Source organism: Methylocystis bryophila (assembly GCF_027925445.1).
Taxonomy (GTDB): Bacteria; Pseudomonadota; Alphaproteobacteria; order Rhizobiales; family Beijerinckiaceae; genus Methylocystis; species Methylocystis bryophila.
The window spans coordinates 852,791-910,128 of sequence record NZ_AP027149.1; the positions used below are offsets into that span (position 1 = coordinate 852,791).

The 57,338-nt window shown below is 63.8% G+C and carries 46 protein-coding genes and 2 tRNA genes (2 of these 48 running past the window's edge); 27 read left to right on the forward strand and 21 right to left on the reverse strand.

Annotated elements, in window-relative coordinates:
• Both dksA and QMG80_RS03945 read right to left on the reverse strand, forming a co-directional pair.
• Positions 1-225, reverse strand: partial view of an RNA polymerase-binding protein DksA gene (gene dksA / locus QMG80_RS03940; RefSeq protein ID WP_085771633.1) — the 5' portion only. 192 nt of this gene lie to the left of the window's left edge; 225 of the gene's 417 nt are visible here — the first part of the coding sequence; it begins with the start codon at positions 223-225; its stop codon lies off the left edge, out of view.
• Positions 226-323: 98 nt separating this feature from the next.
• Positions 324-1,658: a TldD/PmbA family protein gene (locus QMG80_RS03945; protein ID WP_085773659.1), complete on the reverse strand. Its 1,335-nt coding sequence runs from the start codon at positions 1,656-1,658 to the stop codon at positions 324-326.
• Positions 1,659-2,285: 627 nt separating this feature from the next.
• Between QMG80_RS03945 and QMG80_RS03950 the strand changes: the two genes are divergently transcribed.
• The 5 genes from QMG80_RS03950 (at position 2,286) to QMG80_RS03970 (ending at position 11,679) form a co-directional block, all read left to right on the forward strand.
• Positions 2,286-3,857 (forward strand): efflux transporter outer membrane subunit, encoded by a 1,572-nt coding sequence (locus QMG80_RS03950; RefSeq protein ID WP_245299881.1) that lies wholly within the window; start codon positions 2,286-2,288, stop codon positions 3,855-3,857.
• Entirely contained in the window at positions 3,854-5,275 is a 1,422-nt protein-coding gene (locus QMG80_RS03955) for an efflux RND transporter periplasmic adaptor subunit (RefSeq protein ID WP_085771634.1), read from the forward strand. Before QMG80_RS03950 ends, QMG80_RS03955 begins: the two co-directional genes overlap by 4 nt.
• An 8-nt stretch (positions 5,276-5,283) precedes the next feature.
• Complete coding sequence (locus QMG80_RS03960; protein WP_085771635.1) at positions 5,284-8,451, forward strand: efflux RND transporter permease subunit; 3,168 nt, start codon at positions 5,284-5,286, stop codon at positions 8,449-8,451.
• Entirely contained in the window at positions 8,448-11,564 is a 3,117-nt protein-coding gene (locus QMG80_RS03965) for an efflux RND transporter permease subunit (protein ID WP_085771636.1), read from the forward strand. Before QMG80_RS03960 ends, QMG80_RS03965 begins: the two co-directional genes overlap by 4 nt.
• A gap of 40 nt (positions 11,565-11,604) precedes the next feature.
• A tRNA-Val gene (locus tag QMG80_RS03970) sits at positions 11,605-11,679 on the forward strand.
• Between the two features lie 222 nt (positions 11,680-11,901).
• Here the strand turns inward: QMG80_RS03970 and QMG80_RS03975 are convergent.
• Both QMG80_RS03975 and QMG80_RS03980 read right to left on the reverse strand, forming a co-directional pair.
• Positions 11,902-12,150 (reverse strand): hypothetical protein, encoded by a 249-nt coding sequence (locus QMG80_RS03975; protein WP_085771637.1) that lies wholly within the window; start codon positions 12,148-12,150, stop codon positions 11,902-11,904.
• Positions 12,151-12,437: 287 nt separating this feature from the next.
• The gene (locus QMG80_RS03980; RefSeq protein ID WP_158658713.1) at positions 12,438-12,839 is read right to left on the reverse strand and encodes a hypothetical protein; all 402 of its coding nucleotides are present in this window, start codon (positions 12,837-12,839) and stop codon (positions 12,438-12,440) included.
• Positions 12,840-13,302: 463 nt separating this feature from the next.
• On the opposite strand from QMG80_RS03980, the gene sucD reads away from it, so the two are divergent.
• Together sucD and QMG80_RS03990 are read left to right on the forward strand one after the other, a co-directional pair.
• Positions 13,303-14,187 carry a succinate--CoA ligase subunit alpha gene (gene sucD, locus QMG80_RS03985; RefSeq protein ID WP_085773661.1) on the forward strand — a complete coding sequence of 295 codons (885 nt, stop codon included), beginning with the start codon at positions 13,303-13,305 and terminating at the stop codon, positions 14,185-14,187.
• Positions 14,188-14,445: 258 nt separating this feature from the next.
• Positions 14,446-17,430, forward strand: a complete 2,985-nt coding sequence (locus QMG80_RS03990; RefSeq protein ID WP_085771639.1) for a 2-oxoglutarate dehydrogenase E1 component — start codon at positions 14,446-14,448, stop codon at positions 17,428-17,430.
• Here QMG80_RS03990 and QMG80_RS03995 read toward each other — a convergent pair.
• On the reverse strand, positions 17,331-17,804 hold the full coding sequence (locus tag QMG80_RS03995) for a DUF488 domain-containing protein (protein WP_085771640.1): 474 nt from the start codon (positions 17,802-17,804) through the stop codon (positions 17,331-17,333). The two genes, QMG80_RS03990 and QMG80_RS03995, sit on opposite strands and share 100 nt — an antisense overlap.
• Positions 17,805-17,995: 191 nt before the next feature.
• On the opposite strand from QMG80_RS03995, the gene QMG80_RS04000 reads away from it, so the two are divergent.
• Entirely contained in the window at positions 17,996-18,655 is a 660-nt protein-coding gene (locus QMG80_RS04000) for a peroxiredoxin (protein ID WP_085771641.1), read from the forward strand.
• Between the two features lie 92 nt (positions 18,656-18,747).
• Here QMG80_RS04000 and QMG80_RS04005 read toward each other — a convergent pair whose 3' ends face one another.
• A complete protein-coding gene (locus tag QMG80_RS04005) occupies positions 18,748-19,188 on the reverse strand; it encodes a PA2169 family four-helix-bundle protein (RefSeq protein WP_085771642.1) in 441 nt (146 codons plus the stop codon).
• 615 nt (positions 19,189-19,803) lie between these two features.
• On the opposite strand from QMG80_RS04005, the gene QMG80_RS04010 reads away from it, so the two are divergent.
• From QMG80_RS04010 to QMG80_RS04020, 3 genes are all read left to right on the forward strand, one after another.
• A complete protein-coding gene (locus QMG80_RS04010; protein ID WP_085771643.1) occupies positions 19,804-20,262 on the forward strand; it encodes a YaiI/YqxD family protein in 459 nt (152 codons plus the stop codon).
• On the forward strand, positions 20,259-20,966 hold the full coding sequence (locus tag QMG80_RS04015; protein ID WP_085771644.1) for a spermidine synthase: 708 nt from the start codon (positions 20,259-20,261) through the stop codon (positions 20,964-20,966). The genes QMG80_RS04010 and QMG80_RS04015 overlap by 4 nt, the downstream gene beginning before the upstream one ends.
• A gap of 191 nt (positions 20,967-21,157) precedes the next feature.
• Positions 21,158-22,423, forward strand: a complete 1,266-nt coding sequence (locus tag QMG80_RS04020) for an IS4 family transposase (protein ID WP_245299882.1) — start codon at positions 21,158-21,160, stop codon at positions 22,421-22,423.
• Positions 22,424-22,613: 190 nt separating this feature from the next.
• Here the strand turns inward: QMG80_RS04020 and QMG80_RS04025 are convergent, their stop codons facing one another.
• Together QMG80_RS04025 and QMG80_RS04030 are read right to left on the reverse strand one after the other, a co-directional pair.
• Complete coding sequence (locus tag QMG80_RS04025; RefSeq protein ID WP_085771645.1) at positions 22,614-23,447, reverse strand: amino acid kinase family protein; 834 nt, start codon at positions 23,445-23,447, stop codon at positions 22,614-22,616.
• Between the two features lie 11 nt (positions 23,448-23,458).
• Positions 23,459-24,271 (reverse strand): amino acid kinase family protein, encoded by an 813-nt coding sequence (locus QMG80_RS04030; protein WP_085773663.1) that lies wholly within the window; start codon positions 24,269-24,271, stop codon positions 23,459-23,461.
• A 455-nt stretch (positions 24,272-24,726) separates the two neighbouring features.
• Between QMG80_RS04030 and trpA the strand changes: the two genes are divergently transcribed.
• From trpA to QMG80_RS04060, 6 genes are all read left to right on the forward strand, one after another.
• Complete coding sequence (trpA, locus tag QMG80_RS04035) at positions 24,727-25,617, forward strand: tryptophan synthase subunit alpha (RefSeq protein ID WP_085771646.1); 891 nt, start codon at positions 24,727-24,729, stop codon at positions 25,615-25,617.
• The gene (gene accD / locus QMG80_RS04040) at positions 25,614-26,483 is read left to right on the forward strand and encodes an acetyl-CoA carboxylase, carboxyltransferase subunit beta (RefSeq protein WP_085771647.1); all 870 of its coding nucleotides are present in this window, start codon (positions 25,614-25,616) and stop codon (positions 26,481-26,483) included. The genes trpA and accD overlap by 4 nt, the downstream gene beginning before the upstream one ends.
• A 119-nt stretch (positions 26,484-26,602) precedes the next feature.
• Positions 26,603-27,919, forward strand: coding sequence for a bifunctional folylpolyglutamate synthase/dihydrofolate synthase (locus QMG80_RS04045; protein ID WP_085771648.1), 1,317 nt, complete (start codon positions 26,603-26,605; stop codon positions 27,917-27,919).
• A gap of 70 nt (positions 27,920-27,989) precedes the next feature.
• Positions 27,990-29,069, forward strand: coding sequence for a (5-formylfuran-3-yl)methyl phosphate synthase (locus QMG80_RS04050; protein WP_085771649.1), 1,080 nt, complete (start codon positions 27,990-27,992; stop codon positions 29,067-29,069).
• On the forward strand, positions 29,066-29,707 hold the full coding sequence (locus QMG80_RS04055; RefSeq protein WP_085771650.1) for an amino acid kinase family protein: 642 nt from the start codon (positions 29,066-29,068) through the stop codon (positions 29,705-29,707). Before QMG80_RS04050 ends, QMG80_RS04055 begins: the two co-directional genes overlap by 4 nt.
• 185 nt (positions 29,708-29,892) lie before the next feature.
• On the forward strand, positions 29,893-30,549 hold the full coding sequence (locus QMG80_RS04060; protein ID WP_085771651.1) for a glutathione S-transferase family protein: 657 nt from the start codon (positions 29,893-29,895) through the stop codon (positions 30,547-30,549).
• Positions 30,550-30,595: 46 nt separating this feature from the next.
• Here QMG80_RS04060 and QMG80_RS04065 read toward each other — a convergent pair whose 3' ends face one another.
• On the reverse strand, positions 30,596-31,999 hold the full coding sequence (locus tag QMG80_RS04065; RefSeq protein ID WP_085771652.1) for an FAD-binding oxidoreductase: 1,404 nt from the start codon (positions 31,997-31,999) through the stop codon (positions 30,596-30,598).
• Positions 32,000-32,582: 583 nt separating this feature from the next.
• Between QMG80_RS04065 and QMG80_RS04070 the strand changes: the two genes are divergently transcribed.
• On the forward strand, positions 32,583-33,689 hold the full coding sequence (locus QMG80_RS04070; protein WP_085771653.1) for a YheT family hydrolase: 1,107 nt from the start codon (positions 32,583-32,585) through the stop codon (positions 33,687-33,689).
• 261 nt (positions 33,690-33,950) lie between these two features.
• On the opposite strand, the gene QMG80_RS04075 is transcribed toward QMG80_RS04070, so the two are convergent.
• On the reverse strand, positions 33,951-36,398 hold the full coding sequence (locus tag QMG80_RS04075) for a GcvT family protein (protein WP_085771654.1): 2,448 nt from the start codon (positions 36,396-36,398) through the stop codon (positions 33,951-33,953).
• The gene (locus tag QMG80_RS04080) at positions 36,395-37,285 is read right to left on the reverse strand and encodes a choline kinase family protein (RefSeq protein WP_085771655.1); all 891 of its coding nucleotides are present in this window, start codon (positions 37,283-37,285) and stop codon (positions 36,395-36,397) included. The genes QMG80_RS04075 and QMG80_RS04080 overlap by 4 nt, the downstream gene beginning before the upstream one ends.
• Positions 37,286-37,395: 110 nt before the next feature.
• Between QMG80_RS04080 and QMG80_RS04085 the strand changes: the two genes are divergently transcribed.
• Both QMG80_RS04085 and eutC read left to right on the forward strand, forming a co-directional pair.
• Positions 37,396-38,769, forward strand: a complete 1,374-nt coding sequence (locus QMG80_RS04085) for an ethanolamine ammonia-lyase subunit EutB (RefSeq protein WP_085771656.1) — start codon at positions 37,396-37,398, stop codon at positions 38,767-38,769.
• 3 nt (positions 38,770-38,772) lie between these two features.
• The gene (gene eutC / locus QMG80_RS04090; RefSeq protein ID WP_085771657.1) at positions 38,773-39,555 is read left to right on the forward strand and encodes an ethanolamine ammonia-lyase subunit EutC; all 783 of its coding nucleotides are present in this window, start codon (positions 38,773-38,775) and stop codon (positions 39,553-39,555) included.
• Between the two features lie 20 nt (positions 39,556-39,575).
• Here the strand turns inward: eutC and QMG80_RS04095 are convergent, their stop codons facing one another.
• The gene (locus QMG80_RS04095) at positions 39,576-39,854 is read right to left on the reverse strand and encodes a hypothetical protein (RefSeq protein ID WP_085771658.1); all 279 of its coding nucleotides are present in this window, start codon (positions 39,852-39,854) and stop codon (positions 39,576-39,578) included.
• Positions 39,855-40,164: 310 nt separating this feature from the next.
• Between QMG80_RS04095 and QMG80_RS04100 the strand changes: the two genes are divergently transcribed.
• Positions 40,165-40,869, forward strand: coding sequence for a type 1 glutamine amidotransferase domain-containing protein (locus QMG80_RS04100; protein WP_085771659.1), 705 nt, complete (start codon positions 40,165-40,167; stop codon positions 40,867-40,869).
• Positions 40,870-40,898: 29 nt separating this feature from the next.
• On the opposite strand, the gene QMG80_RS04105 is transcribed toward QMG80_RS04100, so the two are convergent.
• The gene (locus QMG80_RS04105) at positions 40,899-42,641 is read right to left on the reverse strand and encodes a DUF885 domain-containing protein (RefSeq protein ID WP_158658714.1); all 1,743 of its coding nucleotides are present in this window, start codon (positions 42,639-42,641) and stop codon (positions 40,899-40,901) included.
• Between the two features lie 263 nt (positions 42,642-42,904).
• On the opposite strand from QMG80_RS04105, the gene QMG80_RS04110 reads away from it, so the two are divergent.
• Both QMG80_RS04110 and QMG80_RS04115 read left to right on the forward strand, forming a co-directional pair.
• On the forward strand, positions 42,905-43,153 hold the full coding sequence (locus QMG80_RS04110; protein WP_085771661.1) for a type II toxin-antitoxin system Phd/YefM family antitoxin: 249 nt from the start codon (positions 42,905-42,907) through the stop codon (positions 43,151-43,153).
• Positions 43,143-43,433 carry a type II toxin-antitoxin system RelE family toxin gene (locus tag QMG80_RS04115; protein WP_085771662.1) on the forward strand — a complete coding sequence of 97 codons (291 nt, stop codon included), beginning with the start codon at positions 43,143-43,145 and terminating at the stop codon, positions 43,431-43,433. The genes QMG80_RS04110 and QMG80_RS04115 overlap by 11 nt, the downstream gene beginning before the upstream one ends.
• Positions 43,434-43,638: 205 nt before the next feature.
• On the opposite strand, the gene QMG80_RS04120 is transcribed toward QMG80_RS04115, so the two are convergent.
• The 3 genes from QMG80_RS04120 to QMG80_RS04130 all read right to left on the reverse strand — a co-directional run bounded on the left by QMG80_RS04120 (position 43,639) and on the right by QMG80_RS04130 (position 45,555).
• Positions 43,639-43,728: transfer RNA gene (locus QMG80_RS04120), tRNA-Ser, on the reverse strand.
• A 118-nt stretch (positions 43,729-43,846) separates the two neighbouring features.
• Positions 43,847-45,070, reverse strand: a complete 1,224-nt coding sequence (locus QMG80_RS04125; RefSeq protein ID WP_085771663.1) for a DNA methyltransferase — start codon at positions 45,068-45,070, stop codon at positions 43,847-43,849.
• Positions 45,071-45,192: 122 nt separating this feature from the next.
• On the reverse strand, positions 45,193-45,555 hold the full coding sequence (locus tag QMG80_RS04130; RefSeq protein WP_245299883.1) for a protease inhibitor I42 family protein: 363 nt from the start codon (positions 45,553-45,555) through the stop codon (positions 45,193-45,195).
• Positions 45,556-45,778: 223 nt separating this feature from the next.
• On the opposite strand from QMG80_RS04130, the gene QMG80_RS04135 reads away from it, so the two are divergent.
• Together QMG80_RS04135 and QMG80_RS04140 are read left to right on the forward strand one after the other, a co-directional pair.
• On the forward strand, positions 45,779-47,218 hold the full coding sequence (locus QMG80_RS04135) for a DUF1800 domain-containing protein (protein ID WP_085771664.1): 1,440 nt from the start codon (positions 45,779-45,781) through the stop codon (positions 47,216-47,218).
• Positions 47,219-47,220: 2 nt separating this feature from the next.
• A complete protein-coding gene (locus tag QMG80_RS04140; RefSeq protein ID WP_085771665.1) occupies positions 47,221-48,486 on the forward strand; it encodes a DUF1501 domain-containing protein in 1,266 nt (421 codons plus the stop codon).
• Between the two features lie 279 nt (positions 48,487-48,765).
• Here the strand turns inward: QMG80_RS04140 and QMG80_RS04145 are convergent, their stop codons facing one another.
• Complete coding sequence (locus tag QMG80_RS04145; RefSeq protein ID WP_085771666.1) at positions 48,766-48,909, reverse strand: DUF3096 domain-containing protein; 144 nt, start codon at positions 48,907-48,909, stop codon at positions 48,766-48,768.
• A 227-nt stretch (positions 48,910-49,136) separates the two neighbouring features.
• Positions 49,137-49,280 (reverse strand): DUF3096 domain-containing protein, encoded by a 144-nt coding sequence (locus tag QMG80_RS04150; RefSeq protein WP_085771667.1) that lies wholly within the window; start codon positions 49,278-49,280, stop codon positions 49,137-49,139.
• A gap of 222 nt (positions 49,281-49,502) precedes the next feature.
• Between QMG80_RS04150 and QMG80_RS04155 the strand changes: the two genes are divergently transcribed.
• Positions 49,503-51,425 carry an alpha/beta hydrolase gene (locus QMG80_RS04155; protein ID WP_085771668.1) on the forward strand — a complete coding sequence of 641 codons (1,923 nt, stop codon included), beginning with the start codon at positions 49,503-49,505 and terminating at the stop codon, positions 51,423-51,425.
• Positions 51,426-51,446: 21 nt separating this feature from the next.
• Positions 51,447-52,403 (forward strand): hypothetical protein, encoded by a 957-nt coding sequence (locus QMG80_RS04160; protein ID WP_158658715.1) that lies wholly within the window; start codon positions 51,447-51,449, stop codon positions 52,401-52,403.
• Positions 52,404-52,533: 130 nt separating this feature from the next.
• Here QMG80_RS04160 and QMG80_RS04165 read toward each other — a convergent pair whose 3' ends face one another.
• From QMG80_RS04165 to fdhF, 3 genes are all read right to left on the reverse strand, one after another.
• On the reverse strand, positions 52,534-53,736 hold the full coding sequence (locus QMG80_RS04165; protein ID WP_085771670.1) for an NAD-dependent formate dehydrogenase: 1,203 nt from the start codon (positions 53,734-53,736) through the stop codon (positions 52,534-52,536).
• Between the two features lie 240 nt (positions 53,737-53,976).
• On the reverse strand, positions 53,977-54,894 hold the full coding sequence (locus tag QMG80_RS04170; protein ID WP_085771671.1) for a LysR family transcriptional regulator: 918 nt from the start codon (positions 54,892-54,894) through the stop codon (positions 53,977-53,979).
• A gap of 200 nt (positions 54,895-55,094) precedes the next feature.
• Positions 55,095-57,338 carry the 3' portion of a formate dehydrogenase subunit alpha gene (gene fdhF, locus QMG80_RS04175; protein WP_085771672.1) on the reverse strand. 636 nt of this gene lie beyond the right edge of the window, so only the last 2,244 of its 2,880 coding nucleotides appear in the window; its start codon lies off the right edge, out of view — the gene reads right to left on this strand; its stop codon occupies positions 55,095-55,097.

The following is a 57,338-nucleotide window of genomic DNA, read 5'->3' on the forward strand; positions in this document are numbered from 1 at the left end:
GCGCGAGCGCAGTTCTATGGACCGGTCCGTTTCGGATGAGGCGCGGTCCGCAAAGTCGGGATGGTTTTCATTGTCGCTTTGCAGCACGAGGAGCGTCTCCCGGCTTTCCTCGAGAATTTCATCCTTCCACGCCAGCAGCTTGCGTTTGAAATATTCCCTCTGCCGTTCGTTCATGAACGGCTCCTCTTCCGAGGGCCTGTAGTCCTTGTCGAGCTCGACCGCCATTGCAGCGTATCCCCGTTGCGCCATAGGCGGCGCCTATATAAACGCGACGTGAGAGGCTTACAATTGTCTTTACGATCCGTATCTTCACCAGCTGGCTCTCAAATGCCTCCCGAACGGGACGAGAAGGTCACGCCGGACACGAGCATCGCCGGCGCCGCGCCAAATCCCTCATCCCGCAGCGACCGCCATGTCGGCTCGGCCGGCCCGAGCGCTTCGATCTTGGCGAAAAGCGCGGCGAGGCTCTGATTGAATCTCAGGTTGCGCGCCGGCGCGACGATGCGGCCGTCCTCGATGAGGAAGTTGCCGTCGCGGGTCAGTCCCGTGAGCAGCAGGGAGCGCGGGTCAAGCATGTTCGTGTACCAGAGACGCGTCACGAGAAGACCGCGCTTCGTCGCGCGAATCATCTCCTCGATTGGCGTCGAGCCGCCTTCCATCCGAAAGCTCGAAGCGCTGGGAATGGGCGCCTCGCCGCGTTTCTTGGCGTAGGCTCGGTCCAGAAACAGCGAGACGAGCCTGCCGTTCTCGATCCAGGCCCGCGGCCGCTGCGGGGCGCCTTCGAAACCAATCGCTTTCTGCGGCGCAATGAGGTCGTTGGGATCGGATCGCAAGGTGAGCTTCTCGTCGAACAGCCCTTCGCCCCGGAGATTGCCCCCGCCCTTGCGCGAGAAAAAGCTGCGCCCCTCGTCAGCGGAGCGGGCGTCGAGCGCGTGAAGCAGCCAGGAAGCGAGCTCCGCCGTCGCCTCGGGCTCGAAGACCACCGTCCAGCTCCCCGGGTCGAGATCGCGAGGCTCCTGCGACCAGGCGGCCTTGTCGCAGGCGTGGCGAGCCAGCGCGGCCGCGTTGAGGCCGGCGGCTTGAATCGTCTTGGCGCCGGCCCAGCCCGACCAAGCGTCGTTTCGGTTGCGCGCGGTCGTCGAAAGCTCGATCGCGCTTTGTCGTTCGTAGGAAAAAAGGCCGGCGCTGGTCGCGCGCGCGAAGAATGACGCGCCGCTCGCGACCTGACCGAAGGCCGCAACCTCGCTCGCCCGCGACTGCGCGATCGCGGAGCCCGCGAAGGACGCGAGCGCGTCGAGGCCGAGCGCCGCCGTATTCTCGCAGAAGAGATTGGATCGCGCGTAACGTTGGGGTCCGAGCGGCGGCACATAATCCGGGTCCTGAGGCAGCGCGCGCGCGATCTCCTCGGCTTTCGCGAGCGCGCGCAGTCCCGCGGCCTCGTCGACGGAGGCGATCTCGACCAGGCCGACGCGTTCTTGCGCATGGGCCGAGACACGCAGCGTCAGCCATTCGGCCGTGCGGTTCGTCGTCGCGCCGCCATTCGCGAAACGCAAATTATGCTCCCGTCCGCCGCGAAGCACGATCTCGCAACCGTCGCTCTTCGATCCGGCCAGCAACCGGTCGGCGATCGAACGAACCTCTCGACGCGAAAGCAGCAAGCCGCCCTCCTCATTGCCGCGGCGCCGCGGACGCCGCGGCGAGTCAGGCGTCTCTGATGCCGCCAAGACGCCCGTATAGCACATGAATTCCCGCTCGAAGGCCCGCGAGACGGAGGGCGGCGAACGAAGCCAAGGCCCTGAGGATCGCGCGCGTCCCGCGATCGACGCCCGCCAAGAGCCGCAATTCAGCAATAGACCGCACAGACGGGACATAGCGGGGCCATCCTGCGCTGCGAAATAGCGGCGTTCCCGAGTGGTTGAGTTCCAGGTGGGGCGGGTGGTAAAAACCACGAAGCTCGGGGCCGACAGGGCACAGCTTGCGACAAGGCGGCGTTCGCGAGTTCGTTCCCCTCGCCGAAGAAGCAAGCGGTTCCCGCCTTGGTCGGGCGCCGCGTCGAGCCGCCGGTCAGGGCGGGCGAGCTCTACGACACGCCGCAGACCCGACCTGGAGCGTCACGGCTTGAGGAAGCTGCGGATTTCATGGATTTTCGACTTGGTGAGCGAGGGCGCGTGCGAGCGCGGCGGGCGCTGCGCGACCCTGCGGCGGATACGGGGACGTTTCGCCGTCGGACGGGCGAATCCTCGCGCCTGCGCGGGTCGGCCCCATCAAGCGTGGCGCGAAATCTCTTGAGGTCACAGCTCCGCTCACGCCCATTTCTCGCTCTGGCCGCCTGCGTCGCCGTCTCGGGTTTGGCGGGCTGCAATCTCGACTGGGAGAAGCCGGATCTCAGCATGCCCCCGCCCGAGCGATTCCGGGAGGCGAAGCCGCGCTCCGCGCCACCCATCGGCGCGGCGCACGACTTTTCCGCGCGGTTCGGGTCGCGCGAGCTCGTCACGCTCGTCGATCGCGCGTTGGAGAACAACAACGACATCGCCGCCGCGGTGGCCCGCATCCAGGAGGCCGACGCCCAGGCGCGCGTTTCGAGCGCGGCGCTCTGGCCGTCGCTCTCGACCCCGAACACGTTTCAGCAGACCCGTATTCCTGGCACTGCGCTCAGCGCGAGTCCAGGATCGGGCTCCAGCGCGCTAGCGCAGTCCTACCGGCAGTCCGGCCAAGGAAACGTCTCCAGCGCGTCGAGCAGCTCCAGCAGCTTTTCCGCCCAGCGCGTCAATCTTTGGAAGCTCGGGCTCACCGCGAGCTACACGATCGACTTCTGGGGCGTGAACGACGACGCCTCGAAAGCCGCTCGGCTGCTCGCCAATGCGAGCCACTTCGATCGCAACGTCGTCGAGATGACGACGATCGCCTCGGTTTTCAGCACCTATTTCATCGTGTTGAACGCCCAGGATCTGCTGCGCATCGCGCATGACAACGTCCGCATCGCCACGGAAGTGCTGAACGCCATTAAGTTCCGGCTCCAAGTGGGAACGGCGACGGTTTTTGACGTCGCGCTGCAGGAAACCGTCGTCGACACGCAGCGCGCCAACATTCCCGTGCTCGAGGAGACGCTGCACCAACAGCGCAATCTTCTTGCCGTGCTCTTGGGACAGACGCCGGAGAGCCTCAAAACGACGGGCTCCTCGCTCAAGTCGCTGCACTTCCCGAGCGTGCAGCCCGGACTTCCGTCGGAAGTCCTGCTGCGCCGTCCCGATGTCGCGGAGGCCGAAGCGAAGCTTGCTTCTGAGGAATTTTCGGTGCTGCAGGCGCGCGCCGCCTTTTTCCCGACCTTCACTTTGACGGCGCCTTACTATGGCGTTCAGTCGATCGTCACCAAATATCTGCTGCAACCCGAGGCGATTGCCTGGCAATTGGTGGGAGGCATCGCGCAGCCAATCTTCGACGGCTACAATCTGCAAGGTCAATATATGCTGCAGCAAGGCAAATATAGCGAGTTGGCCGCCAATTACCGCAAGCAGATTCTGACCTCGCTGTCGGACACGGAGAACGCGTTGATCGCGATCAGCGAAACAGGCAAGGAGCTCAAGATCGACCAAGAAGGCGTGGACGCCGCGAAACGGGCTCTTGATGCGGCGCAAGCGCGCCTGCGCGAAGGCACGATCGACATCGTCACAATGTCGACGACCCAAAACACCTATTTTCAGAATCTCTATATCCTGGAGCAGACGCGATTGTTGCATTTCCAGGCTGCTTCGAGCCTCTATCAGGCGCTGGGGGGCGGTTGGTCGCCGACGACGCGCGAGAAGGAGATCGCCGCCGCCAACGCGGCCTATGAGGCCGACAAGGGCTTTTTCCCATGATCGCCATCTCGAGAAAGACGATTTTGATCGGGCTTTGCATCTGCGCCGTCGCGGGCGCCGGTTATTGGTGGGCGGGCCGTTACGGCGACGACGCCTCGCCGGGCGGCGGCGGAAAGGGCAAGCGCCTTGGGCAGGAGGTTCCGGTCCGCAGAGCCGTGGCGCGGGCGGAGGACGTTCCCGTGACGATTGACGCGATCGGCACGGTTCAGGCGTTGAACACCGCGACGATCCGCACGCAGGTCGACGGCCGTCTCACCGCGCTCCATGTCACCGAGGGCGAGGACGTGAGGAAGGGCGAGATCGTCGCTGAGATCGAGCCCAATCTCTATCAGGCTCAATATGATCAGGCCGTCGCCAAGAAAGCGCAGGACGAGGCCAATCTGGCCAATGCGCGCATCGATCTCGTTCGTTACGAAAAGCTTGCCGCGAGCAATTACGGCTCTCAGCAGCAGTTCATGACGCAGAAATTTCTCGTGGCGCAGCTCGAGGCGCTGGTGAAGACCGATCAGGCCCTCATCGACAGCGCGAGAACCACGCTCGGCTATTGCAAGATCCCTTCGCCGATCGAGGGACGCGTCGGCATTCGCAACGTGGACGTCGGCAACATCCTGCACGCCTCGGATCAGCTCGGCATCCTCAACGTCACGCAGCTCAAGCCGATCTATGTGGTTTTCGTGATCCCTCAGGAGAAGCTGCTCTCCGTGCAGAACGCCGTCGCCCGCGGCAGCAAGAAAGTGACCGCGCTCGGGCCCGACAATCAAACGGAGATCGACCCGGGCCATCCGGGCGAGGTCACGGCCATCGACAATCAGATCGATCAAACGACCGGCACGGCGAAAATAAAGGCGACCTTCGCCAATCAGTCGCTGAGACTTTGGCCCGGTCAATTCGTGAACGTCCGAATGGTCGTCGACACGCTCAAGAACGCCGTCGTCGTGCCGGCGACGGCGATCCGGCCGGGTCCGAGCGGACCTTATGTGTATCTCCTCACCAACGGCGACGTCGCGATCACGAAAAACGTCAAGGTCGGCCAGCAGGACGAAAACATCGCGGTCGTCGCCTCTGGTCTGAAGGCGGGCGACACGGTCCTCACGAGCGGATTTGGGCGGCTTGCGGACGGCGCGAAAGTGCGCGTGGTCTCCGACGAGCCTCCCGTCGCCGAGGCCCCGGGAGAAAAACAGGCGAGCGACAATGCCGGGCAGAATTCCGGGGGGCTCGCGCCGGCGAGAGGGGAACGCAGGCGACATCGCGAAAGCGGCGGCGGCGCAAATGGGATTTCACGCGGGCAGGAAGGGGGCGCGTTGCGACCCGACGGCGCAGGCGCCACGGCGCCCGCCGCGCCGCCGCCTCTCCCGAAGCCCGAGGATAATCTGAAACGGAGCGAGCCCGCGCAAGCCGCGGGCCCGCCGCGACCCTAGGTCGAGCCATGAATATTTCAGCGCCCTTTATTCGCCGGCCGGTCGCGACGACGCTTCTGGCGTTCGCCGTGCTGCTCGCCGGCGTCGGCGGCTATTTGCGCTTGCCCGTCTCGCCTTTGCCGCAGGTGGACTTTCCCACGATCCAGGTAACGACGCAGCTTCCCGGCGCCAATCCCGACACGATCGCCTCGCTCGTGACCGCCTCGCTCGAACGCCAGTTCGGGCAGATTCCCTCGCTGACGACGATGACGTCGCAGAGCGCCTTCGGCTTCTCGCAGATCACGCTGCAATTCGAGCTCGATCGAGACATCGACGCCGCGGCGCAGGACGTGCAGTCGGCGATCAATGCCGCGGCCTCGACCTTGCCGCGCAACCTCCCCTATCCGCCCGTCTACGCGAAGGTCAATCCCGCCGATACGCCGATCGTCACACTGGTTCTGCGCTCCAAATCCGCCACCTTGCGCGCGATGAGCGATCTTGCCGACACGCAGCTTGCGCCCAAGCTCTCGGAAGTGACGGGCGTCGGGCGGGTGCTGGTCGAGGGCGGCGTGCGGCCGGCCATTCGCGTCCAGGCCGATCTCGCGCGGCTCGCCGCCAATCGCATGAGCATGGACGACCTGCGCTTGGCCATCGCCGCCGCCAATGTCGCCGGCGCCAAGGGATCGCTCGACGGCGCGCGACAATCCTACACGCTCGACGCCAACGATCAGATTCTGGAGGCCAACCAGTACAAGAATGTGGTCGTCAATTGGGTTGCGGGCCGGCCCGTCATGCTCAAGGACGTGGCCAATGTCGTTGAGGGACTCGAGAACAGCCGCGTCGGCGGCTGGTACAACGGCGAGCCTGCGGTGATTCTCGACGTCTATCGTCAACCCGGCGCCAATATCATCGGCACGGTCGAGGCGCTGAAGAAGGAATTGCCGCATCTGCAAAGCGCTCTGCCGAGCGGGATCGTCCTCGACATCGTGAACGACCGAACCGGCACCATCCGCGCCTCGATCGCCGATGTTGAATTCACGCTCGTCGTCGCCGTCGTTCTCGTCGTTCTCGTCGTGCTGCTCTTCTTGCGTAGCCTGCGCGCGACGATCATCGCCGGCATCAGCCTGCCGCTGTCGATCGTCGCGACCTTCGCGATGATGTGGTCGGCCAATCTCTGGTCCAGGGGATTTTCGCTCGACAATCTCTCCTTGATGGCGCTCACGATCGGCACGGGCTTCGTCGTCGACGATGCGATCGTCATGATCGAGAACATCGTGCGCAACATGGAGAAGGGCAAGACGCCGCTCGCAGCCGCCTTGGACGGCGCGCGCGAGATCGGCTTCACCGTCGTGTCGCTCACTGTGTCGCTGATCGCGGTCTTCATCCCGCTTCTGTTCATGACCGGCATCGTCGGGCGCATGTTCCGCGAGTTCGCGATGACCCTGACGATGGCGGTCGTCGTCTCCGCGATCGTTTCTTTGACCCTGACGCCGATGCTTTGCTCCCGTCTGCTCCGCCCCTTGGGTCATGGAGGCGGGGGGCATGAGGAAAATCCCTCGTCATGGCTGGATCGGTTCTATCAGCGGACGCTTGACTGGTCGCTTAGGCGTCAGCCTTTCATCCTGATGCTGACCGTCGCGACCTTCGCTCTGACCATCGCGCTCTACGTCTTCATTCCGAAGGGCTTCCTGCCGCGGCAGGACACGGGCGTGCTATCGGTCGTCCTGGAAGCGGCGCCCGACGTTTCCTACGATGCGATCAAGAAGATGCAAAAAGACGTCGCGCAAATTTTCCGCAAGGATAAGGATGTCGCGGGCGTCGCCTCGGTGCTGGGCGTGGGTCCCTTGAATCCGACGACCAACGTCGGACATTTCACGGTGATCCTGCAGGAGGAGGGCCATCGATCGAACAGCGCGGACGTCATCGCCGACCGGCTGAAGAGGGAAGCCGAGACGATCCCCGGCGCCACGCTTTACATCGAGCCCGTTCAAGACATTCAAATCACGACGAAAGCCAGCCGATCGCAATATCAATACACGATCACCACGGCCGACAACGAAGAGCTTATGCATTGGACGGAGAAGCTCGTCGACGCGCTGCGCGACGAGCCCGCCTTGCGCAATGTCGCTGCTGAAACACAGAGCGGGGGCCTGCGCAACGTCGTGCGCATCGACCGGGAAACCATGGGGCGGCTAGGCATATCCATGCAGAACGTCGATGACGTGCTCAACGACGCGTTCGGTCAAAGGCAGATCTCGATTATCTATACGCAATCCAATCAGTATCGCGTGATCCTCGAAGCCTCGGAACATTATCAACGCGATCCGAAGGCTCTGGACAAGCTCTATGTCGCTGCGCCCGGCGGCGGCGCGCAGGCGCCCTTGTCGGCGATCGTTCACGTCGACAAGGTCGACGCCCCACTGTCGGTCGCGCATCAAGAGCAGTTTCCGGCTTCGACGATCAGCTTCGATCTCGCCAACAACGCCTCTCTCGGCGACGCCTTGAAGGTCATCGCCAGGGTGCAGAGGCAAATCGACCTGCCGTCCGCGATCCTCGGCTCCTTCAGCGGCGACGCCGCCGAGTTCGATAAATCGCTGCAAAGCGAGCCTTATCTGATCCTCGCTGCGGTCATCGCGATCTACATCGTGCTCGGCGTCCTCTACGAGAGCTTCATTCATCCCTTCACCGTGCTGACGACCTTGCCGTCAGCCGGCGTGGGCGCATTGCTCGCCTTGATGCTCTTCCGCCTCGACCTTTCCGTCGTGGCCTTGATCGGCATCGTCCTCCTCATGGGCATCGTCAAGAAGAACGCGATCATGATGATCGACTTCGCGCTCGATATCGAACGAAGCGAGGGCGTCTCGCCCGAAGAGTCGATCGTGCGCTCCTGTCATTTGCGCTTTCGCCCGATCATGATGACGACGCTCGCCGCATTGCTCGGCGCGCTGCCGCTCGCCATGTCGCATGGCCCTGGAAGCGAGCTGCGCGTCCCTCTGGGCGTCTCGATCATCGGCGGCCTTGTGCTGTCGCAAATGCTGACGCTCTACACGACGCCGGTCATCTATCTCGCTGTCGATCGGCTGCGCCGGCGCCTGTCTGGCTTGAGGCCGAGCGAGGGCGCGAGGTCGCAGGCGAAGATGGCGCTCGACGAGGGGTCTGCTAAAGAAGAGGACCCTCGTCAGGAAGCGGCGGAATGAGCATTTCCGATCCCTTCGTCAGAAGGCCCGTCGGCACGACCCTGCTGGCGGTCGGGCTTTTTCTGCTCGGCACGGTGGCTTACATCTTTCTTCCGGTGGCGAGCTTGCCGGCCGTGGACTTTCCGACGATCGGCATATCGGCCTCGCGACCCGGCGCCGATCCCGAGACGATGGCGGCGACGGTCGCCGCGCCGCTCGAGCGAAGACTCTCCGCGATCTCCGGGCTTGTCGAGCTCACATCCGCGAGCTCGCTCGGCAATACGCAGATCATCGCGCAATTCGATCTCGACCGAAACGTCGATTCGGCGGCGCGCGACGTGCAGGCGGCGATCAACGCCGCGGAGACGGATCTGCCAACAGATCTTTCCACTCTTCCGACATTTCGTAAGTCCAACTCCTCAGGGGCGCCGATCATCGTGCTCGCGCTGACCTCGAGCACGATGCCGACGAGTGCGGTGTTCGACGTGACGGACACGGTGATCGCCCAGCGCATCTCGCAGGTTGGCGGTGTCGGCGGCGTGGTTGTCGCCGGCGCTGAGCAGCCGGCGATCCGCGTGCAGATCGATCCCTCGCGCGTCGCGGCCATGGGGCTCGGGCTCGATCAAGTGGCGGCCGCGATCGCCAGCGCCAATGTGCAGTCGCCCACGGGCGCCTTCAGCGGCGACCAGCTCAATGTGACGCTCGGCACGACGGATCAGCTCAACACGCCTGAGGACTACCGCAGCGTCGTGGTGGCCTCAAAGAATGGCAGGGTGGTGCGTCTCGGCGACGTGGCGAGCGTCGAGCGCAGCGTGCGCAATCGCAACGCGGTCGGCTGGTACAATGGGAAGCCTGCCGTCATTCTTCTTGTCTTCAAGCAGCCCGGCGCCAATGTGCTGGACACGGTCGACAACGTCCAGACCCTGCTGCCTCAGTTGCAGCAATGGATTCCCGCAGGGGTCAAGATCGATGTGCTCGCGGACCGCACGCAGACGATCCGCGCCAGCGTCGCCGACATTCAGCATACGCTGCTGATCTCTATTCTGTTGGTGATGGCCGTCGTCTATGTCTTCTTGCGCCGGGCTTCGCCGGTCATCGCGGCGGGCGTCACCGTTCCGCTGTCGCTCGTCGGCGCCATGATCGCGATGTGGATTTTCGGCTTTTCGATCGACAATATTTCCCTGATGGCGCTCACGATCGCGGTCGGCTTCGTTGTCGACGACGCGATTGTCATGATCGAGAATGTGGAAGCCCATGTCGAGCGCGGGATGAGTCGACTCGACGCCACGCTGATCGGCGCGCGGCAGATCGGCTTCACCGTCGTCTCGATCAGCCTTTCGCTGGTCGCCGTGTTCGTGCCTCTGCTGTTCCTGCCGGGCATCGCCGGAAAACTCCTGCAGGAATTTGGCTACACGCTGACGTTCGCGATTGCGGTTTCGATGATCGTTTCCTTGACCGTGACGCCGATGCTCTGCGCCTGGCTCCCGGCGTCGAAGCACAAGGCGCCGTCGAGGTTCGAGATCATTTTCGAAAGCGCGCTCGACAAGATCATCGACGCCTATCATGCCTCTCTGGAGAAGGTCGTCGATCATCCCTGGTCCTCGCTGGCGGCGATCCTGCTGACGGCGGCCTGGACCGTGCATCTCTATCAGACGATTCCCAAGGGCGCGCTGCCGCAAGACGACATCGGGCTCATCAACGGGACCACGGAGGCCGCGGCGGACGTGTCCTTCGACGAGATGGCGCGGCTGCAGAAGCTCGCCATGAAGGTGCTCGACGCGGATCCGGACGTGCAGGAGGTCGGCTCCTTTATCGGGGCCGGGAATCTCTCCGCGTCGTCGAACCAGGGACGGCTTTTCGTCGCGCTGAAGCCCGCGGGCGAGCGCACGTCGTCGAGCTTTGAGGTGATCAACCGCCTGCGGCCTAAATTTGCGAATATTCCGGGCCTTTCGGTGACCATGGTGCCGTCGCAGGACCTGCGCTCCGGCGGCCGCCTCAGCAAGGCGCAATATCAATTCACGCTCTCGGACTCGTCGCTCTCCGAGCTCAACGATTGGACGCCGAAAGTTCAGGAGCGGCTGAAGAGCTTGCCGGAGCTCGCGGACGTCTCCACAGACCGCCAGGAGGGCGGTCTGCGCGCGCGTGTCGTGATTGACCGCAACGCCGCTTCGCGCCTCGGCGTCTCCATCGCCTCGATTGACGCCGCGCTCAACGCCGGTTTCGGGCAGATGCAGGACTCCATCATCTATACGCAGCGCAACAATTACCGGGTGATCGTCGAGACGCAGCGCACGCGCCAGCAGGACATCCGCGATCTATCGGGCGTCTATGTCTCGAGCGCCAAAGGCGGTCAGGTTCCGCTGACGGCTGTGGCGCGCATCGAGCGCGGCGCCATGCCGCTCGTCGTCAACCATCAGGTGGTCTCTCCCGCGGTCACGATCACCTTCAATGTCGCCCCGGGCGCCTCGCTCGAGACGGCTGTCAATGCGATCGACGCAGCCATGCTCGATCTCGGGGCGCCGAAGGCGCTGCACGCCGCCTTCGCCGGCGACGCCGCGGATTTCCGCAAGACCTCCGGCGGCATGGGCGTCGTCATCGTGGGAGCGCTGCTCGCCGTCTACATCATCCTCGGCGTGCTTTACGAAAGCTTCATCCATCCGATCACCATCATCTCCACGCTGCCCTCGGCGGGCCTCGGCGCGCTGCTGGCGCTCGAGCTATTCCATAAGGACTTCACGGTGATCGCCTTCATCGGCATTCTGCTCTTGATCGGCATCGTCAAAAAGAACGGGATCATGCTCGTCGACTTCGCGCTCAGCGCGCAGCGGGAACGCGGTCTCTCTGTCCGTGACGCGGCGCTGGAGGCGGCGCGCGAGCGCTTCCGCCCCATCGTGATGACGACGCTCGCGGCCTTGTTCGGCGCGCTGCCACTCGCTTTCGCGACGGGCGTCGGCGTCGAGATGCGGCGACCGCTCGGCATCACAATCGTCGGCGGGCTCCTGCTGAGCCAGTTGCTGACGCTCTACACGACGCCGGTCATCTATCTGCTGATGAGCAAGCTGCGCCGTGGCAAGCGCGCCTCCAACCCGGTCGAAAGCGCGCCGCCGCGCATGACAAGCGGCGCGCGCACTTGACGGGGACGGCCGCGCGCCCGTAAACGGAGCGTCGGGTCCCGGGCGGCTAGCTCAGCGGGAGAGCACTCCCTTCACACGGGAGGGGTCACAGGTTCAATCCCTGTGCCGCCCACCATCAAAATCAGAGAGTTATTGAAAACGGCGCGGTCCGCGCGCACAGCCTAGCTACCCATAAGCTCGGCGAAGTGTCCCTTGGCTTCCAATCCAATCGCTGCTTGCTCCATCCCGATGGGCTCGATGAGCAATCCCCCGATCACAGCGGGAACGGTCGGGATTGACCCATCGGCTGACCCATCGGCGCCGCTCATTGAACGACGCAGAATTCCATTGGGCTTGCTCAAAATCCGAAGAATTTTTGGCGCAGCGCGTTTTCGTAGGCTTCCTTTGCGGCCCGAACCTTATTCCGCGCGGCGTCTTCGTCGAAATGAGCTTTTTCCCACTGATCGACCTCGGCCACCGAGTGAGGACTCACCGAGACGAGCGCTTCCTCCGTTCGGATCGCCGCGATCCATTCTTCCAAGGTCGCTTTATACGCGGCTTGCAGATCGTCGAGCTCCACGAGTTCTTCAGCACTCAAGTCGGTCATGTTCGTCGCCTCGTTGTCCAAAAGGTAATCCTAAGCGTAACTGATGAATGAACGACGACCGAACGAGCCGCCCGCCTTTCCCCCCAAATTCTGGCTGACATAAGCGTGCCGATTTTGGCTGACCATTGTTTATTGCGCTGACAATCAGAAAGCCCAGTCAACGAAATTACTCTAATCTATTTTGACTCGCTTATTACTTGTGGTTCCAACGCCTGGAACGCCGGGGGGTGGACCGGGTTGCGCCCGCCATGATCGGCGCAATGCCGCCTACCATCAAAATCAGAGAGTTACTGAAAACGACGGGGGCCGCGCAGAGGGCCTGTCAGGCTGCTGGCCTCGGCAATGTCGACCGAATGGGCGACCGCCTGCCCGAGGCCGAGTTCGCGCATGCCCCCCGCGGCGGCGCTGGCGGCTTGGTTGGGCTCGCCCCTCTCGAGCCGGCTGAGCAGCCCGCTGATTCCCTTGGCGATCACCTGCATGTTCGGCTTCTCTCGTATGATGGAGTGGTGATTTCCCTCCACGCGAATGGTCTGCAGGCCCTTGGTGAAGAGGCCGTCCCAGCCGGGGTTTATGGCTCCAAGAGGATCATAATCCTCCTCGTTCCGACAGGTTCGAAAATTGACGCCGGGGCAGTCGAGCGGCCGCAGTGCGTAAGTTTTTGCCGCTCTGGTGTATAATTTCTCTAGCACAGACCAGTAGACCGGTATTCCCTGTCGCAATAGACGTGGTGCAGCATCAGGATGACAACGTGCTCTTCGGCAAGCGTCTCGATGAGCGTAACACGGGCTCTGGCCTCGGTTTTCGAGACGATCTCGCCGCCGCAGCTCGTCGATCAATAAGCGCTTCAGCTCAGCCTCGGGCCGGCGCGCGGCCAAGTGTCGCAAGCGGCTTCGCTTGAACTTCATCGGCCAATTCTCACCCACGATGGCCTCAGGCCGTCCGTCTCTCGCCGCGAAGGTGGTGCGCAGAACCTCGTGCCGCGCCGGACCTATTGTCGCTGGCCGTCGGCCTTGCCACGCGCCGGCTTCCCAAATAGGTTGCGCGCGCATCTGCGATCCCGACGGCGAGCGATCGCAAAACTTCATCAAAGCGCGGAACGGCGGCCGATTTGGGCGCGCCTACCTTTGCCGCGGCTCCGAGGGCGAGTTTCGCATGTCAGTGCTCATCGACAAGAACACCAAGGTCATTTGCCAGGGCTTCACGGGGAAGACGGGAACCTTTCATTCCGAGCAGGCGCTCGCTTATGGGACCAAGATGGTCGGGGGCGTCTCGCCGGGCAAAGGCGGGACGCAGCATTTGAATTTGCCGGTTTTCGACACGGTTGCTGAGGCGCGGGCCAAGACGGGGGCCGACGCCTCGGTCGTCTATGTGCCGCCGCCGGGCGCGGCCGACGCGATCTGCGAGGCGATCGACGCCGAGATCCCGCTCATCGTCGCCATCACCGAGGGCGTGCCGGTCCACGACATGATCCGGGTCAAGCGCGCGCTGTCGGGCTCCAAGTCGCGGCTCATCGGCCCGAACTGCCCCGGCGTCGTCACGGCGGGCGAGTCGAAGATCGGCATCATGCCGGGAAACATCTTCAGCAGGGGCTCGGTCGGCGTCGTTTCGCGCTCCGGCACGCTGACCTATGAGGCGGTGTTTCAGACGACGGCCGAGGGGCTCGGCCAGACAAGCGCCGTCGGTATCGGTGGCGATCCCGTCAAGGGCGCGGACTTCATCGATATATTGGAGCTGTTCCTGGCCGACGACGCCACGAAATCCATCATCATGATCGGCGAGATCGGCGGCTCGGCCGAGGAGGACGCCGCCCAGTTCCTCATCGACGAGGCCAAGCGCGGCCGCAAGAAGCCGATCGCCGGCTTCATCGCCGGACGCACAGCCCCGCCCGGCCGCCGCATGGGTCATGCCGGGGCGATCGTCTCCGGCGGCAAAGGCGACGCCGAGAGCAAGATCTCAGCGATGGAGGCGGCGGGCATCCGCATTTCTCCCTCGCCCGCGCGGCTGGGCAAGACCCTGGTCGAGGCGCTCAAAGGCTGAAGCGTCGGCGGCTGGCCGGCTTTGCGCCGGCCTGACCGGGCTCGCCGCTCCTCTCTCGTCGCCGCATCCCCATATATTACTTGCGTCGGCCGCCGCACGCGGTCGAGGTCGCGCTGGACCCGCCCGGCGGAATTGACCTTTTTTCAGCCTTTACTTGAAAAAGATGCGTCCTCTATTCCCAAAAGGCGATAGCTGAACGGCTGGGCGGAAGCGTGAAAGCGCCTCGCGCCAAGGGGGCCCCAGGAGAAGGACGGCGACATGATGCGTCCCGGAGCGACGGAAGGCGACAAGGCGACGGTTTTTCGCCACGCGGCAGGAGCCGGAGAAGGCTCGGCGGCCTCATTCTTGAACGGCGGCGACGCCGCCTATCTCGAGCAGCTGCTCGCGGATTTCGAAGCCGACCCCGCATCGGTCAGCCCCGAGTGGCGCAATTTCTTCTCGCAGATGGGCGTGCTCCCCGGGCGAGGAAGCGCGGCCGCGACGGGTCCCTCCTGGGCGAGCCGGGATCTGCTTCAAGAAAAGGACGAGCTGGTCGAGGGGTTCGAGGCCTATGGGGAGACGTCCAAGGCCGCGCCCCTTGCAGTCAAGCCGTCTCGGCCGCCCGAGAGCGAGGCGCTGCGACAGGCGACGCGCGACAGCATCCGCGCGCTGATGATGATCCGCGCCTATCGCGCGCGCGGCCATTTGCACGCCAATCTCGACCCGCTCGGCCTCGAGCAGCGCAGCGACCATGGCGAGCTGCATCCCGCGACCTATGGCTTCACCGACGAGGATTTCGACCGCAAGATCTTCATCGACGGCGTTCTCGGTCTTCAGCACGCGACCCTTTTCGAGATCGTGTCGATCTTGCGCCGCACCTATTGCGGCTCGATCGGCTTCGAGTTCATGCATGTTCTGAACCCGGCCGAGAAGTCCTGGCTGCAAGCGCGCATCGAGGGTCCCAAGAAGGAGATCACCTTCACGCCCGAGGGCAAGCGCGCGATTTTGAACAAGCTCATCGAGGCCGAAGGCTTCGAGAAATTTCTCGACCTGAAATACACCGGCACCAAGCGCTTCGGCCTCGACGGCGGAGAGTCGATCGTGCCGGCGCTGGAGCAGATCATCAAGCGCGGCGGCGCGCTCGGCGTGATGGAGATCGTGCTCGGCATGGCGCATCGGGGGCGGCTCAACCTGCTCTGCCAGGTGATGGCCAAGCCGCATCGCGCGCTCTTCCATGAGTTCAAGGGCGGCTCCTCCCTCCCCGACGAGGTCGAGGGCTCGGGCGACGTGAAATATCACCTCGGCGCCTCCTCCGACCGCGAGTTCGACGGCAATAAGGTGCATTTGTCGCTGACGGCGAACCCTTCGCATCTCGAGATCGTCGATCCGGTCGTTCTCGGAAAGGTGCGCGCCAAGCAGGATCAGCACGAGTGCCCCGACAACGACCGCAGAGCCGTGCTGCCCCTGTTGATCCATGGCGACGCCGCCTTCGCGGGGCAGGGCGTCGTGGCGGAATGCTTCGGTCTTTCGGGCCTCAAGGGGCACCGCACCGGCGGCTCGCTGCATTTCATCATCAACAATCAGATCGGCTTCACCACCTATCCGCGTTACTCGCGCTCCTCGCCCTATCCGTCCGATCTGGCCAAAATGGTCGAGGCGCCGATCTTTCACGTGAACGGCGACGACCCCGAGGCGGTCGTTTTCGCAGCGCGCGTCGCGATCGAGTTCCGCCAGCAGTTCCAGAAGCCGGTCGTGATCGACATGTGGTGCTACCGGCGATTCGGCCACAATGAAGGCGATGAGCCCGCCTTCACCCAGCCGCTGATGTACAAAAAGATTCGCGCGCATAAATCGACGCTCGAAATCTATAGCGAGAAGCTCATCGCCGAAGGCCATATTTCCCCGGCGGATCTGGAGAAGGGGAAGGCCGAGTGGCGCGCGACGCTCGACACGGCGCTCGAGGCCTCTCAGTCTTTCCGCCCAAACAAGGCAGACTGGCTCGACGGCTATTGGTCGGGCCTGAAGCCCGGCTATCAGTCCTCGGACGATGAGCGGCGCGGCAAGACCGGAGTCGCGATAGACGTGCTGCGCGACATCGGCCGCCGCATCACCACTGTGCCGCCGAGCTTCAACGTCCACAAGACCGTTCAACGCTTTCTGGACGCGAGACGCGCCGCGATCGAAAACGGCGTCGGCATCGACTGGGCCACGGCGGAAGCCTTGGCCTTCGGCTCCTTGTTGCGTGAAGGCCACCGCGTTCGGCTCTCCGGACAGGACAGCGAACGCGGCACCTTTTCCCAACGTCACGCGGTGCTCATCGACCAGGAGAACGAAAGCCGATACGTCCCGCTGGCCCATGTCGGAGCGGGCCAGGGACGATTCGAGGTCATCAACTCGATGCTCTCGGAAGAGGCGGTGCTCGGCTTCGAATACGGTTATTCCCTCGCCGATCCGCAATCACTCGTGCTCTGGGAGGCGCAATTCGGCGATTTCGCCAATGGCGCGCAGGTGATTTTCGATCAGTTCCTCTCCGCGGGCGAGCGCAAATGGCTGCGCATGTCGGGGCTGGTCTGCCTCCTGCCGCACGGTTACGAGGGCCAAGGTCCCGAGCACTCCTCGGCGCGGCTCGAGCGCTATCTGCAGCTTGCCGCCGAGGACAACCTCCAGGTCGCCAATTGCTCGACGCCAGCGAATTATTTTCACATTCTGCGCCGCCAGCTCAATCGCAGCATCCGCAAGCCGCTGATCCTGATGGCGCCGAAGTCGCTGCTACGGCATAAGCGCTGCGTTTCGACGATTGAGGATCTCGGCGCCGAGTCGACGTTTCACCGGCTGCTTCCCGACGAGGCGGAGCTGCCGCGGCCCGGCGCGCTGGCGTTGCGGCCTGCGGAGGAGATCCGTCGGCTCGTCCTCTGCTCCGGCAAGGTCTATTACGATCTCGTCGAAGAGCGCGAGAAGCGCGGCGCGGACGACGTCTATCTTCTGCGGGTCGAGCAGCTCTACCCGCTGCCGCTGAGGCAGCTCGCGCAGAGGCTCGCGCGCATGCGCGCGGCGGAAGTGATTTGGTGCCAGGAAGAGCCCCGGAACATGGGCGCCTGGAGCTATGTCGAGCCCTATCTCGAATGGGCCCTCGGTCAAGCGGCGGGCAAATCCAAGCGCGCGCGCTACGTCGGCCGTCCGGCCTCGGCCTCCACGGCCGCAGGCACGATGGCGCGACATTTGGCGCAGCTCCGGGCGATTCTGGACGAAATTTTCGCGCCGTAGCACTCTGACGGAAAGGACTCTGCAGCCGACCCAGCGAGCTCATCCCGAAGAACAACGGCATTGTTGTGGGCGACATCCCTTGCTGCGAAGAGCAAGGTCGTTTTCGGAACCGACTGCAGCTTTTGCTGCAGCTCGGCAAATGCGGCGGACTCTGCAAGCTCTTCACGATAGCGCCGGCGGAACTCGCGCCATTTGGATGGATCGTGACTGAACCAACGACGCAGCTCTGCGCTCGGAGCCACATCCTTGATCCACGCGTCAATCTTCGCCGCGTCCCGGCTTAGCCCGCGCGGCCATAGCCGATCGACCAAGACTCGCTTTCCGTCCTGAGGGTCCGGCGGCTCATAGGCGCGCTTGATCTCGATCTGCGTCATTCAAGGCCTCTTTCGCGCCCGTAGCTAAGAGGCTCATTTAGAACGCGATGGTCACTTGCCGACCTGGGCCGTCCCCTCGCGCCCGACTCCGGAGCCGCCCACCTTTCGGCAGGCTCGGGAAGACGCTACAATTCCTCTTAAGGAAGAAGCTCATCGGACGCGCAGGCCGCGATAAAGCGACGGAGATCAACATGACGTTCAAGATTGGCGATACGGCGCCTGATTTCGAGGCGCAAACGACACAGGGACGGATTCGCTTTCACGATTGGATCGGCGACTCCTGGTGCGTCTTCTTCTCGCATCCCAAAGATTTCACGCCGGTCTGCACGACGGAGCTCGGCTATGTGGCGAGGATGAAGCCGGAGTTCGATCGCCGCAACGTCAAGCTGATCGGGCTCAGCGTGGACGCGGTGGACAATCACGCGAAATGGGCCGCCGACATCGAGGAGACGCAGGGCGCCGCGCCGAATTATCCGATGATCGGGGACACGGATCTCTCCATCTCCAAGCTTTACGGGATGCTGCCGGCCAGCGCCTCGGGCGACGCCAACGTGCGTACGCCGGCCGACAATCTGACGGTGCGCAACGTCTTCGTCATCGGCCCCGACAAAAAGATCAAGCTCATCATCGTCTATCCGATGACGACCGGCCGCAACTTCGACGAGGTTCTGCGGGTCATCGATTCGCTGCAGCTCACCGCGAAGCATCGGGTGGCGACGCCGGTAAACTGGACTCCGGGCGAGGACGTCATCATCGCGGGTTCCGTCAGCGACGAAGAGGCGAAAAAAATCTATCCCGACGGATGGACGGCGCCCAAGCCCTATCTGCGCATCGTGCCGCAGCCGCGGTAAGCGGGCGTAGTTTTGAGCGGAGGCGAAACATGTTTGGTTTCGCTTCCGCTCGTCGCTTTTTGCATCTCGCTTCAGATCAAAGCCGGCGCCGCTCAATGCGCCGTATCGCGAAGCCTTTTGATGAGATCGTGGTTCTCCAGCACGCCCGCATATTGCTTCTGCACCAATGCGATCACTTCCGGCGCGAGTTCGGCTTTGAGCGCCTTTTCATAGGCGGCCTTCGCCACGTCCTCGCCTCTCTCGCACTCCTCGAGAATCGCCTTCTCGTCGCCGCCCGTTACGGCTGACTTCAGGTCAATCCAAGCTCTGTGAACTGCGCCGGCTACGCTCCCGCTGTCCGTTGTCGAGCCGCCGAGCTTTGTGATCTCCCTCTCGAGCTCCTTTTCTCCGGCCTCGCAACGCGCGGAGGCCTTGCGAAAAGTATTTTGCAAATTGGGATCCTTCACGGCTTGGGCGGCCTCGAGGAACCCGTTTCTGCCGTCTCGGCTGATTTGCGCGAGGTGCTGAAGCGTCGATATCGGGGTAGCGCTCATTTTTTTCGTCCCTGATCGGTCGATAGCGCGGATGCGCCGCCCCTTAACAAAACCGATCCAGAAGATGTTCCCTCCATAGGCGAAGCCTGTGCTTCGCCTGTGCTTCGCCGATCCGCTTCCGCGTCGCGCTCTCGCGCTTGCAGAAATTGCCTGGACCCCATTCCGCGCTACTTCTTGCTGGCGGCGCATCGCTTGGACATCGTCATGGCGACATTCTATCCCGCAGAGCGAGCCTCGACCTCGCCCCAATTGTTCGCGCGAGAGATGTGGCTTGGTCCGCAGGAGCCGCCCCCGCCAGAGACGTCTCCAGAGCCGCCGGGTCCAGACATCGTCCCCTCGCCGGCGTCGCCTGAGCCGAGCCCGGCGCCGCCAGATATTCCGCCGCCTTTTCCGGGAGCGAATCCAGATCCTCCAGCAGAGATTCCGCCTTGGCCGGATCCGTTGTCCCCCTCTCCGCCGCAAATGCGCGCGTTAAGCGAGACGGATTGGCGTGCAGGATCTGACCGGATCGCTCATGCGATAACGTGCGGAGAGAAGCTGGAGCGCATTCTGGCGTCTTTGACCTTGTGCGGAAGCAGGTTCTAGATCGCCTTCGCTTTCGGCTAAGATGCCGCTATGCGGATCAAGATCTACATCGACGCCGACGCCTGCCCGGTGAAGGAGGAAGTTTATAAGGTCGCCCATCGCTATGGATTGCAGACCTTCGTCGTCTCAAACGCATTCATGCAAGTGCCGAAGGCGGCGCTCATTGAAAGGGTCATCGTGAGCGCGGGGCCTGACGTCGCCGACGATTGGATCGTCGAGCATCTCAACGCCGGCGATGTCGTCGTCACCAATGATATTCCATTGGCCGCGCGCGCGCTGGCGAAGGAGGCGCACGCCGTCGCGCCGCACGGACGGGCCTTCACCGAGGATTCGATCGGCATGGCGCTCGCGCAGCGCGCGCTCATGGAGCATATCCGCTCGACGGGCGAGATCACCGGCGGTCCGCCGCCTTTTTCCGCGGCCAATCGGTCGCAGTTCCTGCAAGCCTTGGAACAGATCGTCTCGCGCGAACGAAGGCGGCGCCCGTGATTCCCTGGTCGCTCATCGACAAAGCGCCCATTCCGGGCGGCGGGGGCGAACTGCGGCTCATGCGTCGCGGCGACGAATTCTCGATCCGGCTCGGCGCCAATGAGCTGATGAACAGCCGATTGAGCTGGTCGGAGGAGGCCCTCGCGACGCTCTCGCTCGAGCGGATCAAGTCTCGTCCCGCGCCGCGCGTGCTCATCGGCGGGCTCGGCATGGGCTTCACCTTGCGCGCCGCGCTCGCGGCTCTTGGGCCGCAGGCGCGCGTCATCGTCGCCGAGCTCGTGCCGGCCGTCGTCGCCTGGGCGCGCGGTCCGATGGCGGAACTCCATGGCGGGAGCCTCGCCGATCCCCGCGTTCATATCGAGGAAGGCGACGTTGCGCGCCTCATTCGCTCAGCCGCTTCGCGCTATGACGCCATTCTCCTCGATGTCGACAATGGCCCTGAGGGACTGACGCGCGACGCCAATGACGGCCTTTACACCAAAGCGGGGTTGAACGCGGCGCGCGCGGCGCTCAATCCCGGCGGCGTCTTTGCGGTCTGGTCGTCATCGGGACCGGATGAGGCTTTCAAGCATCGCCTTCGCCAGGCGGGGTTCGGCGTGGAAGAGATCAGAGCGCGCGCCCGAGGCGGCCGCGGCGGCGCGCGTCACATCGTTTGGATCGCGACGCGCGGGGATGGGGGAGCGGGCTCGCTCCCTCGCGATTGACGCCGTGTGTTGGGCTGGAAATCTAAGCGCGCGGTTCCCTCTCCCGTGAAAACGCTACGGCATTCACACATCGTGGTTTGCGGCGGACGCGGAACTCTGATTCCTTCTCCCGCGTGATTTGGGAGGTTGGGGATGTCGGAGGTTTCGCTGGGGCGGTTTGGCGACCGTCGCCTGGAAAAAGGGGGGCGTTTTTGCACGCCCGTCTGGTGTCGGCGGTCGGTCGGGGACTACGGGTGCGACGGTTGGGCGGGGATCGGGCGGGAGAAATTCGCCTGACCCGCTTCCTTCGCAATCGGAATGTGAGCCCCGGCGAGATGGCTGCGCATGCGGCGGAGCGTCTCGGTCTGCGTTGCGCGGATCGCCACGTGCTGGCGATCCAGGACACCACGGTGGTCAAGTCTTCCGGCGGCGGCGGGCTTTATCTGCATGTTTGCGCGGCGGTGGACGCGGACGACGGGACGCTGCTGGGCCTGGCGCATGCGCGGTTCCTCAAGCGCGAGGAAGGCCGCAAGGGGCAAAGGCGGGCCCTGCCGACCGTGGCGAAGGAGAGCCAGCGCTGGCTGGAGGGGGCGGACGACGCCGCGCGGGCCTGCCGGAGCGCGCGCGAGATCACGATCGTCGCGGATCGCGAGAGCGATATTTACGCCGCCTTCGCGCAGCGTCCTGCGCAGGCGCATATGATCGTGCGTGCGGCGCAGGATCGCAGCCTCGAGGACGGCGGGCGTCTGTTCGCCACAGCCGACGCTCTGCCCGAGGCGGGACGAACCCGGCTGGATTTGCCGGCCAAACCCGGCCGCCCCGCGCGCCAGACGACCTTGGCGGCGCGCTTTTCCCGCATCGAGCTGAAGCGGCCCAAAAACAGCGTCGACGAAGGCTTGCCGGAAAGCTTGAGCCTGCATCTCGTCGATCTGCGAGAGGTCGATCCGCCTTCCGGCGAGACCATCCATTGGCGGCTCATAACCACCTATCCCGTCGCCGATTTGCGCGAAGCTCTGCAAGTCGGGGAGCTTTACCGCCGCCGCTGGGCGATCGAGCAATTGTTCCGCACGATGAAGACGCAGGGCTTCGACATTGAAGGCCTGCGCATCGAGGACGACGTTCCCCGCTGCAACCTGGTGATGGCCGCGCTGATCGCCGCCGTCACCGTCCAGCAACTCGTCCACGCCCGCGACGGCGGCGGCGCAAAAGGCCGATTGCGCCCAGTCAGCGACGCTTTCGAGGAAGCCGACATCCCCCTCCTCGAAGCCCTTTGCGCCACGCTCGAAGGCAAAACGCAAAGACAAAAGAACCCCCACCCCAAAGGCTCTCTCGCCTACGCCGCCTGGGTCTGCGCACGCCTGGGAGGCTGGACCGGATACTACGGAAAACCAGGCCCCGTCGTCATGCTCCAGGGTTGGCTCCAGTTCCAAGCCGCAAAGCAGGGCGTCAACGCAATCACGGCAAGCCAAGTTGTGTGAATCTGGTAGCCGCTGGCGGGGAGAGGGTTAGGGTGAGGGGCCGGGGCAATTATCGACCCGACCGTCAAAAAGCCAGAACCCGAGCGCAAATCGAAGCGTCGCGGAATCTCGCCAAGCCCCTCACCCCGGCCCTCTCCCCGCAGGCGGGGAGAGGGAGAGACGCCCTCGTTGCCCTGGCCCCTGAACCCTCTCAATTCCGCATCGCGCCCGTGCGGACGATCGTGCCGACATGCTCGCCGCGCAGCGCGGCGGTGAGGCGGCCCGGCACCAGGCCGTTCACGACCTGCACATGCTGAATGTGGCGGGCCGTCGCCATCACCTCGAGCATGGCGCGGTCGAAGGGCAGGGGACCGGCAGACTTCGCGAGATCGGCATAGCTCGTCTCGTGCAGCAGCTTCGCCTTGTCTCCGCCCTTACCCTTGGGGTCGGCCGTGTAGACGCCGTCCACATCCTCGACGATCGTGAGCCCCGCGGCGCCATAGGCGTCCGCCAGCAGAAAAGCGCCGGTGTCGGCCCGGTGCGGCGGGATGCGCGAGCCCGGAAACTCATGGTGGTGATAGGGCGGGAAGGCGCTGCCCACGACGGCGCGCGTGGCCGTCAGATGGATGGCGAGCTGGTTCGCGATGGTCGGGTGCTCGATATAGGAGACGCCCTCCGGCGCGAGCAGCGCTGCGAGCATATGCCCGTTCTGACCGGCTTCGCTCGCCGCAAGCGGCGCGAGCGACCCGACGGGGAGGCCGAGGTCGAGCCCGACGCTGTAGAGATGGCGGGCGCGCACGCCGGCGCCGGTCAGGATGAGCAGGCGATGCTCGGGGAGGAGCTTACGGATCTCTTCGACGAGCGGCAGAATCGCGTCGGCGCCGCGATCCATGATCGAGCGGCCGCCAATCTTCACGACCTGGACCCAGGGGAGGAGCCGGATCGGCCGCCCGCCGGCGACAGGGCGGGTCAGCTCGCTGTCCAGAAGCGTCTGGCGCGCGAGCGGCGAGGCGACGTGCTTGATGCTCTCGGCTTGATTCGTCATGATTTTGATCTCTAGCTCGCGGTGATGAGGGTGCCGACGTGCTCGCCGTTGAGGGCGCGCGTCAGATTGCCGGCGACGAGGCCGTTGATGACCTGCGCCTCGCGGACATGCTTCGCCGCCTTGAGCAGATCGAGCATCGGAAACTCGAGGATCGAGTCATGCAGCCCGCGCGCCTTCATCTCGTCGACCGAGATTTTCGGGATGAACTTGGCGCTCTTGTCGGTCTTGGGATTGGCCGTGAAGAGCCCATCCTCGTCCTTCACGAAGATCATCGCCTTGCAGCCGAACTGCTCGGCCAGGAGGAAGCATCCGGCGTCGGTGCGGTAGGGCGGGATGACGCCCTCGGGCGCCGGGCGCATCCAAAGATTATACGGCGGCATGCCGCTGAAGATGACCGCGTTCACCTCGGCGAGATAGAGCGGCACGGCCGAGAGGCCGGCGTCGCTGACATTGGAAATGCCGTGCTTGGCGAGAAGCTGCCCGAGCATCGCGGCGTTCTGGTCGGCGACCGAGGCGCCGAGCTGCGAGAGCACGCCCGCCGGAAGGCCGAGCCCGGCCGCGATCGAGTAAAGGTGCCGCGCCCGCGTGCCCGCGCCGGTGCCGATGAGGAGCTGGTGGTTCTTGCGGACGGCGACGATTTCTTCCACGAGCGGATAGACCGCCGAGCGCCCGCGATCGATGACGCTCTGTCCGCCGATCTTGATCACCGTGGCGTCCGGGAGAATCCGGTAGTCCGCCGCCGTCTCCGCGACCGCGAGAAGCTCGGGGTCGGTCAGCGAGCGCTGCATCAGGAGCGCCTCAATATCCGCTGTCGTGTTCGCCATGGTGACGCCTATCGTTTGCATTGTGTACTTTCAGGGCTCACATAAGCGCGACAGGGCCCCGAGGCAATGAGAAGCGCATCGCCGGACGCAAATTTTTCTTGGGCCGTTCAATAAGCCACAATTAAAGCGCCGGCCATAATGTATAAATACAGAGTATAATAACTAATATACTATTAATACGATCTGTAAATGGAATTTATGATGAGATAGTTAGAATATAATTGTAATAAATTCGACTGAAGCGCAAGATTTACGGGGTCTCCCTTGTGAGTCTCAGGTTATATTGCAACGGAATTCGACTTGTGCCTTTCGCAGCTTTTTGCTCTTTCAGGCGCAAGGTAGAGCCACGCGCATGGTGGAGCTTGCGCGCTCGTCCGCGGTTCTCGAAGGCCCTGGACGCGGCGCGCGGCAGCGACTAAGCAGCGGCTCCGCCCCAAACAGGACACGCGCCGCCCATGACGACCCGCATCGACCAGCGTTTCGCGCAATTGAAAGCCGAGGGGCGGGCGGGGCTCGTCACCTTCCTCATGGCGGGCGATCCGGATCTCGGGACGTCGCTCGAAATCCTCAAAAGCCTGCCCGCCGCCGGCGCCGATGTGATCGAGGTGGGCATGCCCTTCACCGATCCGATGGCGGACGGCCCGGCCATACAGGCTGCGGGCCTGCGCGCGCTCAAGGCGGGGACGACGCTCAAAAAGACGCTCGCGCTCGTCGAAAGCTTCCGCGCCCTCGATCGGACGACGCCGATCGTGCTGATGGGCTATTACAATCCGATCTATGTTTATGGCGTCGAACGCTTTCTCCAGGCCGCAAAACAAGCGGGCGTCGACGGATTGATCGTCGTCGATTTGCCGCCTGAGGAAGACGACGAGCTTTGCCTTCCTGCCCGCGCCGCGGGGCTCAACTTCATCCGCCTTGCGACGCCGACCACGGACGACCGGCGATTGCCGAAGGTCCTCGAAAACACGAGCGGCTTCGTCTATTATGTTTCTTTGACGGGGATCACGGGGGCGGCGCTCGCGGATTATTCCGGGGTCGAGGCCGCCGTGACGCGCATCAAGCGTCATACGAATTTGCCGATCGCGGTTGGCTTCGGCGTGAAGACGGCGGAAGGCGCGAGCCAGGTGGCGCGCGCCGCCGATGGCGTGGTCGTCGGCACGGCGCTCGTCAATGCGCTGAAAGAGACGCTCGACGCTGAGAATCGGGCCGCGCCGCAAACCGTGGCGGCGGTGTCGGAGCTGGTCACGGCGCTCGCCGGCGCCGCTCATGGCGCCCGCGGCGCCGGTGACGGCCGCCGCGCCCGGCCGAGCTGGTTGCGCCGAATCTTCGGGAGAATCGCGCCATGAACTGGTATTCGAACGTCGTCCCGCCAAAAATCAAAGCGATTCTCAAGCGCGAGGCGCCCGACAATCTGTGGGTGAAATGTCCCGAAAGCGGCCAGCTCGTCAATCACAAGGACATAGAGGCCAATCTCTTTGTCGTTCCGGGGTCGGGCTATCACATGCGCTGCCCGGTTGAGATCAGACTCCAGAACCTGTTCGACAAGGGCGAGTTCGAGGAGCCGCCGCCCCCGGAAGTGCCGGTCGATCCGCTCAAGTTCCGCGACATCAAGCGTTACGTCGACAAGCTCAAGGAATATCGGGTCAAGACCAATCGGCAGGACGCCGTGACGATCGCCGTGGGGCGCTTGCACGGGCTTCCGGTCACGGTGGCGGTGCAGGACTTCGAGTTCATGGGCGGCTCGCTCGGCATGGCGGCCGGGGAAGCGATCGTCGCCGCCGCGACCTTGGCGCTCGAGAAGCGCACGCCTTTCATCATCTTCACGGCGTCGGGCGGCGCGCGCATGCAGGAGGGCATGTTCTCGCTCATGCAGATGCCGCGCACGACGATCGCCGTGCAGAGGCTGCGCAAGGCGCGGCTGCCCTATATCGTCGTCTTGACCAATCCGACGACCGGCGGCGTCACCGCCTCCTATGCAATGCTGGGCGACGTTCAGATCGCCGAGCCCGGGGCGATCATCGGCTTCGCCGGCGCCCGGGTGATCGAGCAGACAATTCGCGAAAAGCTGCCGTCAGGCTTCCAGCGCGCGGAATATCTCAGAGATCACGGAATGGTCGACATGGTCGTGGGGCGCAAGGAGCTGCGCGACACGCTCGGACGGCTTTGCGGCTTGTTGACCCGGGCCCCGCCGGGCCGACCCGCCGCAGCTTGAGCCGCTCTTTGGAAACGGGACCGAATTGGGGATGAAAATCCTGCTCGAACAGCCGACTCTATGTGGAGACTCGTTGGCCGGCCAACGACTCTCCGCATAGCAGGCGGGACACGCGCCTCATGGATCAGCACGACGCGATGCTGTCGCGCCTTCTCGACCTGCACCCCAAGAAAATCGATCTCTCGCTCGGGCGCACCGAGCGTCTGCTCGAAGCGCTTGGGCGCCCCGATCTCGCCCTGCCGCCGACGATCCACGTCGCGGGCACGAACGGCAAGGGCTCCACGCTCGCCTTTCTGCGCGCGATGCTGGAAGCCAGGGGCGCGCGCGTTCACGTCTACACGTCGCCGCATCTCCTGCGCTTCAATGAACGCATCCGGCTCGGGAGCGAGGGCGGCGGTAGGCTCGTCGACGATGCGGCGCTGCAAGACGCCTTGGAGACCTGCGAAAGGGCCAATGGCCAGCAGTCGATCACCTTCTTCGAGATCACCACCGCGGCGGCGTTTCTGTTGTTCTCACGCACGCAGGCCGACTGGCTCCTGCTCGAGACGGGGTTGGGCGGCCGCTATGACGCCACCAATGTGATCAAGGCCCCGAAGGCGACCGTCGTCACCTCGATCTCCCTCGATCACCCGGAGTTCCTGGGGGAAACGATAGAGAAGATCGCGATGGAGAAGGCCGGCATCTTCAAGCCCGGCGCGCCGGCGATCATCGGCTTTCAGCGCGAAGCGGCGCGCGACGTTCTCGAGCGCCAGGCGCGGCGCGTCGGCGCGCCGGTCGCCATCGCGGGAGAGGATTTCCACATTTATGAGGAGAGCGGCCGCCTCGTCTTCGAGGACGCGCATGGCCTCCTCGATCTGCCCGCGCCGCGCCTGCAGGGCCGCCATCAGCACGAAAACGCCGCCGCGGCGATCGCCGCGCTGCGCGCGATCGACCCTGATTTTCCGTCCAAGGCCATGGAAAGCGGGCTGCTCAAAGCCGAATGGCCGGCGCGGCTGCAACGCCTCTCGCGCGGCCGTCTCGTCGACGCCGCGCCGGCGGGCGCGGAAATATGGATCGACGGCGGTCACAACGAGGATGGCGGCCGCGTGCTCGCCGAGGCCATGGCCGAGTTCGAGGAGAGAGAGTCGCGCCCCCTCGCGCTCGTCTGCGGCGCGCAGACGACGAAGGACGTGCGCGCCATGCTGCGCCATTTCGTGGGACTGGCGCGCGAGGTCATCGCCGTCCCGGTCGAGGGCGAGCATAAATGCTGGCCGCCTGAGGAAGTCGCCGCGGCGGCGCAAGCGATGGGGATCTCCGCGCGGTCGGCCCCGAGCTTCGAGCGCGCTGTCGAAATGCTCGCCGCCACGTCTTTCGAGCGGTCGCCCCGGGTCCTCATCGCCGGATCGCTTTATCTTGCCGCCTGCGCGCTCGCTTTCAACGGCTCGCGAATCGAATGAGCGCTCCCTTGGGATTTGTTATAGAGACGGCCGGTCCCGCCGATTTGGCGCGAGTTTTGGGCAGATCTTCATGACCTTGATGCTCGCCAGCGTGCTCTCGAGCGCGGAGGCCGACACCGCCGTCGACTGCGGAGTCGATATCGTCGACTGCAAGGACGCGCGGCGCGGCGCGCTGGGCGCGCTGTCGCTCGACGAGGTCGCGAAGATCGTCGCTTCCATCGCGAAGCGGCGGCCCGTCAGCGCCGTGGTCGAGCTGCCGCACGACGCGTCTCAGGCGCGCGCGGCGATCGAGGCCGCCGCCGCGACGGGGGTCGATTTCGTCAAATTCGCGCTGCCGATGACGCCCGACCTTCACGAGGTCGTCGACTCGCTCGCCCCGCTTTGCCCGAGAATCCGACTCGTCGCGGTGCTCTTTGCGGATCTTGGCCCCGATCTCGAGGCGCTGCCGCTGCTCGCGCGCGCAGGCTTTCACGGCGTGATGCTCGACACCGCGCATAAGGGGAAGGGACGCCTGCTCGACCATGTCGGCGTCGGCGCGCTCGGCGACTTCGTGTCGCGCGCCCGCGCCCTCGGCCTTTCAAGCGGGCTCGCCGGCTCGCTAGAGGCGCCCGACGTCCCGCGCCTCCTGGTGCTTGCGCCTGACGTGCTGGGCTTTCGCGGCGCGCTCTGCGAGACGGGCGATCGCCAAAGAGCGCTTTCGCCCGCGGGGGTGAAGCTCATCCGCGAAATGATCCGGCGGCCGCATGCGCCCGCGCCGCGCTACGCAGAGGTTGATCACGTCTTCGTGCGCGATCTCGTCATGCCGGTCGACATCGGGGCCTATGGCTTCGAGCGCGGCCATAAGCAGCGGGTGCGTTTCTCGATCGACGCGGAGGTCTTTCGCGACATCGGTCCCGACGACATGCGCGGCGTGTTCTCATACGACGTGATGACGGACGCGATTCGGATCGTCCTCGACTCGGGTCATATCGAGCTCGTGGAGACCATGGCCGAGCGCGTGGCCGAAAGCGTTCTCTTGCATGAACGCGTCCGCGCGGTGGAGGTCGTCGTCGAGAAGCTCGACGTGGCGCCGCCGGCTTCGGTCGGGGTGCGCATCCGGCGCGAGCGGGCGCATCACACATCAGCGCTGCACGCCAAGACGGGCGCATGAGCGAAGACCGGCGCAAGAGCGCGCTCGTCGCGAAAATCGGCGGAAGCCTGTGGCGCTCGCCGCTGCTTTCCCGATGGATCGCGGCGCTCTGCGCCTATCCCGGACCGCTCGTCCTCGTTCCCGGCGGCGGCCCCTTCGCCGATGCGGTGCGCGCGGCGCAAGGCCCGATGCGCTTCTCGGAGCGCGCCGCGCATGAGATGGCGCTGCTCGCGATGGAGCAATATGGGCTCGCGCTCTGCGACCTTTTCGGCGGGCTCGCCTTGGCGGCGACGCAGCAAGAGGCCGCCGCTCTGCGCGCCCAGGGCAAGACGCCCGTCTGGCGCCCGCGCGCCCTGGCGCTCGAAGCGGGGCTCCCCGCGTGCTGGGACGTGACCTCGGACAGCCTCGCCGCCTGGTACGCGCGGAAAAGCGGCGCGTCCCGGCTTCTCCTGATCAAGAGCGTCGATGCCGGCGAGGCGAGCGAGGCAGGAAGCCTCGTCGACCCCTGTTTTTCTCAATACGCCCGGGGATTAAGCGTCTGCCTCCTTGGCCCCAAGAATGTCGAGGAAGCGGAGAGATTTCTGCTGCTCGGCGACATCCCCTGGCGAAGCGCCCCGCTCGCCTCCGGCGACGGCGAGAAGATCTCGGTCCTGTCTTGAGCGCGCCCGAGAAGCGGACGACGGGCCTCAACGATGACGCGAGGTGCATTGCGACCGCCGCGCTGTTTCTCGTGAGTAATCGCGTGCTCACCTATACGCTGTTTGTCGGAACATGTCTTGTTCAAGGGCTACGATTAATCTAAAGCTCTGTCGAAGCAAAATGCGAAAAACGAAAGCTTGCCGCGATGACGCCTGCCACTCTCGTTATTGGCAACAAGGGCTATTCTTCATGGTCGTTTCGGCCCTGGATGGTCATGAAGGAGTTCGCGATTCCCTTTCAAGAGGAAGTGGTCCCGCTATACCGAGAGAACTCGAAAGCGAAGCTCCTGACTCATTCCAGCGCAGGAAAAGTCCCGGTGCTTATCCACGACGGGCTGCACGTTTGGGACTCGCTCGCGATCATTGAATATCTGGCGGAACGCTATCCTGCGCTTCCCATCTGGCCGCGCAAGATTGAAGCTCGCGCCCATGCGCGAGCGCTTGCCGCCGAGATGCATGCGGGCTTCACTGCCTTGAGAAAGGAATGCCCCACGAATTTCCGTCGCAAGACGAGCCCCGTCTCTTTGAGCGAAGCGGCAAGCGCGGACCTCTCGCGAATCGACGCCGCGTGGCGTGAAGCGCGGGCGCGCTTCGGGGAGGGCGGCCCGTTTCTCTATGGCGCATTTAGCGCCGCGGACGCGATGTTCGCGCCGGTCGTCAATCGGGTGGAAATCTACGGCCTGCCTGTTTCCCCGGATTCACGGACTTTTGTGGAGGCTGTGAAAAATCTTGCCTCCTGGAAGAGTTGGCATGCAGGCGCCCAAGAAGAGGAGTGGAGGCTGCCGCAATTTGAGCTGGCCTAAAGAAAGCGGCCGCCAAGCTGCGGCCCAGCGCCGGCCCCGCCCAAATTTACAGGAGCTTGCCCGGATTGAGCACGCCCTTGGGGTCCAGCGCCGCCTTGATCGCCCGCATCGCGGCGAGCGCGGTCGGGTCCTTGGTCTCGCGTAGCAAGGCGCGCTTGGCTTGGCCGATGCCGTGTTCGGCCGAGATCGAGCCCTTGAGCGAGACGACGAGGCCGTGGACGGCGGCGTTGACCTCGGGTCGGCGGGCGAGGAAAGCCCGTTTCTCCATCTCGACCGGCTGCGAGATGTTGTAATGGATGTTGCCGTCGCCCAAATGGCCGAAGGGCACGGGACGCGCGCCGGGAACGAGCGCCTCGACGCGCCGCGCCGCCTCCTCGATGAAGGCCGGGACGGCCTTCAGCGGCAATGACACGTCGTGCTTGATCGAGCCGCCCTCGCGCTGCTGCACTTCCGACATGGCTTCGCGCAGGCGCCAGAACTCGGCGCGCTGGGCGAGCGAATCGGCGATCGACGCGTCGAGCGCGAGGCCCAGATTCGTCGCCTCCTCCAAAAGATCGATAATTTTTCCCTTAAGCGCCTCCTCGTCTTCCTGCGTGGCGAATTCGACGAGCGCATACCAGGGATAAGCGCGCGAGAAGGGATCGCGCGCCGGCTTCGCATGCTTGAGGACGAAGTCGACGCCGATTCGCGGCAAGATCTCGAAGGCCTCGAGCGCGGCGCCGAGCCGAGACTTGCAGAGCGCGAGCAGCCGCAGCGCCGCTTGCGGCTCAGCCAAGGCGACGAAAGTCGCGACGCGCGCGCGCCGCAGCGGAAACAGCTTCAGCGTCGCCGCCGTGATGACGCCGAGCGTCCCTTCCGAGCCGATCATGAGCCGCGTGAGGTCATAGCCTGTATTGTTCTTCCGCAGCGTCGAGAGCGTCGAGAGCACGCGTCCGTCCGCGAGCACCGCCTCGACGCCCAGCGTCAGATCGCGCGTCGAGCCGAAGCTCAGAACATGCACGCCGCCGGCGTTCGTCGCGAGATTGCCGCCGATTGTGCAGGAGCCTTCCGAGGCGAGCGAAAGCGGGAAATAGCGGTCGGCGGAGAGAGCCGCTTCCTGGGCGCGCGCCAAGGTCACGCCGGCTTCGAGCGTCATCGCGTCCGAATCGGGGTCGATCTCGCGAATGCGATCGAGTTTTTTCAGCGAGAGGAGGAGTTGCTCGCCCGAAGCGTCCGGTGTCTGGCCGCCGACGAGGCCTGTGTTACCGCCCTGGGGCACAACGCCGACGCCGTGCTCGTTGCATAAAGCGAGGATTTTTGCGACTTCAAAAACTGTTTTCGGAAACACCGCCGCAAGAGCGCAGCCTGAAAAATCGCCGCGCGGCTCTTGCATCAACGCGTCAGACGAATCGGGTCGGGCAAGGAGGTTTTCTTTGCCGACAATCGCCGCTAAGCGGGCGAGCAAATCCATCGCGCCATTCCGCTTGCGTCGAAGCCTCCAGCGAAGCGTTAGCGCTTCGCTTCCGGCTCACCCCGCCGATTCGTCTCAGCGATGGCGAAAGCGATCCTTGCGCTTGGCGTAGACGTAAACAGCCTTTTTGGCCGGCCGACGGGCGAGGACGACACTGCACAAGGCGGCAGCGATCAGCGCAGTCATCATGACCATCTCCTTCCAGATTAGCGAGAAAGCCAGGGACTTTCCCATTCACGCTGGATTATGACGCAAATGCTATGCCTGTTTTTTACGAGCGGCAAGCGAAATTCAGAGTGCTTCTCGACATTGCCGTTCGCTGTGACCTTTCTGTCACATGCTTCGCCGGCGCATTGACCAGGCTGCTGTCAGGAGACTCCCCAATTATGGCCAAATCATGCATGCAACCCCTTCGCGCAAGAACGAGCCTCTGCTTCAATGTGACGCGGCTCGAGAGAAAAGACGCCCTGGGCGGCGCTTGAGGCGGAACACTGTTCCCGCGTCTCTGTCGACCCAGATAATAAGGATCGAACCTGATCATGCGCATCGCGATCGAGCCGCCGCTGACATCCGTGCTCCGACAATGCCGACGTTTTCTCTTCGAACGAATCCGGTCAAGGCCGCGCCCATAGACGCGCAAAGCGAGGACGCGAGCCAGGCTTTCCCAAGCTTCCGCGAACGTCCGCCTTGGATCGGCCGCGACCTGCAGACTTTGCGCAATTTCTTGCGTGGCGATCCGGGTGAGCTTCTTGGCGGCGAGCGGCTGCTGCTCGCCATGCCGGATGGCGACAAATTGGCGGCGCGTCTCGACAGGCCCATCAAACAAAACGTGATCTATTTCAAAAGGGTAGAGCGCGATGCGTGCGAAAAACCGGTTTCCGCTTTTTCGCATCGCGCGCTTGTCGTGCTCGTGCATGGTCTCGCAGGATGCGAATCGAGCCACGATACGGTGGCGACGGCGCGTCATCTCGTGAGCGAAGGCTGGAGCGTGCTGCGGTTGAACCTGCGCGGTTCCGAGCCCTCGCGTCCGACCTCGACGGGCCGTTACCACGCCGGAAGAACCGAAGATCTCGAGGCGGCGCTGCGCGCGCTTCCGCGAGAGCTCGCCCTGCACGGGATCATCCTCGTCGGCCATTCGTTGGGCGGCAATCTCGTGCTGAAATTCATGGGCGAAGCCTACTATGACCTCCCCGTCCTGGCGGCGGCGGCGATCTCGACGCCGCTCGATCTTGCGGGAAGCTGCGCGCGCATGATGGAGCGGCGAAATCTGCCCTATCATCGGCACATGCTGCGGGCGATGAAGCTCGAGGCGCTGGCCGAGAGCGCGGCGCTGACGAGCGTGGAGCGGGCGACGATCGCCGCAGCGCGCAATGTCTATGAGTTCGACAACAATTTTGTCGCGCCGCATTTCGGCTACCGCGATGCGCTCGACTATTACGAAGCCAATCGCTCAGGCCGCTTTCTTGCGGGCATAAAGACGCCGACGCTGATCGTGCACGCCTTGGACGACCCGTGGATACCCTCCGCCTGCTACACGACGATCGACTGGGCGCGCCTGCCGATGATCGAGACGGCGCTGACGCCGAACGGCGGACATCTGGGCTTTCACGGCGTCGGCAGCGCCACGCCCTGGCATGATCGCGTGACGGCGCTCTGGCTTTCGAAGCAGGCGGCGGTCAGGCTGCATTAGATCACGCTGCGTTCAGGCGGAAGCGCCTGAACGCAGAAAACGTGATCGACTCTAAAAGTTTAGAGCGCGATTTGTGCGAAAAACCGGCTTCCACTTTTTCGCATCGCGCTCTAATCTGCGTTTGAGCTTCCGCTCACGCAGCGTGAACTAGCGCGTTTCCCGCTCGAACGGAATCGTTCGAGCGGGAAGGAATCGCGCCAAATCAAAAGGGTGGAGCCTGTCCTGACCGGAAAACCGCTTCGCACTTTTCCGGGACATGCTCTAGGCCCGAGGACGGAGGCCGCGAGGATCGAAGAAAGGCGTGAGCGACACGCATGCGCGAATGCGCTCGCCGGCCACGTCGAGCTCGTAGCTTCCCTTGCGTAGAAACTCTTCGTCGACCCCGCCCGCGTGGCGAACATAACCATAGCCGATCGCTTTGCCGATCGTATAGCCAAAGCCGCCACTCGAAAGCCAACCCACGCGCTCGCCATCGCGGTAGATCGTCTCTCGGCCGAGCAGCGTGACTTCGGGATCGTCCACCGAAAACCCGACGAGCCGGCGCGAAAGAGGCTCCTTCGACATTTGCTCAAGCGCCTCGCGTCCTTGAAACGCCTGGTTCGATTTCAGTTTCACGGCCCAGCCTAGTCCCGCCATCAGTGGCGTGTGATCCGGTCCGATGTCGGCGCCCCAGGCGCGATAGCCTTTCTCCAGGCGCAATGACTCGATTGCGCGATAGCCGGCGTTGGCGAGACCGAAAGGCGCGCCCGCCTCCATCAGGCGGTCATAAACCGAGACCGCAAACTCCACCGGGACATGCAGCTCCCAGCCCAGCTCGCCGACATAGGTGACGCGGATCGCCGTCACGGGCGCGCCGGCGACTTTAATTTCACGCGCCGTCATGAAGGGAAAAGCGGCGTTGGACACGTCGTCGGCGCAGCAGGAAGAGAGAATCTCGCGCGCACGGGGTCCCATGAGCGCGAGCACAGCGTTGGAGGAGGTGACGTTGATCAACGTCGCATCCAAGCCTTCGGGAATGGAGCGCTCGATCCAATCGAAATCATGCGTCGCGAAGCCTGTGCCCGTCACGATGTAATAGCGATCGCGTTCGAGCCGCGTGACGGTCAGATCGCATTCGATCCCGCCCTTGCGGTTGAGCATCTGCGTGTAGATCACGCTGCCCGGGGGCTTCGCCACATCATTCGCTGCGATCCAAGACAGAGCGGCTTCCGCGTCGCGTCCGACGAGGAGCGCTTTGGCGAAGCTCGTTTGATCGAAGAGCGCGGCCCTGTCGCGGCAAGCGTGATGCTCGCGCCCGACGGCGTCGAACCAGCCGGGCTTATTGTAAGAATAGCGATCCTGCGGAACCTCGCCCGCAGAGAGATCCGCGAACCAATTGGGGCGCTCGAATCCCATTTTCTCGCCGAAGCAGGCGCCGCGCTGCTGGAGCCGGTCATAGAGCGGCGAACGGCGCAAAGGGCGTCCCGAGCCGTATTCTTCCGCGGGCCAGGCGATGGCGTAATGCCGGGCGTAGGCTTCCAGCGTCCGGTTGCGCACCCAGCCGAGATCCTGGTGATGGGGACCAAAACGACGAATATCGACCGCCCAGAGATCGAAGGGCGGCTCGCCGTCCGCGACCCATTCGGCAAGCGCCATGCCGGCGCCGCCGGCAGAGGCGATGCCGAAGGCGTTGAACCCCGCGCCGACGAAGAGATTGCGAACTTCCGGCGTCTCGCCGATCATCCAATTGCCGTCGGGCGTGAAACTCTCCAGCCCGTTGATCATCTGCTTCACGCCGGCCGACGCCAGCGCCGGCACGCGGCCGAGCGCGAGGCTCATGATCGGCTCGAAATGCTCCCAGTCGTCCTCGAGCAGGCGAAAGGCGAAGTCGTCCGGGACATGCGTCTCGCTCCAGGGAATCGGATTGGGCTCATAGCCGCCCATGACGAGTCCGCCGACCTCCTCCTTGTAATAGGTCAGGCGATCCGGATCGCGCAGCGTCGGCAGGGATGCGGTCACGCCCTCGATCGCCTCGGTGACGATATATTGATGGCGCACCGGCGTGAGCGGGACGCAGGCTCCCGCGCGCGCGGCGAGGCGCGCCGTCCATTGACCGCAGCATAAGACGGCCTTTTCACATTCGATCCGTCCTTGGTCGGTCAAGAGCCCCAGCAGCCGGCCATTCTCGACGATGAGGTTCGTGACCGACACCCCCTCGAGGAATTTCGCGCCGGCGAGGCGAGCGCCCTTGGCGAGCGCCTGCGTGATGTCGGAAGGGTTGGCTTGTCCATCCGTCGGCAGGAACGCGGCGCCGATGACGTCGTCCACATTCATGAGGGGCCAGAGCGCCTGCGCCTCCTTCGCGGACAGCAGTTGCATCTCCAGCCCGAAACTGCGGGCGGTCGTGGCCTGGCGCTTCACCTCGATCCAGCGGTCGGGGTTGCAGGCGAGCCGCAAGCCGCCATTGCGCTTCCAGCCAGTCGCGTAGCCCGTCTCCGCTTCGAGCTTGTCGTATAGCTCGACCGAATAGCCCAAGAGCCGGGTGATATTGGCGTTGGTGCGCAATTGGCCGACGAGGCCCGCGGCGTGCCAGGTCGAGCCGGCGGTGAGCTGATGCCGCTCGAGGAGCAACACTTCCTTGCCGCGCTTCGCGAGATGATAGGCGACCGAGCAGCCGACGATTCCGCCCCCGACGACGATGACTTGCGCGCTCTTTGGAAGGTCCGTCATGCTCTCTCAAATTCCTCGAACGCCGCGAAAGCCGCCTCGAAGCGACGAAGGTTCTCTTCGGTGTAAGCGACGTAATCGAAGTCTATCATCGATTTGATCTCCGACACCATGCTCCACAGGGATTCGCGCAAAAGCGATGCGCAGACCATCGCGCGTAGCCGCCGCGAGAGCTCGTCGCTCGGGGTCCGCTCGAAATAGGCGGCGAGCATCGCCTCGTTCTCCTCGGCCGTGAAGCCATTGTTGGAGGAAAGACCGCCGAGATCGAAGAACGGCGTGCCCCAGCCGGCGTAATCCCAGTCGATCAGCCAAAGGCGCGCGCCGTCGTCGATGAAATTCGCCGCGAGCAGGTCGTTATGACCGAAGACGAGGTCGATCGGGCCGAGGGCGTGCTCCAGGCGCTGCGCGCGCTCAAGCAGCCGGGGGAGAAGGGGAATCTTGCGGCTCTTCTCCTCGACGAGCGTCTGGGCATAGTCGTGGATGACGTGGAACACGTTGAAGCAGAGCGTGGGGCCGCGAAGATGCGCGCGCAACTCATGATGCACGCGCTTTGCGAGCGCGACGCAACGACGGAGATTCTTGCGAACGTCTTCGGGACCGTAGGTTTGCCCCTCGATGAAGTCCATCGCGAGAAAGGGCGGCGCGGCATAAAGCACCTTGGGCGAGATTTCCGCCGCCGCCGCGGCCTTCGCCGCCGCCAATTCATTGAAGCGCATGACGCCATGCGCCGGAATGTCGCCGCCGTAGCGCACGACGACGCGACGCCCCTTCTCCGACACGAGATAATTCTTATTGGTTATGCCGCCGGCCAACGGCTCGATCTCGATGGGGCCGCTCCAAAGCGGAAGGGCGCTGATCAATGATTCGGGGTCGGATGCGTCGGCGGCCATCGCGAATTGCCCTGGAAGCTAGCTCGCTAAGACTTAAAACGGTCGCGCGAGGGTGACAAGCCGGCTCTCGGGCGCTAGCTTTGAGCGCTTCACTGCGACGGCGCCTCGCCATGTATTCGATCGATGTGCAGGGAACCCGCTTTCGGTTTGACGACCTCAAAACGCTGCTGGCGAAGGCCTCGCCGCTGCGCTCGGGCGATTGTCTGGCCGGCGTCGCGGCGGAGAGCGCGGTCGAGCGCGTCGCCGCGCAGATGCGTCTGGCCGAAGTGCCCCTCGCGCGCTTCCTCGAAGAGCCGCTCATCCCCTATGAAGACGACGAGGTGACGCGGCTCATTCTCGACACGCATGACCGCAACGCCTTCACGCTTATTGAGGGCTTCACCGTCGGAGAGTTCCGCGACTGGCTGCTTTCCGATTATGCGACGGGCGACGTCCTCGCTGATCTCGCAAAGGGAGTGACGCCGGAGATGGCGGCCGCCGTCTCGAAGATCTCGCGCAATCAAGATTTGATCGTGGTCGCGGCGAAGATCCGCGTCGTCACGCGCTTTCGAGACAGCATCGGGCTGCCCGGCACGCTTTCCTCGCGCATTCAGCCCAATCATCCGACCGACGACCGCAGGGGCGTGCTCGCCAGCATCGTCGATGGACTGCTGCTTGGAAGCGGCGACGCGGTGATTGGCGTCAATCCGGCGTCCGACAGCCCGCAACGCTGCCATGAGCTGCTGCTGCTCATCGACGAGCTGCGCGAGACGTTGGAGATTCCCACCCAATCCTGCGTGCTTGCCCATGTGACGACGACGCTCGAGCTCATGAGAAAGGGCGCGCCGGTCGACCTCGTCTTTCAATCCGTAGCGGGAACGCAAGCCGCCAACCGCAGTTTTGGCGTCGACCTCGCGCTCCTGCGCGAGGCGAATGACGCGGCGCGCGCCTTGCGACGCGGAACGGTCGGCGACAATGTGATGTATTTCGAGACCGGCCAAGGCAGCGCGCTCTCCGCCGACGCCCATCACGGTTGCGATCAGCAGACGCTCGAAGCGCGCGCCTATGCGGTCGCGCGCGCCTTCCAACCTCTGCTCGTCAATACGGTCGTGGGATTCATCGGCCCGGAATATCTTTTCGACGGAAAGCAGATCATTCGCGCCGGGCTCGAAGATCATTTTTGCGGGAAGCTGCTCGGCCTGCCCATGGGCTGCGACGCCTGCTACACCAATCACGCCGAAGCCGATCAGAACGACATCGACGATCTGCTGACGCTCCTGGCGGTCGCCGGCGTCAATTACGTCATGGGCGTTCCCGGCGGCGACGACGTGATGCTGAACTATCAGAGCACGTCTTATCACGATGTCGCCGCTGTCCGGCGCCTGTTGAACCTCGGTCCCGCCCCGGAATTCGAAGACTGGCTGGCGCGGACGGGCCTCGGCGGCGGCGTGGCGAAAACGCAAAGCCTGCCGGTTTCCCTAAAACGCCTTCTGGCGGAGGATTGAGCCGTGACCGATGAGCAGCCCGTCCTTCAGGATCGTCTGGCGGCGCTGAAAGCCGCGACGACGGCGCGAATCTTCTTGCCCACGGCGGGCTCGGCCGTTGCGACCAGAGCCAGTCTCGCCTTTCAGCTGGCGCACGCCAATGCGCGCGATGCGGTCGAGGACCGACTCGATGCGGAGGCGCTAGCCGACAAGCTGCGGGCTCGCGGCCTGGAGGCGCCGCTCGTCGAGAGCGCGGCGACCAGCCGACGCGCCTATCTCATGCGGCCGGATCTCGGGCGTCGCCTGGCCGAGCCGGCGCGCGCGCGTCTGCTGCCGCTGGCTGGCGACGATGATCTCGTCTTCGTCGTCGCCGATGGTCTCTCGGCCCGCGCCGTCGAGGCGCATGCGCTCGCGCTGCTCGACGCGGCGCTCCCCCTGTTTCGCGCGAAAGCTTGGAAGATCGGTCCTGTTGTCGTCGTGTCTCAGGGTCGCGTCGCGATCGGCGACGAAATCGGCGCGCTCTTGGGCGCGAAGCTCGTCGTGGTGCTGATTGGAGAGCGGCCCGGGCTCTCCTCGCCCGATAGCCTCGGCGCCTATCTCACTTTCGCGCCGCGCATCGGCTGCGTTGACGCCGAGCGAAACTGTCTTTCGAACATTCGTCGGGAGGGGATGGGCTACGCCGAGGCCGCAGCGCGATTGTTCTATCTCGCCACGGAGGCGCTTCGAAGAAAGGCTTCGGGCGTCGCGCTGAAAGACGAGTTCGGGGATACAGATTCCGCTCCGCTTCTCGACGGACATGACGGCTGAGCTGCTCGTCGCGCTACCCCTCATTCGTCGAAGCGGACGACATCGTTTAACGCGACCATAAGCTTCCCGTCAGGGCTTGCGAACCCCTGATCGAATTTCTCGCTCGCAAGCGCCTCGAGCGTGGTCCGCCCCGCTTCGACCTCGACCCGCAGCATCTCGTCTGCCGGCCAACCCAGCGTGGTGGCGACGACGTCGGGGATGATGACCTCCACAGTCTGATCAGACCCGGCAACCCGCATCGGGAATGCAAAGCAGCCGGCCTGACGTTCGACCTTCGCCTCGACTTTTTGGAGCGGCATGGGACGATCCTCCCTGAGCCTGAGAATATGTCCCGGAAAAACGCGAAGCGGTTTTCCGGTAAGGACAGCCCTAAGTTTTTGATTTGGAGCGCGTCCTATTCGATCGCGCGGAATCACGCGATCGGGACGCGCTCGAGAGCGTGATCTTGCGTGCGGAAAGCTTAGGGCGCTTCGAGACTGCTTCAAGCGCGTCGGCATGGCCCCAGGCGACATTTTTGTGGTCCGCTGAGCGGGAAATCCTAGCTTTCATCCAAAGCCGTTCATGCGCCAGCAACGCCCATTCCAACCCCCGCATCCGAGGGAGACAATCATGAAGGTCCTCATCGTCATCACGTCCCATGACAAACTCGGCGACACGGGACGAAAGACCGGCTTCTGGCTCGAGGAACTCGCCGCGCCCTATTATGTCTTCAAGGACGCCGGGGCCAAGATCACGCTCGCATCGCCGAAGGGCGGCCGTCCCCCGCTCGACCCCAAGAGCAACGAGCCCGAATTTCGCACCGAGCTCACCCTGCGGTTCGAAAAGGACGCCGCTGCGGAGGCTCTGCTTGGCGAGACTGCCCGTCTCGACGGCGTCGATCAGAAGGATTTCGACACGGTTTTCTATCCGGGCGGACATGGCCCCCTGTGGGATCTCGCCAATGACGCGCGCTCCGCCAAGCTCATCGAGTCTTTTCTTGCGGCCGGCAAGCCCGTGGGCGTTGTTTGTCATTCCACGATCGCGCTGCGTCACGTCAAAACGCCGGACGGCAAGCCTTTGGTCGAGGGCAAGGAAGTCACAGGCTTCACCAATGGCGAAGAAGAAGCCGTGGGGCTCACCAAAGTGGTCCCCTTCCTTGTCGAGGACGAGATGTTGAAGCTTGGCGCCGTCTTTTCAAAAAAGGCGAACTGGGCCGTTCACGTGGTCAGCGACGGGCCTCTGGTGACGGGACAGAATCCCGCCTCCTCCGGCCCGGCCGCAAGCGCCCTTCTGGCGAAGCTGAGGCAGTCGGCGAGAATGGCCGCGAGCCGCTGACGCGGAACAAGATCAGTATTGCGGGAACGTCAGAGAGTGGGGCCATCCTCTCCCAGCATCTCGCGGCGGATGATCTTGATTGGCGGGAGACCGGCTCCGAGCAAGCGGTCGTGAAACTCCATGAGAGAGAACTTATCGCCCCTCTTGGCGCGATAATCCTCGCGCAATTTCAAAATCTGGAGCTTGCCGAGCGTGTAATTCATGTAGCCTGGGTCTCGCGCGCCGCGGTAGGCCTCGCGGCGCGCCTCAGGCTCGGGCGAACCGCATTGCTTCATGAAGATCTCCGCGGCGTCGTCGACGCTCTTGCCCTTCGTATGCAGCTCGATCGCCGCAACGAAACGACAGTCGCGCATGAGCGCCATTTGCAGCTGGGCGAGCTTCAATTTTGGGTCGCCATTCCCTAAGCCCTCTTCGACCATCATCTGCTCGGCGTAATGCGCCCATCCCTCGGTCGTCGAATAGGCGTGCGCCATTTTCCGCGCGAGCGACCATTCGGGATGTGCGCGTCGCGCGAGATATTGCATGAAGTGGCCGGGCCAGACCTCATGCGACGAAATCATCTTGAGGCCGGCGAAGAAATAGGCCTCGAGATATTCCTTCCGCTTCTCTGCGCTCAGCCCCGTGTCGGGCGGCGTCACATAATAGAAGGCTTGCGTCGCATGGGTCTCGAGAGCGCCGGGCGAATCCAGCGCAGCCGCGGTCGTGGCGCGTCGAAACTCGGGCGTCTCCTCCACTTCCGGAAGCAGATCGCTTGGAATGGTCGCGATGCGATGGTCTTGAACGAAGGCGCGCAAGCCCGCGAGGTCGTCGCTCGCGGTTCCGATCAGCGCATCGGCAGTCGGATGTTGCGCGCGGACCTGCTTCAACACCGCCTCGACGGGCTGCGGGGCGTCTATTTCGTGAGCGGCCGCAGAGAGCGCGTTCTTATCCTTATCGAGCTGCGCATGCGCAATCTCGAGCAGCCGATCCGGCGGAATATCGACCATTTCGCTATAGGCCGCGCGCTTGGCGAAGAGCTCGGGGCCGAGAGCGAACACGCCATCCGCCTTGGGCTTGAGCTCTTCGAGATAGGACTTGTAGCTCTCGAAGGCGGCGATCGCAGCGTCATTGGCGGCCGCGAGATCCTGCTTGAGCCGGTCATCCTGCACAGAAGCGAAAGCGGCGGGGACGCCTCGCTTCAAAAGGTTGATGGAGCCCGAGATGTTGCGGATGGCGATCTCGACGAAGGCGAGAGGCGGGTGCTCGATATTGGCCCTGCCGTTCGCGAGCATTGCCGGAATTTGTCGCTCGCGGGCGATGACGGAGCGCAAGCGGTCGGCGAGCGGCGCGAAATCGCGATGAACGAGCGCAAATATCGCCGAGGTCGCGCTCTGTGTGTAGACGCCGGGATCTTTCCGCCAATTGCGAATGGTGTCGACGTCGAGCAGTCGCGCGTTGATGTCGCTGATCAGAACTTCCCGGTCGTCGCGGTCGCTTTGTGACAGCGTCGCCGGATCGATCGCGCTGAAGGCGTCGAGCGCCTTGTGGAGCCTGGCGGCTTCCAAGGCGTGACCCTCTTGGCTGAGATCGTCGACCTCCGCGTCGTGGTCATGCACGCCGACGAGCGTTGCAAGGATCGGGTGGGCTCGAAACTCCTCACGATAATAGTCCCCGACGGCGCTCTGAAAGGAGCGAACCGCGGCGGCCTCGGCGAGGGCCGGGGCCGAGCTCATCGAGAGCAGCGCGACAACCCCTATTCCCAAAAGCGACAAGACGAATCGGAAAGAACGCATCCTCGCCCCCGAAAATTGATCGCAGCGCCGAACGCCCCGCGCTTTCGCGAAACGCCCGGGCCCGCCGAGCTTAGCTAGGCCGGCCCGGAGATTTGGCAATTCGCGCGCACCGCTTGCAGCCAAGCTGGAGGGCGTTTTGCCTTGGCGTTCATGAGCGGCGATCTCTCGCGTGTAGAGGTCATGTCTTCTGGGTCATGCCGGCCGCGGCCTTGAAATGACCTGTTAGGAGCACTAAATGAGGCGCCATAGAAGGAGACTTCACCATGGCGCATATCGTTCACGCGACCACGGTCGCGAGCATTTCGGATTTGAAGAAGAACCCCATGGGCACCGTTGCCGCCGGCGAAGGGTTCCCCGTTGCGATCCTCAACCGCAACGAGCCTGCGTTCTATTGCATCCCTGCCAAGGCTTATGAAGATTTGCTGGAGCGTCTCGAAGACCTCGAGCTGAACGCCGTTGCGGACGCGCGCGAAGGGCAGGCGATCCACAAGATTTCGCTCGATGACCTATGAGCTCGCCTTTCTTGACGACGCGTTGAAGGAATGGCGCAAGCTGGATAGCACCACTCGAGACCAGTTCAAGATCAAGCTCGCCGAGCGGCTGGAAAACCCGAAAGTTATCTCCGCTCGTTTGCATGGCGCGAAAGAGCGCTACAAGATCAAGTTGCGTAGCGCTGGTTTCCGCCTAGTCTATGAAGTTCGCGATCAGGAGTTGATCGTTCTTGTCGTGGCGGTCGGCAAGCGCGAGCGCAACGAAGTTTACAAGACCGCCGCACGGCGGCGGACGGATTGATCCTGCGTCATCCCGTCAATGTCGTGCGAAGAGGGGAGGCGCCGGGCCGGCCCGCGGGACATTGTTTCGAAGCCCCTCCGACGGGAACGCGAAATCTCACATTTTTAGCTGGGAAGCGTTGTTGGTTTGGGCTGCCCGCCATAGGACGGGACGCACGCGTGGCGTGTTATCAAACTACAAGCATTTCAATGAGTTGCATGGTTTCTGGCGGAGGAGGCGGGATTCGAACCCGCGATACGGTTTCCCGTATACACACTTTCCAGGCGTGCGCCTTCAACCACTCGGCCACCCCTCCTTGAGCCGGCGCGACGCTCGCGCTCCCGTCCGGCCCCCCGATTCCCTCGGGGGTCTTCTCTATAATAGGGACTTTCCCGCCTGCAAAGGCCGCTCTTGCGATCTTCCGCCAGGGGAGGTCAGCGCCGCCGCAGCAGCACGATCCGGTTCGAATTCGTGCCCTTGCCGTTATTGGCGACGCCCCAGCAATGACTCGTCTTGGTGAATCGCTGCTCGTTCACGAGCACGAACAGCCGCTCGAAGGGGAGCCCTTCGGCGGCGCGCCACACGAGCGGCTCCAGCAGCAGCTTCCCGCCCTTGACCTCGCCGACCTCGAAGGCGACATGGCCGCCCGGCGCCAGCACCCGCGCAAGCTCCTTGAAGACGGCGGAAACCATCGCCGACCAGTCTGCCTCGCTCCTATGGGCGGAAATCGTCACCTCCGCGGGGTCGATGCCGGCGAACCAGCTGCGCAGCCAATTGTCGCTCTCATATTGAACGACGTCGAGAAAAGGCGGCGAGGTCACCACGAGCTTAATCGAGCCCGTGTCGATGGACGGCGTTGCAGCGGCGTCGCCGACGCAAAGCCCCGCCTTGGCGCGCGCCGGCGCGCCATCGGCGAGCAGCGCGCGCGATTTTTTCAAGATCAGGCGCGCCACATCGCGCGGCGGCGGCGTCTGGGCGCGCTTTTCGTTGATCTTGCGTTGCGCCTCGACCGAGACAGCTTGATTGGGCGGCAGCGTGTAGACCGAAAAAAACCCCGGAGAATGGCCGGTTAGCCGGTTGAGCGCGACCATGCGGATCCAGTCGTCCGGAGCATCCGGCTCGCCGTCGAGCGGCGCGCGCTCTAAGAGAAAGCGGCGCAGCGCGCATAGGTGGCGCAATGTCTCGGGGTGGTAGAAGACGAGGAGGTCCTCGCGCTCGATCTCGCCCCTTCCCCAGGGGACTTCTTCAAGGCGCGCGGCGACGGCCGCAAGCGAGGGAGGGTCGAGGCGCGGGCGGGTGAGCAGCGGGCTCAAGGGATTGACGTCATTGCCGATAGGCGTGCGCCCGGCGAGCGCCGCCTCGATGGGAGTCGTGCCGCGTCCCATGAAGGGATCGTAAACGGCCTCTCCCGGCGCACTGAGACGGTCGATGAAGAAGCGCGGGAGCTGCGGCTTGAAGCAGGCCCGATAGCTCACCTCATGGATCGAATGCGCCTGTCTTTGCCCAGCAGTCCAGAACTCGTTGATATAATAGGGGAGCCCGTCCCTTTCCTCGAAACGCGTGTTCGCGCCGAAGGCGCAAAAGTCGCGAATCTCCGCCTCGAGCTCGGCGGCCCGATCGCGGGAAGGAGGCGGCTTTCGGGCCGTGGCCGATGACATGGCGAAAAGGCTCGGATTCGAGAACTCTGGACTATGCTTTGCAACGCCTGGAATTGCACCCGCCCGTCGTCTCATCGACCGGCTTTCCACCGTTTTCCGCGCGTGGGGCGTCTCAAAAGCGGCTATTGCGCTACGTCGACGACGACACGCCTGGTCTCGATCGGCGTTCGCTCCCAGGGTCGCCGATTGGCGAAGAGAATCTCCGCGTGGCCGGGCTTCAGCGCGCGCAGCGACCAGCGCCGCGTTCCCGGCGCGCCGGGCATGTCCGCGCCACGGCTGTGTCCCAGATCCTCGATCGCGACAATATCGAGCCCCTGGCTCGCGGCTTTGTCGATCGCCCATGTGTAGCCCGTCGAGGGGTTCTCGGCGAAAGTGAGAACGCGGCTTTCGCCGGGCGCGAGCCGCATCGCCTGCTGCGCGCGAGCCACGGGCGCGGCAAGCGCCAGCGCCATGGCGCAAATTATGAACAGCGCAATCTTTTGCATGCGGCCTCCTGAAACAGCGACATCGGCGAACGCCTCCCCCTCAGCCTGCTCTTGCGCAGCGGTCTGGGCGTGTGCGCCGACTAACTTAAACCATCCCGGCTCGCGCTAGATGCGAAAAACCGGTTTTCACTTTCTCGCATCGCGCTCTTGCGTTCATCCTGCAGTCAGCGTCGCCATGGTTTAACGCTCGCCAGCGTTCCCGCACGCGCGACGCGAGGCGACCTTGGCTCTGGGCAATGATCCGCATGCGGCGCTCGCCGCCTTCAACCGCTTCGGGCTCGGGCCAAGCCCCGGCGACCTCGCGCTGGCTCGCAGCGATCCACGCGGCTTCCTGAAGGAAGAGCTGCGCAGCAGCTATGCAGCGGTCATCGGGCCGGGCGAGCTGCCGACGACGCGCAAGGCGCTGCAAGCGCTCTTCCTCGACCAATATGAAAAACGCATGGCGCGCGAGGCGGCGGCCTTGGCGCCGCCGCAGGGCCCGCCCGCGCAAAGCGCCGCCATGGAGCCTAAGCCTCAAGAAGCGAAAGACGACAAGGCCAAGCCCAAGGACCCCAACGCCGAGCAGAAGATCTTCCGCGAGGAGGCGATGGCGCGCCTCTCCGCGCAGATGTCGGCGCGCTCGGGCTTCATCGAGCGGCTCGTCGCCTTCTGGTCTAATCATTTCGCGGTTTCGGTCGCCAAGGGCGGCTTCGTGCGCGCCTCCGCCGGCGCCTTCGAGCGCGAGGCGATCCGTCCTCACATTCTCGGCAAGTTCGCCGATCTGCTGATCGCCGTCGAGCAGCATCCGGCGATGATCTTCTTTCTCGACAACCAACGCTCGATCGGTCCTTCGTCGCGCGCGGGAACGCTCGACGGCAAGGGGCTCAACGAAAATCTCGCGCGCGAGATCCTGGAGCTGCACACGCTCGGCGTCGACGGCGGCTACTCTCAGGCCGACGTGACGGCGCTCGCGCGCATCATCACGGGTTGGAGCTTCGCGGAGGCGTCGAGCGAGACCGGCGAGCCGGGCGCCTTTCTGTTCAAGAGCAATTGGCACGAGCCCGGCGCGCAGACGCTCCTCGGCCGAATCTATGACGAGACCGGCCGGGCCCAAGGAGAGTTGGCGCTGCGCGATCTTGCGCGGCGCCCGGCGACCGCGCGCCACATCGCGACGAAATTCGCGCGTCATTTCGTGGCCGATGCGCCGCCTCGCGATTTGGTCGAGGCGCTGACGAAGAATTTTCTCCAAACCGACGGCGATCTCAAAGAGCTCTGCCTGGCGTTGATCGACCATGACGCCGCCTGGCGCGCGCTCGCCGCCAAGATCCGCACGCCCAACGAGTTCGTCGTGGCGGCCCTGCGCGCCACGGGCTTCCCGCTCAAGGAGCCAGGGCCGGCGCTCAATGTCATGAATGCGCTCGGCATGCCGCTTTGGCAGCCGGGCGGACCCAATGGTTTCGCGGATACGGCGAGCGTCTGGGCGTCGCCTGAGCAGATGAAGCTGCGTCTCGACGCCTCCTGGCAAATGGCGCAGCGCGTCAAAGACGTGGAGCCGATGGCCGCGCTCGAAACCGCCTTCGGCGAGGCGGCCTCCCGCGAAACGCGCGAGGCCGTCGCGCGCGCCGAGTCTCGCCCGCAGGCGATCGCCCTGCTCTTCATGTCGCCGGAGTTCCAGAGGAGATGAGGATGAGGTCTCGCGAGATTCCCTATCGAATCCCGACCGCCGCGCCGCTGCGAAGCCTGTCGCGCCGCGCGGCGTTGCGGGGTGTTTGCGTCTCCTTCGCTGCGGCGATGGCGCCCTGGCCGGCGAGCGCCGCCAATGCGCGCGACCCGCGCTTTGTCGTGATCATCCTGCGCGGCGCGATGGACGGGCTCGCGGCGGTCGCGCCCGTCGGCGATCCCGATTACGCGGCGCTCCGCGGGCCTCTGGCGCTTGCTGGCGCCGGCGAACGCGCCGGCCTGCTGCTCGACGGTTTCTTCGTGCTGCATCCGGCCATGCCCAATCTTGCGCGGCTTTACGGGGAGAAGCGCGCGCTCCTCGTTCATGCGACGGCGACCGGCTATCGCGAGCGCTCTCATTTCGACGGCCAGGACATTCTGGAAAGCGGCTATCCGGCCCCCGGCCGCACCGACAGCGGCTGGCTCAACCGCGCCGTCGCGCTCTTGCCTTCGGCCGGCGGGGAGAAAAAGCGCGCCTTGAGCGTCGGCGTCACCGCGCCGCTCGTCATGCGCGGCCCCGCGCCCGTGCTGGGCTGGGCGCCGCAGGGCCTGCCCAACGCCTCCGACGATCTCGCCGCCCGCGCGCTCGATCTCTATCGCCATCGCGACCCGGCGCTCGCCAGCGCCCTGCAAGCCGGACTCGACACCGAGCGCATGGCGACGAAGGACGGGATGGGCGACGAGCGTCGCAAGAACAAGGGCGGCATGGACCAGCCGGACGGCATGCGCCAAGCCGCGGCCGGCGCGGCGCGGCTGCTCGCCGCCGACGACGGCCCGCGCGTCGCGGCGCTCGCCTTCGAGGGCTTCGACACGCATCAAAACGAAGGCGGCGTCAGCGGTCAGCTCGCGACGCGGCTTTCCGGTCTCGACGGCGCTTTCGAGGAGCTGGAGAAGGGCCTCGGCGCCCGCTGGAAGGACACCACGGTCGTCGCGATCACCGAGTTCGGCCGCACCGCGCGCATCAACGGCACGAACGGCTCGGATCACGGAACGGCGACCGTGGCTTTTCTCGCCGGCGGCGCTGTGGCGGGCGGCCGCGTGCTCGCCGATTGGCCCGGCCTGAAGCCCAGCCAGCTTTATCAGGGCCGCGATTTGCAGCCGACGACGGATCTGCGCGCCGTGCTGAAAGGCCTGCTCGCGGCGCAGCTCGGCATTTCCGAGCCGGCGCTCTCCGAAAAGGTTTTCCCCGATTCGCGCGCCGTCCTTGCGATGCAAGGCTTGGCTGCCGGCTGAGCCGCAGCCCTGCGCGCGAGCAAAGGCTTGACGAGCGCTTCCCCCGAGAGAATCTAATTCTAAAGTCCCGCCTCGCGCGGCGGAAAGGCGCTCGACCACGCTCGTTCAGGCGGAATCGCCTCTAGCGCGTCTCCCTCCTCGCAATTAAGTCACAGCCTATGAGGAGCCCGCGAAGCGGGCGCCTCGAAGGGTGGCCAAACGCGGATCGCCCTCAAAATCCCACATCCTTCGACACGCGCCCTGCGGGCGCTGCTCAGGATGAGGCGAATGGAGCGCGGCTCAGCGCAGGATCCCGAGCCCCAACACCCCTGTGAGGATCAGATAGATCGCGACGACATAATTCAAAAGCCTCGGCCAGACGAGAATCAGGACGCCGGCGATGATGGCGACGATCGGTTGAATATGCGCAATGCCGAGGACCATAGAGCTGCTCCTACAATGTGCTCCGCAAAGGCGCGGGCGACGCGTCGGGACATTTGCTCATATTGAGCGCGGCTGCAGCGTGACAAGAGCTGGGGATGTTAGCCGTCATCGCGAGCGCAGCGAATTGCTTCGTCGCTTCGCTCTTTGCAATGATGCGCGCGCAGCGGGACAGGCGCGCCAATCCGCGCCTTCGCGCCGCCGTTTCGGCAAGGCTACGCCGCGGCGCGTCAGCGCAGCAAGCCGAGCTCCAATATGCCGGTGAGGATGAGATAGATCGCGATGACGGCGTTCAACAGCTTCGGCTGAATGAGGATCAGAACGCCGGAGACGATGGCGATGATCGGGTGAAGATTCGCGATGCCGATGGTCATGAGGTTCTCCTGCGAGGGGTCCGGCGGGAGTGGGACGATCGGACGCTATGCGCCAATGCTCAGCTTGACGAAAGCCCTTTATCGCCGATCTCCGGGAGCTCACGACATTTGGAAGACTGCGCAATTTGCCGCGCCCACGCCGCCTTGCCAATATTATCCGCCTGAGGCAAAGTGTGCATCTTATGACGCGATGATTTCAGTGAAGTATGGAGGAGAGTTGCGATGCTGCGCCTCGAAAAAGATGTTGATGTTGCAAAGATCCGAGACGCTCCGGATTTTCGAATTTACGCCAATAGCACCTTCATTCCAAAGGTCACCTTCTATTTCATCGAGAGCACCGCGCCCGACAATGTCGAGCAGCGGGCGAATGTGGACGATACGGCGCCGGACGGGCTCGCGCGCGTCGATACGGACAAGGCCATCAGGGACATCGCCGAAACCCTGACGCCTACGGGGGCGCCGGAAACCGAGGCCGATCTCGTCGTCATGGTGCACGGCTTCAACACGCCGAGACCCAACGCGCGCAACTTTTTTGCAGCGGCGGTGGCAGCGCTCAAGAAAGACCAAGGAGCGATCTTCAGCCAGGACCCGCTACGGCCAGTCGTCTGCATCGGTTACCGCTGGCCTTCCGAGGCGATGTTCGGGGGCGTGCTCTGGAGCAGCCTTTGCGCCATGCCGCTGTTCCCGCGCGGCGTGTTCCTCTTTTCTGTCGCCGCGCTGGCGGCGCGAGCGATGGGCTGGGTCCCCGGCCTGACCGAAGTTCTGACGCCTGTCGCTGTGGCGTTGCTCGCAGCGATCGTCGTGCTCGCGCTGCTGCGAGCCATCGTTTATTTCCGAGACATCTACAGGGCGACGAATTACGGCGTGCCCGACCTCGTGGAGGTGATCCGCCAGATCGATCTGGAAGTGTCGACGCGGGTCGACGCGGAGGCCGCCGAGGCCAGAAAGAAGCGCAAGCGCATCGCGCTCTCCTTCATCGGCCACAGCATGGGCGGGCGCGTGGTCACCAATGCGATCCGGGTGCTGTCCGACGTCTTCGATCAAGGGGTCATCACCACGACACTTTCCGGCGCGAGACGCCCGGAATTCGCGGCGGAGTCGAGCGGCGGCGGCGGCGATCATTCCGAAGAATCGGAGGAAACGCCGGACGACACGCCCGCGGTCTCCAGCAAGATCGGCCATGTCTTCACTTTGATGCGATTCCTGTTGGCGTCGCCAGACATTCCTGCCGAGACGCTGCTCGCCGACCGCGCCAATTTTCTCCGTTCCTCGTTGGAGCGATTCAGGGAGGCCTATCTCTTCAGCAGCGAAGGCGACGAAGTGCTGCGCATGATCTCGACGACGGCGAATTATTTTTCCTTTCCGACCGGCGATCGAACCTATGGCTACCGGCTCGGCAACGCCGAAATCCTGTCCTCCGGTTTTGGGGAGGTCAAGGTTGGCCGACGCCTGCTGAAGACGCTGCGGACCGGGTCCAAGAAGCTTGGAGAACTGGCCGACGCGACGCGGCGAGGCAACGCCGCCGCCGCGCCGCGCAAGCGGTGGGATCCGGCCGCCGTCGCCAAGATCTTCAGCTATTTCGATTGCACCGACTATGTCGATGGCGAACCGCCGAAAGGCCTGCTCACAAGGGCCCGCAACTTTAAGGCGGAGAGCTCCAACGCCGGCATCTCCTACCTTGAGCATCTCAAGCTGCTGTGGCGTTACGCGTGGCCCTTCGTTCCCAAGGAAGAGCGGATCAACGTGCATGGCGGCTATTTCGAGGGGGAGGTTTCCCAGAGGCTGATGTACCGTCTGGCTTGCCTTGGCTTCACACACGCGACGAAGGCGCCGGCGTATCCTAGTCGAGGCGATATGCTCAACGAGTGCGCGGAGCATGGAATCAGGGTCATCTTGTCGAAGCGCCTTGATTCCGAGGCGTCGCAAAAGGAACGCGAGCCCATGGACACGCCGGAAATCATGAACGACCGCGCAATAGCCGAGGCAGTTCAGAAGATTTGCGAAATTGGCGTTTCATGGAGGGACCTATGTGGACCTCGCGGGATCACAGAGACCGACGAGGATATTGTAATCGGTGGCATAAGAATCCCAAAAAGACGATTGGATGGGCTTGGGTCCAGGCCACCAGGACCGATTGACCCATAAAGCTTACCTAGCGGTGCTAGAATGTCAGAAATTCTAAAAACAATGTGGGCCAGACTTTACGCTTGGGCGCTGCCGAGCGCCTTGTTTCTTGGAGCGGCCTCGCTATTTGTGCTCCCACAGTTGACTGGGTGCGTGACCTTGAGCAAGCTGCTCTCGGAGGATCAGGGTCTTGCATTCCTCGGCCTGACCGGAGCTTTGGCGATTTCTCTTCCGTCCTTATCTACAAGGTTGTACCGCTTTCTTGAAGGATATTCCTGGCTGTCTTGGGCACAGAAATGGGGAATTGAGAGGCAACGGGGCAGGAAAAAAGAGTTACAAAAGATGATATCCCAGGAAATCTCACCGGTTAAATGGCGCCAAGGCATCGCCATAGAAAATATTTCTCGATATCCTTTTGACGACAGGCAAATTGCTCCTACTAGATTTGGAAACGCTATAAGAGCATATGAAACATATGGAAAAACACGATTCAACATGAACTCGCAAACGCTCTGGCATGAGCTATTTGCGGTTGCCACAAAGCATATACAATCCGAAATCGAATCTGCCAAGTCCTCAGTCGATTTTTTCATCGCTTCTTTCTACCTGAGTATCTTTTTCGGTTTCGCGTGTTGGGTTCTCGCGGGTATTCAAGATTTCAAGCCTAGCATATCGGCGCTCAGTATCCCGGCGTTCGCGCTGGCAGGGTTGTGTCATTCGCTCGCTATCCGCGCGACGGACGGTCTAATCTATCCGGTTCAGGCCTTGGTTAATTTGGGACGGGTTAAGCTCGCGGACAACTTGGGGCTTAGACTGCCAAAAACCCTAGAAGCGGAAAAGACAATGTGGGGACTTGTAACGAGGTATGCATATCATGCCGACAAAAGCTACGGGAATGACTTGGACGTTTATCGTAAACCCTTTACAGAGGCCCGCGCAGAAGAACGTTTCGTTATGTGCGAACGATGGCCTCGGCATTTGAGGTGCAGGCGACCCTAACGGCCACCTACACCCTCGGCTTCGCGCGCTTCGTCGGCGGGGCGTTCGCCGATACTCGCGTCGATGCAAAAACAAATCGCGGACGGGGCCAGCCACCGGCCTCGTCCGCAAGCGCCCTATGTCGCGAGGATCAAGCCGCGGCGAATCTCGCTGCCTCTTCCGAGCCCTTGGTGGCGTTTCCTTCACTATAGGAATGCGCGCCGACGCCCGCGAGCTGGCCACCCTGCACGATGAGATATTCATTGCGGATCGGTCGGCCCTCGAAATAGCACTCGAGGATTTCGCGCACGCCGGCCGCATAGCGCGTCTGCGCGGAGAGGCTCGTGCCGGAAATATGCGGCGTCATGGCGTGATGCGGCATTTTGCGCCACGGATGGTCCTGCGGCGCCGGCTGCGGGAACCACACGTCGCCTGCATAGCCCGCAATGTGGCCATCTGTTAGCGCCCGGACAATCGCATCGGTCTCGACCAGCTTGCCGCGCGCCGTATTCACGATGTAGGCGCCGCGCTTGAAGAACTTTAGCGTTCTCTCGTTGATCATGTGCTCGGTTTCGGGATGAAGCGGGCAGTTCAACGTCACGACGTCGCAGACCTTCGCGAGGCTCTCGAGATTGGCGTGGAAAGTAAGGTTCAGCTCTTTCTCCACCGCCTCCGGCAAACGATGCCGGTCCATGTAGTGCAGCCCGACGTCAAAGGGCTTCAACAAGCGAAGAACGCGCAAGCCGATGCGGCCCGCCGCGACTGTGCCGACCTGCATGGCTTCGAGGTCGTAGGAGCGTGACACCGCGTCGGCGATGTTCCATCCGCCGTTGAGGATGATGTGGTGGGATGGGACGAAGTTGCGCACCAGCGCCAGAATCGACATCACCACATGTTCGGCCACCGCGTTGCTGTTGCAATAGGTGACCTCGGCGACAGTGACGTTGTGCTTCATCGCCGCCTGCAGGTCGGTGTGGTCCGAGCCAATGCCAGCGGTCACGATCATCTGGAGCTTCTTCGCCTTGGCGATGCGCTCGGCAGTCATGTACGCGGGCCAGAACGGCTGCGAGATGACGATCTCGGCGTCCGGCAGCTCGCGGTCGAGAACGCTGTCGGCACCGTCTTTGCTCGAGGTGACGATCAGCTGATGGCCGTTCGACTCGAGGTATCTGCGCAGCCCGAGCTCGCCGGAAACGCTGCCGAGCAGCGCGCCGGGCTTGAAATCAATCGCCCTGGGCGTCGGCAAGGTCTGACCGTCGGGATAGATCTTTGGCTGTGGAACGTCGTCGCGCGCGTAGGTTTTCGGGTAGCCTCCGACCGGATCGTCGTAAAGCACGCAAATAATTTTCGCCATGAGCGGGTCCTCTGAATCACGCGTCCAACGAGCCTCTTTCGAGGCGACGCCCCCCTCGCGACGCTTTCATGGTTGTTGCTATGCGGCGGCGTTGGCCTTCCCAAATATACGGCCTTCGCTACGTGTCCATTTGATTGATTTGATCTAGCAATGAGCATCGTCAATCGATCTTGAGCCTGCTCATCCCGCGCCGACGCCTTAGCGCGTTGCTGCTCGAATGGGACATGAAACAGCCGTCGATCAATGCCCCGACACGCCGGCGCCCAGACGATTCTCTAGGTCCAATTGACGGCAGCAGCTAACGAGCGCGGTCACGAGAGGCGAGGCCGGATCGCGATCCGCGACGACGAGCCCGATCGCCTGGGCGTGCCTCGGCTCAATGAGATCGAGTCCCACGAGGTCAGGCGCGGCTCCGAAGACATTGAAGAAAGTATGCGGAACGATGCTGGCGAAATCCGCGCAACGCAGATGCGAGCAGACGCCAAGAAAGGAATTGCAGACAATGGGCGGCGTGATCTTGATCCCGATTGATTGCGCGAGCCGATCGAGGATGCGCCTATTCTGCATGTCGTCGCTCAGGAGGCAGAGCTTCTCCTTGGCGGCGTCGGCCCAGGCGATGGCGTTTGCGCGCGCGCAGGGCTTGTCCTTCTGCGTCACGAAGACATAGCGTTCGTCGTACAACGGCAAGCTTCTGACGTTCTCTAGCGGCTCGCTCTTCAAATAGGTCACGCCGGCGTCGAGATCGAAGGCGTCGAGACCGCGCTGGATCATGCGTGAAGTGAGAGATTGGATATCGATCGCCACGCCGGGATGGGCCGCCGAGAACGAAGCGGTCAGGAACGCGATCGCCGGCATCGCCGCCGGCACCACGCCAAGCCGCAAGGCGCCGGTGAGGCCGCCTTTCACAGTCGCGATCTCCTCGCGCATGCTCGCGAAATCGCTCAGAATCTGGCGCGCCCAGACGAGGGCCTTCTCGCCCTCTGGAGTCAGTCCGACGTAACGATGCCCTCTCCGTACGAGCGGAACGCCGAGATCATTCTCGAGCTTGCGGATGGCTATCGAAAGCGTTGGTTGTGTGACGTTGCAGATCTCCGCCGTGCGCGCAAAATGCTTCTCTCTCGCCAGCGTGGCGAAGAACGAGAGATGACGGATCAGCATGGCGTCCTTCCATTGCTGCGCTGCCGGCTCGGGGACAGCTTTCGTCGATCCTTCATTGCGAGACGGGCGCGGCGATGGCTTCGAAGCCCGAGGCGCGCGGCTTGCTCCCTGTCCGCAGCGCCGGCGCATCGGCGCCAGTCTTCGCCCGCTTCAAGGCTCCAAGCTCGGCGCGGCGGCCTTCCACTGGGAGCCGGCGCTGCTTACTCCGCGGCTTCGACCGGCGGCGCGACGCGGCGCGAGAGCTCCGACATCTCGCGATAACGTTCCTGCCAATCCGTCGGGCCGTTGGAGGGCGACACTTGCACGGCCGTGACCTTGTATTCGGGGCAATTCGTCGCCCAGTCGGAATTGTCCGTCGTGACCACATTGGTCTGGCAGAGGGGGTGATGGAAGGTCGTGTAGACGACGCCCGGCGCGACGCGGTCGGTGATCTTCGCATGCAGCGTCGTCTCGCCGGCGCGGCTGTGCACGCGCACCCAATCGCCGTCGCGAACGCCGCGCATTTCCGCGTCCTGCGGGTTGATCTCCAGCACGTCCTCGGGGTGCCACTGGCTGTTTTCTGTGCGGCGCGTCTGCGCCCCCACATTATATTGCGAGAGGATGCGACCCGTGGTCAGCAACAGCGGAAAGCGCGGTCCGCTGCGCTCCTCCGTCGGGACATATTCGGTAATGACGAATTTGCCCTTCCCTCTCGCAAAGCTCTCGATGTGCATGATCGGCATGCCTTCCGGCGCCGCGTCGTTGCAGGGCCATTGGACGGAGCCGTCCTTTTCGAGCCGCGCATAGGAGATATTCTTGAACGCTGGCGTCATGCGCGCGATCTCGTCCAGAATCTCGCTTGGATGCGAATAGCTCCAGTCGCAGCCCATCGCCTTGGCGAAAAGCTGGGTCGCTTCCCAGTCGGCGAAGCCGGCCTTGGGGCTCATCACGCGCCGCACGCGTTGAACGCGCCGCTCGGCGTTGATGAAGCAGCCGTCCTTCTCGAGAAAGCTCGCGCCGGGCAGCAGGACATGCGCGTAATGCGCCGTCTCGTTGAGGAATAGGTCCTGCACCACGACGCATTCCATGGCGCCGAGGCCCGCAGAGACATGCTTGATGTCGGGATCGGACTGCAGGATGTCCTCGCCTTGGACATAAAGCCCCTTGAACACGCCGTCGATCGCCGCGTCGAACATATTGGGGATGCGCAGCCCGGGTTCGGCGTCGAGCGCGACGCCCCACTCCTTCTCGAAAGCGTGGCGCACCTCATCGTTCGAGACATGGCGATAGCCGGGGAACTCATGCGGGAAGGACCCCATGTCGCAGGAGCCTTGGACATTGTTCTGACCGCGCAGCGGATTGACGCCGACGCCGCGTCGCCCGAGATTGCCCGTCGCCATGGCGAGATTGGCGATGGCCATCACTGTCGTCGAGCCCTGGCTGTGTTCGGTGACGCCGAGGCCGTAATAGATCGTGGCGTTTCCGCCGGTGGCGTAGAGTCGCGCGGCGCCGCGCACGAGAGGCGCCGGGACGCCGGTGTATTTCTCCACAGCCTCGGGACTGTTGCGCTCTTCCGTGACGAAGGCGGCCCAGTCCTCATATTCATCCCAATCGCAACGCGCGCGCACGAAGGCCTCGTTTGCGAGGCCTTCTTTTACGATCACATGGGCGAGCGCCGTGACGATCGCGACATTCGTGCCCGGCCGCAGCGGCAGATGATAAGCCGCCTCGATATGGGGCGAGCGCACGAGCTCGGTCTTGCGCGGATCGATGACGATGAGCTTCGCGCCCTCGCGCAGCCGCTTCTTGATCTGCGAGCCGACGACGGGATGCGCGTCGGTCGGATTGCAGCCGATGATCAGGATCACATCGGCTTCGGTGACCGAGTCGAAATCCTGCGTGCCCGCCGAAGTGCCGAAGGCCTGAGAGAGCCCGTAGCCGGTCGGCGAATGGCAAACGCGCGCGCAAGTGTCGACATTGTTGTTGCCGAAGCCGGCGCGAATGAGCTTCTGGACGAGATAGGTCTCCTCGATCGTGCAGCGCGACGAGGTGATGCCGCCGACCGAGAAGCGCCCGTATTTCTCCTGGATGCGCTTGAACTCTGAAGCGGCGTAAGCGATCGCCTCCTCCCAGCTCACCTCGGTCCAGGGATCGGTGATCTTCTTGCGGATCATCGGCGAGAGCACGCGGTCGCGGTGCAGCGCATAGCCATAGGCGAAGCGCCCCTTGATGCAGCTATGGCCATGATTGGCCTTACCGTCCTTCCAGGGAACCATGCGGACGATCTCCTCGCCGCGCATCTCCGCCTTGAAGCTGCAACCCACGCCGCAATAGGCGCAGGTCGTGACCGCCGAATGCTCCGGCTGGCCGATCTCGATCACGGAGTTCTCGATGAGGGTCGCGGTCGGGCAGGCCTGCACGCAGGCGCCGCAGGAGACGCATTCCGACTCCATATAAGCCTCGCC

What these genes read in the sequence shown, in the direction of transcription:
- QMG80_RS03975 (WP_085771637.1), bottom strand. Translation starts at nt 12,150, where the DNA reads ATGACCGACTTGAGTGCTGAAGAACTCGTGGAGCTCGACGATCTGCAA.
- QMG80_RS04160 (WP_158658715.1), top strand. Translation starts at nt 51,447, where the DNA reads ATGTCAGAAATTCTAAAAACAATGTGGGCCAGACTTTACGCTTGGGCG.
- QMG80_RS04125 (WP_085771663.1), bottom strand. Translation starts at nt 45,070, where the DNA reads ATGTCATCGGCCACGGCCCGAAAGCCGCCTCCTTCCCGCGATCGGGCC.
- QMG80_RS04145 (WP_085771666.1), bottom strand. Translation starts at nt 48,909, where the DNA reads ATGGTCCTCGGCATTGCGCATATTCAACCGATCGTCGCCATCATCGCC.
- QMG80_RS04060 (WP_085771651.1), top strand. Translation starts at nt 29,893, where the DNA reads ATGACGCCTGCCACTCTCGTTATTGGCAACAAGGGCTATTCTTCATGG.
- QMG80_RS03990 (WP_085771639.1), top strand. Translation starts at nt 14,446, where the DNA reads ATGATGCGTCCCGGAGCGACGGAAGGCGACAAGGCGACGGTTTTTCGC.
- QMG80_RS04095 (WP_085771658.1), bottom strand. Translation starts at nt 39,854, where the DNA reads ATGCCGCTCCAAAAAGTCGAGGCGAAGGTCGAACGTCAGGCCGGCTGC.
- QMG80_RS03955 (WP_085771634.1), top strand. Translation starts at nt 3,854, where the DNA reads ATGATCGCCATCTCGAGAAAGACGATTTTGATCGGGCTTTGCATCTGC.
- QMG80_RS04070 (WP_085771653.1), top strand. Translation starts at nt 32,583, where the DNA reads ATGCCGACGTTTTCTCTTCGAACGAATCCGGTCAAGGCCGCGCCCATA.
- QMG80_RS03995 (WP_085771640.1), bottom strand. Translation starts at nt 17,804, where the DNA reads ATGACGCAGATCGAGATCAAGCGCGCCTATGAGCCGCCGGACCCTCAG.
- QMG80_RS03965 (WP_085771636.1), top strand. Translation starts at nt 8,448, where the DNA reads ATGAGCATTTCCGATCCCTTCGTCAGAAGGCCCGTCGGCACGACCCTG.
- QMG80_RS04140 (WP_085771665.1), top strand. Translation starts at nt 47,221, where the DNA reads ATGAGGTCTCGCGAGATTCCCTATCGAATCCCGACCGCCGCGCCGCTG.
- QMG80_RS04085 (WP_085771656.1), top strand. Translation starts at nt 37,396, where the DNA reads ATGTATTCGATCGATGTGCAGGGAACCCGCTTTCGGTTTGACGACCTC.
- QMG80_RS04105 (WP_158658714.1), bottom strand. Translation starts at nt 42,641, where the DNA reads ATGCGTTCTTTCCGATTCGTCTTGTCGCTTTTGGGAATAGGGGTTGTC.
- trpA (WP_085771646.1), top strand. Translation starts at nt 24,727, where the DNA reads ATGACGACCCGCATCGACCAGCGTTTCGCGCAATTGAAAGCCGAGGGG.
- sucD (WP_085773661.1), top strand. Translation starts at nt 13,303, where the DNA reads ATGTCAGTGCTCATCGACAAGAACACCAAGGTCATTTGCCAGGGCTTC.
- QMG80_RS04055 (WP_085771650.1), top strand. Translation starts at nt 29,066, where the DNA reads ATGAGCGAAGACCGGCGCAAGAGCGCGCTCGTCGCGAAAATCGGCGGA.
- QMG80_RS04025 (WP_085771645.1), bottom strand. Translation starts at nt 23,447, where the DNA reads ATGACGAATCAAGCCGAGAGCATCAAGCACGTCGCCTCGCCGCTCGCG.
- QMG80_RS04065 (WP_085771652.1), bottom strand. Translation starts at nt 31,999, where the DNA reads ATGGATTTGCTCGCCCGCTTAGCGGCGATTGTCGGCAAAGAAAACCTC.
- QMG80_RS04000 (WP_085771641.1), top strand. Translation starts at nt 17,996, where the DNA reads ATGACGTTCAAGATTGGCGATACGGCGCCTGATTTCGAGGCGCAAACG.
- QMG80_RS04100 (WP_085771659.1), top strand. Translation starts at nt 40,165, where the DNA reads ATGAAGGTCCTCATCGTCATCACGTCCCATGACAAACTCGGCGACACG.
- QMG80_RS04155 (WP_085771668.1), top strand. Translation starts at nt 49,503, where the DNA reads ATGCTGCGCCTCGAAAAAGATGTTGATGTTGCAAAGATCCGAGACGCT.
- QMG80_RS04075 (WP_085771654.1), bottom strand. Translation starts at nt 36,398, where the DNA reads ATGACGGACCTTCCAAAGAGCGCGCAAGTCATCGTCGTCGGGGGCGGA.
- QMG80_RS04130 (WP_245299883.1), bottom strand. Translation starts at nt 45,555, where the DNA reads ATGCAAAAGATTGCGCTGTTCATAATTTGCGCCATGGCGCTGGCGCTT.
- QMG80_RS04005 (WP_085771642.1), bottom strand. Translation starts at nt 19,188, where the DNA reads ATGAGCGCTACCCCGATATCGACGCTTCAGCACCTCGCGCAAATCAGC.
- QMG80_RS04170 (WP_085771671.1), bottom strand. Translation starts at nt 54,894, where the DNA reads ATGCTGATCCGTCATCTCTCGTTCTTCGCCACGCTGGCGAGAGAGAAG.
- QMG80_RS04050 (WP_085771649.1), top strand. Translation starts at nt 27,990, where the DNA reads ATGACCTTGATGCTCGCCAGCGTGCTCTCGAGCGCGGAGGCCGACACC.
- QMG80_RS04115 (WP_085771662.1), top strand. Translation starts at nt 43,143, where the DNA reads ATGACCTATGAGCTCGCCTTTCTTGACGACGCGTTGAAGGAATGGCGC.
- accD (WP_085771647.1), top strand. Translation starts at nt 25,614, where the DNA reads ATGAACTGGTATTCGAACGTCGTCCCGCCAAAAATCAAAGCGATTCTC.
- QMG80_RS04045 (WP_085771648.1), top strand. Translation starts at nt 26,603, where the DNA reads ATGGATCAGCACGACGCGATGCTGTCGCGCCTTCTCGACCTGCACCCC.
- QMG80_RS04030 (WP_085773663.1), bottom strand. Translation starts at nt 24,271, where the DNA reads ATGGCGAACACGACAGCGGATATTGAGGCGCTCCTGATGCAGCGCTCG.
- QMG80_RS04110 (WP_085771661.1), top strand. Translation starts at nt 42,905, where the DNA reads ATGGCGCATATCGTTCACGCGACCACGGTCGCGAGCATTTCGGATTTG.
- QMG80_RS04165 (WP_085771670.1), bottom strand. Translation starts at nt 53,736, where the DNA reads ATGGCGAAAATTATTTGCGTGCTTTACGACGATCCGGTCGGAGGCTAC.
- QMG80_RS03960 (WP_085771635.1), top strand. Translation starts at nt 5,284, where the DNA reads ATGAATATTTCAGCGCCCTTTATTCGCCGGCCGGTCGCGACGACGCTT.
- QMG80_RS04150 (WP_085771667.1), bottom strand. Translation starts at nt 49,280, where the DNA reads ATGACCATCGGCATCGCGAATCTTCACCCGATCATCGCCATCGTCTCC.
- QMG80_RS04010 (WP_085771643.1), top strand. Translation starts at nt 19,804, where the DNA reads ATGCGGATCAAGATCTACATCGACGCCGACGCCTGCCCGGTGAAGGAG.
- QMG80_RS04080 (WP_085771655.1), bottom strand. Translation starts at nt 37,285, where the DNA reads ATGGCCGCCGACGCATCCGACCCCGAATCATTGATCAGCGCCCTTCCG.